The organism is Limnohabitans sp. 15K (assembly GCF_002778285.1).
Classification (GTDB): Bacteria; Pseudomonadota; Gammaproteobacteria; order Burkholderiales; family Burkholderiaceae_C; genus Limnohabitans_A.
In genome coordinates this window covers 1,654,519-1,712,189 of record NZ_NESM01000001.1, presented here as the reverse complement: position 1 = coordinate 1,712,189, position 57,671 = coordinate 1,654,519, and the positions used below count along the sequence as shown (strand labels likewise).

Here is a 57,671-nt window from a genome sequence, read left to right as displayed (position 1 = left end):
TCACGGGCTACGACCCTGACCCCAAAGCCATGAAACGCCTGAAAGCGGCCGGAGGCACAGCGCGAAAATCGGCAGCCGACTTGGCGAGCGATGCCCAAGTCATCATCTGCTCTCTGCCCGGGCCTGAGGCTTTGCACAACGCGGCGCAGCAGATCGCCGCTGTCGGCCAACGCGACTTGCTGGTGGTCGAAACCAGCACGCTCGACATCGCCGACAAAACCGCTGCCCGCGACACGCTCAAAGCCAAAGGCATCGTCATGCTCGACTGCCCCTTGTCGGGCACCGGGGCACAAGCCGTGCACAAAGACCTCACGGTTTATGCCAGCGGCCCCAAGGCGGCCATCAAAAAACTCGCGCCCGTCTTTGAAGGCTTCTCAAAAAATTCTTTTGACTTGGGCGCCTTTGGCAACGGCATGAAGATGAAGCTGATGGCCAATTTGCTGGTGGCCATCCACAACGTGTCGACGGCCGAAGCGCTGCTGCTGGGCCAGCGTTGGGGCATCCGACCCCAAGACGCCGTGAAGGTGCTGAGCGACGGCGCAGGCGGCTCGCGCATGCTGCAAGTGCGTGGGCCCTTGATGCAAGACGAAGGTTGGAACACCGCGACCATGAAAGTCGGCATCTGGCAAAAAGACATGCAGCTCATTGCTGCTGCACTGGCCGACGCCCAAGTGCCCGCGCCGCTGTTCGCCGCAACCGTGCCCGTCTACAACGCGGCCATGGCCTTGGGCCACGCTGAGCACGACACGGCCGCGGTGTTTGATGTGTTGTCGAGGATGTCGTCAGGCGTTTCGAAACGCTGAGCTTCAGATGCCTCTAGGCACAGGCCAAACGGCCAACGCTCACTTGCCGAACAAGTGGGCCACTTTCTGCCAAGCGAGCAGCAACCAGCCCGAACGCTCCACTTCGGCTTGCGCCACCAGCGGGGTTTCGCCCAAGGGCTTGCCGTTGGCTGTGGCGATCACTTTGCCGATCACTGTGCCTTTGGCCACGGGTGCTTCCAGGCCAGGCTTGAGCTCGACCGCGGTTTGCACGGTCTGGCCACGGGGCACCGTGAGCATCCACGGCGCGCCCAGTACAGCGGCCACCGTGTCGGCCTTACCGAAGCTGACCTTGGCACTGGCGACCACCGCGGTTGGCTGAATCGGCGTGGCTTTTTCGAACTGGCTGTACCCCCAACCGAGCAACTCTCGTGTTTGGTCGGCACGCGCCTGCGCGCTGTGGGTGTTCAAGATGACCGAGATCAGGCGCATGTCGTTGCGCTTGGCCGAGGTGACCAGACAAAAGCCCGCCTCTGCGGTGTGGCCGGTTTTGAGGCCATCCACCGTCGGGTCGGTGTAGAGCAAAGCATTGCGGTTGCCTTGCTTGATGCCGTTGTATTTGAACTCGCGTTCGGCGTAGATGGGGTAGTACTCCGCGCCGTCGCGGATGATGGCGCGCGCCAGGATGGCCAGATCTTTCGCGGACGATTTGTGCGCCGGATCGGGTAAGCCTGTGGGGTTGACGAAGGTCGTCTTGGTCATGCCCAAACGCTGGGCTTCGGCGTTCATCAGCTTGGCAAAGCCCGCTTCAGAACCGGCCATGTGCTCGGCAATCGCTTTGGACGCGTCGTTGCCCGACTGCACGATGATGCCGCGCAGGATGTCGATCACGGTGGCTTGGCTGTTGAGCGGCAAATACATGCACGACTCGGCGCTGGTGCCTCGGCACCAAGCGTTCTCGCTCACGGTGACCAGGTCGGTGGGCTTGAGCTTGCCTGTGCGCAGGGCTTGCTCGACGATGTAGCTGGTCATCATCTTGGTGAGCGAGGCGGGCGGCAGGGCTTCGTCTGCGTTGGCCGAGGCCAGCACCTGGCCCGAGTCGTAGTCCATCAGCAACCAGGCTTTGGCAGGCAGCGCGGGTGCGTTGTCGGCCATGGCCACATCGGCCGCCAAGGGAGGCAGCGCGTTGGCGGCGGCTGCCGCTTTTTTGCTGGGTGCAGCCTTCTTGCCGGAAACGGCTTTTTTGGACGCAGCGGCTTTGCTCGCGGTGTTTTTGTCTGCGGCCGGTTTGGCCGCGAAGGCTGCCGAGCTGGGCACCAGAGCGCCAGCGGCGACGGCCAAAAGAACGGAAAGAGGGACAGAAAGGAGGGAGGAGGTCTTGGTGTGCATGGCTTTGATCGGCTGAGCGCTGATTGTCGCTGATCAGAATGCTCGGGCTCGCTGCGCTAGAGCGAAGCGTCTGCTGAATTGTCTGCAACGTCAGACCCAATGATCACGACGTCCAAAATTCGCTGAGTCCATTTTGTAGAGCGAACGATAAGTTACAAATTAAGAGTACTTATTTACTTAACTCAATGACAATGTTGGTTTTTTAATCAACACAGTCAGTCGTGAGCCTCTACACCCAGCTGCAAGCCGCCAAGAGCGAAGAAGACGTCAAAGACGCATACATCAAGGCCTTGGGCCTCAAGGGTTACACCAAAGGCCTGATCGACATCCAGAGCCGCGAGATCTGGTTCGAGGCCAAAGACACCGACCGCCACTCCAGTTACGCCATGTTCACCCAGCTGCTGCATTACGTGCAGGTGGCGCTGAACAAAGGCGAGCATGTGCCCCCCTTTTTGGCGGTGATCGACACCGAAAAATCGGCCATCATGAAAAGCGACGATGTGCTGCCTTTTCTGGCCAAAAAAACCATCCAATGGGGCAAGTCGGCCAGCCAGTTCACCCAAGAAGCGCTGGACGACATCTCGGCCCACATCGGCACCTACTTTGTGTCGTTCAGGATCAAGACGCACGAAGACGAGTTCATCAGCACCGTCAAAGCGGCGATCAAGTCGGGCGACATCATCCGCACGCAAATCACGCCGGACAACCTGAAACAGGTGTTCGACAAATGGGTGGCCATGGTGGGCCGCGAGATCGTGGGCGTGAGCGAAGAAGACTACGCCCTGCTGTTTTTCGCGGACATCATGCACGACGGCACCGTGTCCACACACGCCAATTTGCCCGCCGAGTTGATGCACAAAAACGGCGCACCCATCTTCTCGCTCAAAGGCAAAAACTTTGACCTGGGCAACAAAGAAGGCTACCGGCAGTTTTGGGCCATTTACCACCGCCCGCCCAAATCGGAATACCGCGACTACCTGCTCGAGCGCCGCGACAGTTTGATTCCGTACGACGAACGCAGCTTCAAGGGCGCGTATTACACGCCGCTGCATGTGGTGGACAAAGCCTATGACAAGCTGACTGAAACGCTGGGCGCTAACTGGCAAAAGGATTACATCGTCTGGGACATGTGCTGCGGCGTGGGCAACTTGGAAGTCAAACACAGCAACCCGCGCAACCTCTACATGAGCACGCTGGACCAAGCCGACATCGACGTGATGAAAGCCACCAAGACCTGCGTGTCGGCGCAACGCTTTCAATACGACTACCTCAACGACGACATCACCGACGATGGGCAGATTGATTACAGCTTGAGCAACAAGGTGCCAGCCGCATTGCGCAAAGCGATTGCGGAGGGGAAGAAGATTTTGGTGTTGATCAATCCGCCTTATGGCGAATCGGCAAATACGCTGAACAAGAGCGCGAAGACCGATATCGCGACCACAAAAATTGCGAGCTTTTCAACCAACCAAGGCTACGCCAACAGGGAGTTATTCACGCAATTCGTTGTTCGGGTTCAAAGGGAGATCCCATCTGCAACAGTGGCAATGTTTAGCAAGTTGAAGTATGTGAACGCTCCTAATGTTGAAAGTTTTCGTGCAAATTGGTACGCCCAATATCTGGGCGGTTTCATTGTCCACAGCAAAGCGTTCGATGGCTTAAGTGGAAATTTCCCCATCGGATTCTTGGTCTGGAAAACTCAGCCACTGTTAAGTGAGTTTCCCTCCCAGATACGGGTGGATGTCATGAATCGAGATGCAAATGCCATAGGCGAAAAGTTATTCCACAACATCCCAAAAGAACGATTTCTGAATTCTTGGATTCAACGACCTCGTGCGAATACTGTAGATGCTTTACCTTTGAAAATGCGCTTTCTCCAACTACCAGTACAAAAGATGTGCGCGGCACAAAATGGGCTGACGGTGCGATTGGCAGCATGTTGTGCGACAGCAATGATTTACAAGGTGCGGGCCAGGGAACTGCGTTGTTGTCATCAGGTTTTTGCAGTGCTGGTGCCTTCTTTGTCACAACCAATAATTTTTGGCAGGCTGCAATTGTTTTTTCTGTCCGTCGATTAGTAAAACCCACTTGGCTGAACGACCGCGATCAATTCCTGCAACCGACAGAGCCGCTGACGGACGAGTTCAAAACCGATTGCCTGATTTGGATGCTGTTCAACGGCAGCAACCTAACCGCCAGCGCCAACGACCTCGAATGGAACGGCAAAAAGTGGTCCATCGTCAACCACTTCATCCCTTACACCGAAGCTGAGGTAGACGCGCCCGACCGCTTCGAGTCCGACTTCATGGTTCAGTACCTGGCGAACAAAACCCTCTCCGCAGAAGCCACCGCCGTGCTGGATGCGGGCCGCACCCTGTGGAAAGCCTACTTTGCCCACACCGACGTGCGCACCGTACGCGACCAATACAAACTCAACCGCCCCGATGTCGGCTGGTACCAAATCCGCAACGCCCTGGCCGAACGCAACAAAAGCGGCGACACCGCCCCCGTCAACTTCACACCGTTTGAGCAGGCCTACCAAGCCCTGACCAACAAGCTGCGCCGCAGGTGTTCAGTTTGGGGTTTTTACGGTGAAGCATTGATTTTCAGTAGCTACACAAATACAATGCAAATCGAGTTCGACCCAGCCAAAGACGCTTCCAACCAGATCAAACATGGTCTGCCACTGGGCATGGCCGTTGAACTCGACTGGGAATCCGCGTTGAACCCCTCTTCGCCGTGCCAATCGACGCGAGGTAAAACACTATGTCGACAATTTCTAAGCGCCCCACAGTGCGCATGCCCAGCGTGCAAGAGGACAAGGCCATCACCGCTGCAGCACGGAGCGATCCGGATGCGCAGCCACTCACGCCCACCCAATTGAAGGCAATGGTCCCACTCAAAAGTTTGCGCGGCCGCCCTAAATCCGAGAACAAAAAACAACTGGTTTCGGTGCGCTACAGCCCCGAGGTGCTGGCCTATTTCAAGTCCACGGGCGAAGGCTGGCAGTCGCTCATGGACAGCGTGCTGCGCCAATATGTGGCCAGCCATTCGAGACCTTAATCCGCCATCCCCGATAATCACGTCTTCAGATTTCCAACGGCCCGCAGGCACTGCGGGCCATTTTTTCGGAGCAACACCATGAGCACTTTCCAAACCACCGGCGCACGCGCCACGGGCCTGGCCACCCTCGCCGCTGACGGCACCGTGCTGGACACTTGGTTCCCAGCCCCCGAATTGGCCGATGGCATCGCCGCCAGCGGCAGCACCCGCCTGACCGAAGCTGAAGCTGTGGCGGCCTTGGGCGCTGACGTGGCCAAGGCGCTGAGCGCCTGCGCCGTGCGCGGCACCACCGTGGTGGCTGTGCGCACCGAGATCAAATCGCTGGCCGATGCACCCGCCGACACGCACGACGCTTACCTGCGCCTGCACCTGCTGAGCCACCGCTTGGTTCAGCCGCACGGCGCGAACGTGACCGGCATCTTTGGCCTGCTGGCCAATGTGGCCTGGACCAACTTTGGCCCTTGCGCCGTGAGCGAAGTGCCTGCTGCCCGCATGAAGGCCCGCGCCATTGGCCAAGTGCTGGAAATCAAAGGCGTGGACAAGTTCCCACAGATGACCGACTACGTGATCCCATCGGGCGTGCGCATTGCCAACGCCGACCGCGTGCGCCTGGGCGCGCACCTGGCCAGCGGCACCACCGTGATGCACGAAGGTTTCTGCAACTTCAACGCGGGCACCTTGGGTGCCAGCATGGTGGAAGGCCGCATCAGCGCGGGCGTGGTGGTCGATGACGCCAGCGACATCGGCGGCGGCGCGTCCATCATGGGCACGCTGTCGGGTGGCGGCAAAGAGGTCATCAAGGTCGGCAAGCGCTGCCTGCTGGGCGCGAACGCCGGCATCGGCATCTCGCTGGGCGACGACTGCGTGGTCGAAGCCGGCTGCTACATCACCGGCGGCAGCCGCGTGCAGCTGCCAGACGGCAGCCTGATGAAAGCCAAGGAGCTGTCAGGCAAAAACGGCATCTTGTTCCGCCGCGATTCACAGTCAGGCGCTTTGCACGCCATTCCACGCAACAAGAGCTGGGGCGAGTTGAACGCTGAGTTGCACAAGAACTGAAGCCGTTGAAGCCATGCTGGAACGGCTTTCCCCGAGCGTCAAGCTGGCCGCGTTGGCCAGTTTGTTGCTGCCCTCCGTCATGTGGCTGATGCACAAGCTGTGGTCAGACCTTGCGTGGGGCTTTGTCTTCCTGTTTGGCTTGCAAGTGCTGCTGTTGTTGGCAGCACTTCATTTGGTGGTGACCAGCATCTGGGGCCCAGGAAGCCGCTGGAATTTGCCCAAACCACAGGCCGATCCGCAGCGCCGCATTTTTGCCCAAAGAGGGGCTCTGGTCACCCGCTTGCTTGCCCTGTTTGGCCGTGTCAAAAGCGTTGCACTGGCACCGTTTTTGCGTTTGCTCAGACGCCAAACGCCTTGATGGCTGGCAGGTCGCTTTCACGCACCTGCGGCACGGCTTCAAAGCCCCTGAACCAGCGCCCCGTTAATGCGGGCCAGCTCACGGAATTCAGCACTGATGCGGCCGTCATCGGCAGCGCTTTGCCAAAATTGGATCGCCTGTCACGCCCTCAAGCCGCTAAACCGTTCAGAAATTCGTGCGCTACCGCGATCTTGATATCGCCCAGCGTGTAGTTGTGCCGGGCGTTGCGGACCACCTGTACAGCCTGTAGCGGCGCTTTTTCCCGGGCAAAGCGTTGCAAGGCGCGGTGCGGTTTTTCGTCAGATAACTTGCATTCGATGAGCTGAGTGAGCTGATTTTTGTCGCTCAACGCAAAGTCCACCTCGGCGCCGTCTTTGGTGCGAATGTAGTGCAAACCGGTTTCTTTTCCCTGAGCGTCATGCTGCCATTGCACATGCTTGAGCAGGGCTGTGGCCACCAGGTTTTCAAAGCGCAGGCCTTCGTCGCCTTCGACCAGGCCCGTGTCGTAAAAATAGACTTTGGGGGTTTGCAGCGTGGCGCGGGCGATGTTGTCGTGAAAGGGGCGCACCACGAAAACGATGTAAAGCGCCTCCAAAATGTCGAGGTACTTTTTCAAGGTCACGGGCGACACGGCCAAGTCTCTTGCCATGCTGGCCAGCGACAGGGGCGAACCCACACGCGAGCGGAGCATTTGGGCAAACAAACGGATGGCGTTGACCTCCTGGATGCGCGAAAACTCCAACACGTCGTTGCGCACCAGGCCATCAAAGTATTGCCTGCGCCAGCGTTCGGCCTGTTCGTTGTCAGGGGCCAAGCAGGGCTCAGGAAAACCACCGCGTTCGAGCAAATGGGTCAGTGCAGCATCGGGTGTGGCCCCGGTTTGCTCGCACCATTCGCGCACCGACAGGGGATGCAAACGCAAACCAAAAAAGCGCCCCGCCAGCGATTCACCACTTTGCCTGAAGGTGTCCAAGCGGGCACTGCCCGTGACCAACAGCTGCTGGGTGGCCGCTTTACCGTCGTACACGCCTTTGAGCCAGGCCTTCCAGTCGGGCATTTTGTGGATTTCATCGAGCACCAGCAGCGGCGCTTGGGGACTCCAACGCTGGTTCAGAATGAGCGCCCGGTCGGCTGGCACGTCGTAATTCAGGTATTGGCCGCCTTGCTGCGCCATGAGCTGGCGGCTGAGCGTGGTTTTGCCCACTTGGCGCGGGCCAGTGAGGAACACCATTTTGTGGGCCAAATCGGCCTGCACACGGTCATCGAGATAGCGTTTCATACCCGCTATTTTGCGACTTTTTTAAAGTACATTGCAAATTAGTCGCGACTTTTTTTCAAAACACTGAATAAAAGTTGCAACCAAGGTGCATGGCTTGCGCAAAGATCCCTGAGGGTTTCCAGCCCTCAGGTCAGTGGCAGGCGGTATCAGGCCTTGGCCAAATGCTGCTTGGCCAGTTCCACATACCAGTCCAGACAGCCCGGGTTGGCCATGGCGTCTCGGTTGACCACTTTTTCGAGCGGCTGGCCGAGCATGAGTTTCTTGGTCGGCAGCTCCTGCTTTTTGCCGGACAGGGTGCGCGGGATCTCGGCCACCTGGAAGATCTCGTTCGGGATAAACCGCGGGCTGAGCGCCACCTTGATGGCGTTGTTGAGTTTGGCCTTGAGTGCATCGTCTAGGGTCGTGCCGGGGCGCAACACCACAAACAGGGGCATGTAGCTTTCTTTGCCCAAGTATTCCAAGTCCACCACCATCGAATCCATGACTTCGGGCAAGGCCTCAACCGCGCTGTACAGCTCGCTGGTGCCCATGCGCAGGCCGTAGCGGTTGATGGTCGCGTCGCTGCGGCCAAAGATCACGCAGCCTTCGCCCACGCCTTGTGCGTCGCCGATGCGCAACCAGTCGCCATGACGCCAGACGCCACCCATGCTGGCCGGGCCATCGCCACCGCCGGGTTGGCGGCCGTGGCCTGCAGGGTACATCTCAAAATAGCTGGCCAAATACCGGGCGTTGTTCTGGTCGCCCCAAAAGAACAGCGGCATGGAGGGGATGGGTTGGGTGCAGACCAACTCGCCCACCTCGCCGATGACGGGCTCACCCGCTTCATTCCAAGCCTCCACAGCGCAGCCCAGTTCGCGGCACTGCATGACGCCGGGCTCTTGCGGCAGCTCGCGGTGGCCACCCACAAAGGCGCCCGCAAAGTCGGTGCCGCCCGAAATGTTGCACCACCAGATGTCGGTGCCGATGGCCTTGAATTGCTCGTTGCCCCAGCTTTGGGTTTCGGGTGACAGGGGTGAACCCGTGGTGCCCAAAGCCCGTACCCGCGACAAGTCGCCGCAACGAGAAATGTCCACATTCGCTTTTTGGCAGTTGGCAAAGTAAGCCGCGCCTGCGCCAAAGAAAGTGACCTTTTCTTCAGCGGCCATGCGCCACAAAATGCCCCAGTCGGCGTTGTCTTTGCTGCCCCCGGGGTTGCCGTCATAGATCACGCAGGTCACGCCGTTCAGCAGACCCGCGACTTGCGCGTTCCACATGACCCATCCGGTCGAGCTGTACCAGTGAAAGCGCTCACCAAAGCTGTTGGCTTGGTAGCTGCAGCCGATGTCGTTGTGCAAAATTTTATTGGCCAAAGCCACGATCACGGTGCCGCCGTGGCCATGCACGATGGGCTTAGGCAGGCCGGTGGTGCCACTGGAGTAAACAATCCACAGCGGATGGTCAAACGGCAACCACAAGGGCTCAAACGCTTGCACCTGGGCATCGTCACGCGCCGTGATGACGGACATCTGCACGCTGGCGCCCACATCACAGTTGGTCAAATCGAGTGTGCCCAAGTTCTCATGAATGATGACGTGTTGCACGCTGGGCAAGGCGTTTTGCAACTCTTGCACCACGTCCATGCGGTCAAAGTCGCGGCCGCCGTAGCTCACGCCGTCGACTGCGATCAATACCTTGGGTTCGATCTGCTTGAAGCGGTCGAGCACCGCGTTGGTACCCATGTCGGGCGCGCAAATGCTCCACACACCGCCCACGCTGGCGGTGGCCAAAAACGCCACCATCGCTTCGGGGATGTTAGGCAAATAGGCGGCCACCCGGTCACCCGGCTGCACGCCTTGCGCTTGCAGGTGCAGCGCCATGGCGGCGACTTGGCGGCGCAGCTCGGGCCAGGTCATCTCGCGGCGCAGACCTTTTTCATTGTGGCTGATGACCGCCAAAAGCCCCGCTGCGTGCGCGGGCTGCACATGCCGCAGCACTTGGTGGGCGTAATTGGTTTGGGCACCCGGAAACCACTTGGCACCGGGCATCACGTTGCCTGCCAGCACCGCGGTGTGGGGTGTGGGGGACTGGAAATCGAAGTAATCCCAGATGCTTTGCCAAAACGCGTCCAACTCGGTCACGGACCAGCGCCAAAGGTCGTTGTAAGTGGCAAAAGTCAGGCCGCGCTGGTCGCGCAACCAGTCTTGGTACAAGCGAATTTGGGGCAGGTACGGCGCTTGGCTTGGGGTGACAGCAGTGTTCATGAAGCCGAGGTTATCAGCGGGTGTGCCCCGTTGTCACTCGGTCAAACCCGCCAACGTACACCTAGGTGACAGGTCGGGTCTGGCGTCTTACTCGGCGGACTTCATGCGCTGGCTCTTCCAGTACACGTCGTCGCCACCGTTCAGACGGTTGAGCACGCGGGCCAACACGAACATCAAGTCCGACAAGCGGTTGAGGTATTGGCGCGGTGTGTCGTTGAGGGCCTCTTCGTTGCCCAGCGCCACACAAGCGCGCTCAGCACGGCGCGCCACGGTGCGGCAAACATGGGCTTGCGACGCACCGCGTGTGCCTGCGGGCAAGATGAACTCTTCAAGCTTGGGCAGCTGGGCGTTGTATTTCTCAAGGGCCTCGTCCAAGGCCGCCACGGCCTCTTCTTTGAGCAGCTCAAAGCCGGGAATCGACAGCTCGCCGCCCAAATTGAAGAGCTGGTGCTGCACCTCGACCAGCAACTCGCGCACGTCAGCTGGCATGTCTTCGCACAGCAGCAAGCCGATGTGGGAGTTGAGCTCGTCCACCTCGCCCATGGCGTGCACGCGCAAACTGTTTTTGGACACGCGCTGGTTGTTGCCAAGCCCGGTGGTGCCGTTGTCGCCGGTGCGGGTGGCGATTTGTGTGAGTCGGTTGCCCATGGTGTAAACCTCTTTGTTGGCCAAGATTGTCTGCCAAGTGCCTGCAACTTGTCTGACAGCGGACAGCAAGGCCTCTAATTGCGGCGTAAACTGCCGTTCAGCATGCATGGCGGGGTCCGCTCGCCACATCAGGAGACACCATGAACGCCCCCACCCCCGCCGCTCACCTGGCCCCCGAAGTTGCCCAACGTGCCGTGCCTGAAGCCTTTTTGACGGCCTTGAAAGCCCGCTTCGGCAACAACTGCTCCACCGCTTTGGTGATCCGCGAGCAACATGGCCGCGACGAATCGGCCTTCACGCATGTGCCGCCACCGGCTGCGGTGGTGTTTGCCGAAAACACCCAGGACGTGTCCGATGCGGTGAAACTGTGCGCCGAGCACAAGGTGCCGGTGATCCCGTTTGGCGTGGGCTCTTCGCTCGAAGGCCATTTGCTGGCGGTGCAAGGCGGCATCAGCATCGACCTGACGCGCATGAACAAGGTGCTGGCCATCAACGCCGAAGACCTGACGGTGACGGTGCAGCCGGGGGTGACGCGCAAGCAACTGAACGAAGAGATCAAGTCCACCGGGCTGTTCTTCCCGATCGACCCTGGTGCCGACGCCACGATTGGCGGCATGAGCGCCACACGCGCCAGTGGCACCAACGCCGTGCGCTACGGCACCATGCGCGAGAACGTGCTGGCCCTTGAAGTGGTGACTTCATCGGGTGAAGTGATCCGCACCGGCACCCGTGCCAAAAAATCCAGTGCGGGTTACGACCTGACGCGACTGATGGTGGGCAGCGAAGGCACGCTGGGCGTGATGACCGAAATCACCGTGCGCCTTTACCCTTTGCCCGAAGCCATCTCGGCCGCCATTTGCTCATTCCCGAGCATCGAGGCCGCGGTGCACACCGTGATCCAGACCATCCAGCTGGGCGTTCCGATTGCCCGCGTGGAGCTGATCGACCACAACACCGTGCGCATGGTCAATGCCTACGCCAAGCTGGGCCTGCGCGAAGAAGCGCTGCTGTTGATGGAATTCCATGGCTCGCCTGCGGGCGTCAAAGAGCAGGCCGAAACGGTGCAAGAAATTGCCAGCGACATGGGTGGCAACGCTTTTGAATGGGCCACCACACCCGAAGAACGCACCCGCCTTTGGACCGCACGCCACAACGCATACTTTGCGGCTGTACAAAGCCGCCCTGGCTGCCGTGCCATCAGCACCGACACCTGCGTGCCGATCAGCCGCTTGGCCGATTGCCTGCTCGACTCCATCACCGAAACCGATGCCAGCGGCTTGCCTTACTTCTTAGTGGGGCATGTGGGCGACGGCAATTTCCACTTCGGCTACTTGATCGACCCGAACAATGCCCAAGAGTGCGAAACGGCCGAGGCGCTGAACCAACAACTCGTCAGCCGCGCGCTGCGCTTGGGTGGCACCTGCACTGGCGAACACGGCATTGGCCTGCACAAGATGGACTTCTTGCGCACCGAAACCGGTGAAGGCGCAGTCGACATGATGCGCACCATCAAGCGGGCACTGGACCCGCACAACATCATGAACCCGGGGAAGATTTTCTCAATGTGAGGGCGCGCCAAGACCATCGATCCAGCAGATCAGGCGGTCAAGGCACCAACAACTGCTCAATGCGCTCGAACAGCTGTGCGGGCTCAAATGGCTTGAGCATCACACCGCTCAGGCCAGCCTGCATGAACCGCTCCAGATCCAGTGGGTTCACGTTGGCGGTCAGGCCCAACACCGGCACTTGGCTGATACGCGCCAACGGCTCTTGGCGGATGAGCCGCGTGGCGTCGATGCCGTCCATGACCGGCATGACCATGTCCATGAAAACCATGTCCACCGTTTGCGCGCGTAAAACGTCCAGGGTTTTTTGCCCGTCCACCGCCTCCAACACCACGCTGTGAGGCCATGCGTTTTGCAACACTTGCTTGAGCAAGAGCCGATTGACGGGGTGGTCGTCGGCCACCAAAAAGGTCCATGCGCGATCGGCACTTTGCAACAAGTGATGCTGCTTTTCGGTGGACTTGAGCGGCGCTGCGGCAGCCGTCAAGGGCAAACGCAGCCAAAAGCGTGAGCCCTGACCCGGCTCGCTTTCGAAGCCGATTTCGCCGCCCAACAATTGCGCTACTTTTTGCGAAATCGCCAGGCCCAGTCCGTTGCCGCCGTACAGCGTTTGTGTGTCGTTCTCGGCTTGGGTGAAGCGTTTAAAAATCTGGTCTTGCCGCTCTTTGGCAATGCCGATGCCAGTGTCCTGGACCGAAAAAGTCACGCCAGCATCGAGCTTATCCACCCGCAGCACCACCGAGCCTTGGTGGGTGAATTTGAGCGCGTTGCCCAGCAGGTTGACCAGCACTTGCATCAAGCGGTGGCGGTCGGTATGCACCCAGACAGGCAAGGTGGGGTCGAGCACCAGGCGGTAATCCAGCGCCAGGCTTTCCACGCGTGGCTTGAACAGCTCGAACGCATGTTCCGCCACAAGCCGCAGCTCAAAGGTTTCGGGCTGTATGACCAACTCACCGGTCTGCAGCTGGGAGTAATCCAAGATATCGTTGATCACCGTCATCAAGTGGTCGGCCGACTGGCGGGTGTGGTTGAGCACGTTCAGGGCTTCAGGTTTGTCCTGCACACGGCTGAGCAGCAAGGCGTTGAAGCCCAGAATGGCGTTCATGGGCGTGCGCAACTCATGGCTCACGGTCGCGATGAAATGCTCACGCATGAGGGCGGTATGTTCCAGCTCTTCACGCCTGAGCTCCAGTTCTCGCTGGTAGTTGCGGCTTTCTTCAAGTGCTTGGCGGTACAGGTGGTCGTACATCAAAGGCACCACAATCAGCACACACGTCACCAAAGAATAGGTGACGAGGGAAGACAGAACGTGCGCCATGCCGGTCTCAAAAGGCTGCACCCAACCGAGATGGTTGGCCACCAACATCGCCGTTTGCAGCGCCATCACCGCCAAGAGCCAGAAAGTTCCAGCGCGCCGACCAATCACGTAGAAAGGCGTCAGGGGCAAGATCAACAGCCAAGCCAATCGAGGAGAGTGAACACCGCCCGCGGCCCACACCGCATAAAACAAAATAAGTGCCCCCAAGCCTGTCCCCAAATGGACGGCCCAGTTCAAGGAAAACCCCTGGTTGACCAGCACCAAAAGCAAGGCCAAGCAAAAGGCCAAGCTGCTGAAGCTCACCACGGCATAGGGGTAGGGGCTGATCAGCGCATAGGTCAGCAAAACCGCGATCACCACGACCACAAAGAAAAACACATAGGGCATCTTGCCCTGCTGGTACCGAACAGGCAGGCGCCCCACCAAAGCTGGCAGATGCTGGCGAATCAAGGCGATCAGGTTCACAGCAAGCCCTCCCGGGCGAGTCTGACGTAACGACCCACCGTCGCCATCAACACCACCGCGTCCATGGGCTTGTGCAGCACATCGTTCATGCCTGCGGCCAAGCAACGTTCACGGTCCACAGGGTTGGTGTTGGCCGTGAGCGCCAAGATGGGCATGTTGGCTGCAATGGCCGGGAAATGCTGGCGAATTTGCTGCGTGACTTGCATGCCATCCATGTCCGGCATGATCATGTCGATCAGGGCGACATCGAACAGCTGCTGGTCCATCAGACTGAGGGCTTTGGCACCGCTGTCGACCGTGGTGATCGAAGCCTTGGGCCAGCATTTTTGCAATTGCAACTGGGCCACCATCAAGTTGACCTTGTTGTCGTCGACCACCAACATGTGCAGAGCCTCATCGGTCAAGCCGTCGTCTGTCATGGGCACCGACCAGTCCACCGCTTGAGCCGCTTGCAACGGGATTTCAAACCAAAAAAGTGCCCCGAGTCCTTCTTGGCTGTCCACACCGATTTGCCCGCCGTGCAGGGTCACCAGTTTTTCGCACAGCGTCAAGCCCAAGCCCGTGCCGCCATAGGCGCGGTTGGTTTGAACATCGGCATGCTCAAAGCGCCTGAAGATGTGCTGTTGACGCTCAAGGGGGATGCCCCGGCCTGAGTCTTTCACCTCAAAACGCAAACGGTCGCCTCGGGCCTTCACCGCGATCAAAACCACCCCTTGGGGCGTGAATTTGACGGCGTTGTCGACCAAGTTGTTCAGCGTCTGCAACAAACGGTTGCGGTCACCGTGCAGTCGTGCAGGCAAGTTGGCGTCCAAGGTCAATTGCAGCGTCACGTTCTTGGCTTGCGCTTTTTCAATGTGCCGTTGCCGCAGCTCATCCAGCAAAGCCTGAAGCGCAAAGTCCACGGGGTTCAAACGCAGTTTGCCCGCCTGCAGTTGCGAGAAATCCAGGATGTCGTTGACCACTTGCAACAAATGCTCGGTGGAGCGGCGAATGTGTCCCACCACGGCCAACTGCGCGGGATCATCGGCCAACTCCCGGTGCAGCACACCATTGAATCCCAAAATCACATTCATGGGGGTGCGCAATTCGTGCCCGACAGCCGCCACAAATTCGTCCTTGTGCGCCTGCGCCCGAATCAACGCTTCGTGTGTGGCTTTGAGCGCATCGTTGCGCTGGTTGAGTTTGCGCAACTGCACTTGGTGCAGGTGTTCATAAATGCGCACGCCCATCATCAGGTTCAACAGCGCCAAGACGTGGTTCAAATAGGCCCACGTCACCACCGACGAAGAGACGTTGACGTGGCTGCTCACCCCACCCAACCAAGTCACCAAGGTCAGACCCAAGATCGACAGCAGCATGACCCCGATCCACACCAGGGTGGCGGGCCGCCCCAACATCAAGAGCACCGGCACCGACAAAACATTGAGCCAAACCACGGCGGTCGAGTTGATGCCACCCGTTTGCAGGGCGGTGTAGAACGTGAGCAACACGGTCAAGGCCGTGACGGCATGGACCAAGCTGTTGAAAATGCTGCGCACGCGCACCACGGCCAACAAGCACAGCGACAACACAGACACCACCAGATTGGCCTGGGCCACCTGCTCAACGGGTGTGAAGCAATAGCCAAAAAAAGTGGTGAAACAAACCAACAACAAATAAATGGTCAGCATCTCTTGACGCAAAAAACCATCTGGGCGAAACAATGTTCGCCACAAGGCTTTTGACCATTTTTTTGCGGGCACTGGCACAGGGTTAACCGCGCAACTTCTCGATCAGGCCATTGAGCTCGTCGAGTGAGCCAAACTGGATGCTCAACTCGCCCATCTCTTCCATCTTGCCCAAGCGCTTGACGCGCTTTTTGACGCGCACCTCGACTTCGGCCATGAGCAGGTCCGACAGCTCTTCCTCCACCCGGCGAATGTCGCGTGACTTTTCTTTCTTGGGCTTTTGCGTCACCAGATTGAACTCGGCACCCAGCTTTTTGGCCAAACTTTCGGCCTCGCGCACCGACATTTTTTTGGCCGCGATTTGGTTGGCTGCGGTGATTTGTGCGGCTTTGTCCAAAGACAACAACGCACGGGCGTGGCCCATGTCCAGGTCGCCCGCCATGAGCATGGACTGCACGGGCTCAGCCAAGTTGAGCAAGCGCAGCAGGTTGCTGCCCGCGCTGCGCGAGCGACCTACGGCCTGAGCGGCCGCTTCGTGAGTAAGCCCAAACTCTTTGATCAGGCGTTGCAAGCCTTGGGCTTCTTCGAGTGGGTTGAGGTCTTCGCGCTGGATGTTCTCAATCAGGGCCATGGCCGCAGCAGCCTCGTTGGGCACGTCGCGCACCAAAACAGGCACAGAGGCCAGGCCCGCCAACTTGCTGGCCCTGAAACGCCGTTCGCCCGCGATGATCTCGTATTTGCCCGCGTTCTCGCCTTCGGAAAGCAAGCGCACAAGAATAGGCTGCATGATGCCCTGCGCCTTGATGGATTCGGCCAGCTCGTACAAAGCGCCCTCGTCCATGCGGGTGCGCGGCTGGTACATGCCCGCCACCATCTGCTCAAGCTTGAGCTGGGTGGGCACACCCGTTTCGGCCGTCATGTCGGCAGCGGGAGCATCTTGCACCTTGGGGCCCAACAAGGCTTCAAGTCCGCGGCCAAGGCCTTTGGGTTTTTTGGTGACCATGGTCAATCCTTCAAAAGTGTTTGCAAAAGCGCCTGGCCTCCTGGCCAGTCGCCCAAAGAAGAGTCGGCGTTGATGTGCCCGGCAGCGCCCAAGTCCACCCATCGGGCGCCCCAGGCATGGGCCAAAGCTTGGGCCCGCTGTGCTGTGCAATACGGGTCGTTTTGGCTGCCCACCACAATGCTGCGAAATGGCAGTGCCTGGCGCGCGATGGGCGACCAGCCGGGCAAACGGTCTTTCAACTCGGGCGCTTCGGTGTCACCGGGCGCCACCAACAAAGCACAGCGCACGCGGGCCGTGTGCCTTGAGACACCCGCCCACGCCGAGACCAAAATGCAGCCCAAACTGTGCGCCACCAACACCACCGGGCCCGGAGCGTCAATCACCGTCTCGTCCAAGCGAGCCAACCAATCGCCGCGCAAAGGGTGCAGCCAGTCGTTTTGTTCGACCACGGCGTAGCCTTGCGTGCGGGCCCAGTGCATTTGCCAATGACCGGGGCCACTGCCCTGCCAGCCGGGCAAGAGCAACACCGAAGGCGCGGCCAAAAAATCAGAGCGTGGGCGCACGTTGCACCAATTCACGGGCGAACTCGACATAGGCTTGGCTGCCCTTGGCTGAAGCGTCAAACATCACGCCCGGCAAACCGTAACTGGGCGCTTCTGCCAAGCGCACATTGCGTGGGATCACGGTGTTGAACACCTTGTCGCCAAAATGGGCCTTGAGCTGGTCGCTGACCTGCATTTGCAACGTGATGCGCGGGTCAAACATGACCCGCAGCAGGCCAATGATCTTCAGGTCTTGGTTCAGGTTGGCGTGCACCTGTTTGATGGTGTTGACCAAGTCGGTCAGGCCTTCCAGCGCAAAGTACTCGCACTGCATGGGCACGATCACGCCATGGGCCGAACACAGCCCATTGAGCGTGAGCATGGACAGCGAAGGTGGGCAATCGATCAGCACAAAATCGTAGTCGGCATCGACCACCTTCAAGGCGTTTTTCAGGCGCTGGTCGCGGTGTTCCAGCTGCACCAACTCCACTTCGGCTCCCGCCAGTTCGCGGTTCGCGCTGAGCACGTCGTAGCCACATTTTTCGGCCTTGACCACGGCTTCGGCAATGGTGGCCGACTCCAACAACACGTCGTAGACATTCAGCTCGATCGTGCGTTTGTCGATGCCCGACCCCATGGTGGCGTTGCCCTGAGGGTCCAAATCGACCAAGAGCACGCGCTGCCCCACCTTGGCCAAACCAGCGGCCAGGTTGACGGTGGTGGTGGTTTTACCCACCCCCCCTTTTTGGTTGGCAATGCAGAAAATGGTGGCCATAAATTGCGCTCAGGTTAATCAGTTCGTAGGACAGTGCGGGTCGGTGTCTGGGTTTTACTTAAAGCTATTTGGACAAAGCCAACTTGAGGCCAAAACCCACCAAGAAAAGACCTGCCACCTTCTCCAGCACGCGCCCCACCACGGGGTTGGCGCGCATGCGTTCGGCCAAATGGTGCGTCAGCAAAGCCATGCCCAAGCCATACAAAAAGGTCAAGGCCGCAATGGTCGCGGCCATCACGCCAAAGCTGATCATGCCCAAATGGGTTTGGGGGTCCACAAACAAAGGGAAGAACGCCATGTAAAAAACAATCGCTTTGGGGTTGAGCAAGGTGATGGCCAAAGCTTGCTGAAAGTACTGCCGAGGCCGAATGTTCAGCACGGGCGCATCACCGGGCTTGGCCGACAGCATTTTGAAGCCCAGCCAAGCGAGGTAGGCAGCGCCCAACCATTGAATAGCGGTGAAAGCCGAAGGGTAAGTGGACAACACCGCCGCCACCCCGGCCACCGCCAACCACATGAGCACCTGATCACCCGCAATCACCCCCAAAGTGGCCATCAAACCACCGGTCACACCACCTTTGCTGGTCGAGGTGATGAGCGCCAAATTGCCCGGCCCCGGAATAGCCAGAAACAACACGATGGCGGCAACAAACGCACTGTAGTCAGAGATACCAAAGAACATTCAAAGCTTTCGAAAAAACAAGCAGGTCAAGCGCCGCACATTACTTGGTCAACACCATCTTGAGGCCAAAACCGATCAGGCACAGGCCCGCCACTTTTTGCAACACACCGGACACCTTGGGGTTGGCGCGGATGCGCTCGGCCATGAAATGGGTCACCAGCACCACACCAAAGCAATAGACAAAACCCAGCACAGCGATCGTCAAAGCCATCACCGCAAAAGTGATCCAACCTTGGTGGTGAACCGGATCAATGAACTGTGGGAAAAAGGCCAAGTAAAACATGATGGCCTTGGGGTTGAGCAAGGTAATCAGCATGGTTTCGCGGAAGTAATGTCCAGGTGTGATCTGAATGCTGGGGCCTTCCCCCGCTTTGGCCGTGATCATTTTGTAACCCAGCCACATCAAATAGGCAGCACCCAACCACTGCAAAGCCATGAAAACCAGCGGCAAAGTCTGGAGCAAGGCAGCCACACCAGCCACCGTGAGCCACAACAACATCTGGTCGCCCACCAACAAACCCAAGACCGAGGCCAGCCCGCCCGACAAGCCACCCTTGCTGGCCGAGCTGATCAAGGCCAAGTTGCCAGGGCCCGGCAAGAACAGCAGAAGCACAAAAGCAGCGGCAAACGCACCGTAATCCGAGATGCCAAACATGGGTTTTCTTTAAAGGGGAATGGGCTGAGTGTAAGTGATGCCTTGGCGCACACGTCAAAACAAGTCGTCTTGTTTCACGTGAAACAGCCACTCACAGCCCCAAGGACATGGGTGTTTTGTGGGGGCCCACCCCTGCGGGCGAATTTCAATTGGGCGCAATGCTCGCACAAACCAAAGAAAGACGACCCGTCTGCGTTCAGCTCAGACTGCTGTCCTCAGGCATCATCCAAACCATGCAGCGCTCCACATCCAGACCCGGCACCGTCAATGGTTCCACGTGAAACACTTTGACGTCTGCTGGCAAAGCATCGATTTCGTCTTGCGGATGTTTGCCCTTCATGGCCATCCAAACCCCACCTTCGGCAAGCGCCGAGCGCGACCAGGTCACAAAGTCGGGCAAAGACGCAAAGGCGCGGGAGCAGATCACTGCGTACGGATCCGCCAAGGATTCGACCCGCGCATGGATGCCGCGCAAATTGGGCAGCTTCAGGCTGACGGCCACTTGCTGGACAAACGCGGCTTTTTTGGCCACCGTGTCCACACAGCTCACATTCAACTCGGGCATGCAAATGGCCAACACCACGCCCGGCAGGCCGCCGCCCGAACCCACATCCAGAACACGAATGGGTTGACCCTTTGTGTGCCGAGTCAAAGGTGCCACCGCCGTCAAGCTGTCCAGCAGATGGTGCGTCAACATGTCAGCAGGATCGCGAAGCGCCGTCAGGTTGTAGACCTTGTTCCACTTCTGAATGAGCGCCACATAGTCGAGCAGGCGCTGGATTTGTTCGTCCGTCAGGCTCAGGCCCAAAGCCTGCACGCCCGCACGCAGTCCGGCTTCCAAATTCAAACTCATGCCTGTACGCCCGCCTCAACCCGGTCATCGGCGGTTTGCATGAAGCCTTTGAACCCACCCTTTTTCAAGTGAATCAACAGCAACGACACACTGGCGGGCGTGATGCCCGAAATGCGCGAGGCTTGGCCCAAAGTTTCGGGCCGGTGTTTGGCCAACTTCTGGCGAGCCTCAATCGACAAAGCTGAGACCTGCAGGTAGTCCAAGTTTTCGGGCAAACGCAGGTGCTCGTAAAAAGCCGCCCTCTCCACCTCGCCTTTTTGACGGTCGATGTAACCAGAATACTTGGCAGCAATCTCAACCTGCTCAATGACCGACTCGCTCAAGTCGCCCAGCGTTTCACGTGAAACATCGGTGCTGGCCATGCGGCCACCATCGAGCGTCATCAGCGCCGGGTAACTCACATTCGGTCTTCGCAACAGATCAAACAGGTTGTGCTCGTGCTCAATGGCCTTACCCAAAACCCGCAGCGACTCTTCAGCAGGCAAGTTGCGTGGGTTCACCCAAACCGACTTCAAGCGCTCTGTTTCACGTGAAACAGCATCCCGTTTGCGGCTGAAGGTATCCCAGCGGGCATCGTCGACCAAGCCCATCTGGCGGCCGACTTCGGTCAGTCGCGCGTCGGCATTGTCTTCGCGCAGCTGCAAGCGGAATTCGGCGCGGCTGGTGAACATACGGTAAGGCTCGGTCACGCCTTGTGTGACCAAGTCGTCGACCAACACGCCCAAATAAGCTTGGTCACGCGCAGGCAACCAGGCGGCTTCGCCCCGGCATTGCAGCGCGGCATTGATGCCAGCAAACAAACCCTGGGCGGCGGCCTCTTCGTAACCGGTGGTGCCGTTGATCTGGCCCGCAAAGAACAAGCCGTTGATCTGGCGCGTCTCAAAGCTGTTCTTCAGTGAGCGGGGGTCAAAAAAGTCGTATTCGATGGCGTAGCCGGGGCGCAAGATGTGGCAGTTTTCCAAGCCTTTCATCGAGCGCACCAAGTCATACTGGATGTCAAACGGCAAGCTGGTCGAGATGCCGTTGGGGTAATACTCGTGTGTCGTCAGGCCTTCGGGCTCCAGAAAAATCTGGTGGCTGTCCTTGTCGGCAAAGCGGTTGATCTTGTCTTCCACACTCGGGCAATAACGCGGGCCCACGCCCTCGATCTTGCCGGTGAACATCGGGCTGCGGTCAAAGCCGGAGCGGATGATGTCGTGCGTGCGCTCGTTGGTATGCGTGATCCAGCACGGCATTTGCTCGGGGTGCATGGCCGCGTTGCCCATGAGACTGAACACCGGCACCCCACCGTCCGGGGTCATGCCGCCGGGCATACCGTCACCGGGTTGCTCGGTGCACTTGGAAAAGTCGATGGTCCGGCCATCCAGGCGCGGGGGCGTGCCGGTTTTCAAACGGCCTTGCGGCAGCTTGAGTTCTTTCAGGCGCGCCGACAAACTGACCGCAGGCGGATCACCCGCCCTGCCCGCCGAATAGTTCTGCAAACCCACATGGATCTTGCCATCGAGGAAAGTGCCCGCCGTCAGCACCACGGTCCGCGAACGGAAACGAATGCCCACCTGCGTGACCGCGCCCACTACACGATCGCCCTCGACCATGAGGTCGTCCACCGCCTGCTGAAACAGCCACAGGTTGGGCTGGTTCTCCAGCATGCGGCGGATCGCGGCTTTGTACAAAATGCGGTCGGCCTGGGCGCGGGTGGCACGCACGGCCGGGCCTTTGGAGCTGTTGAGGATGCGGAACTGGATGCCGCCTTCGTCGGTGGCCAGCGCCATGGCGCCACCCATCGCGTCCACCTCTTTGACCAAGTGGCCTTTGCCAATGCCGCCAATGGACGGGTTGCAACTCATCTGCCCCAGCGTCTCGATGTTGTGGCTGAGCAAAAGCGTTTTGCAGCCCATGCGGGCTGAGGCCAAAGCCGCTTCGGTTCCGGCATGGCCGCCGCCGACCACGATCACATCAAATTCTTGAGGGTAAAGCATGAAAATTCCGCCTCGGAAAAAGGCCAAAAAATGGCGCGGCCTGCGCTGTGGGCCGCCCTGCCACGGGGTCGGCTGAATCTGCTTATTTTACAGGCAGGGGCCGCCTGTTGCACTGCTGCGCTGAGGGCCCAAGGGCTTGCCGTGCGTGATTGACAAGGCGCGGCTCTTTATCGATCATGACCAAAGTTCACCGGCCCTTCGGCTCAAAACCCCTTTTATATACGAAGAAAGTCAACACCATGCGCAAGTTCATCCCAGCGGTTTTGCTGATGTGCCTTTCTTGGTGCACTGCGGTGCACGCCCAAGACAAATACCCCAGTAAACCCGTCACCATCATCGTGCCCCAAGCGGCCGGTGGTGCCAACGACGCCATCGCCCGGGTGGTGGCTCAAAAACTCACCGAGCAAACCGGGCAGTCCTTTGTCATTGAAAACCGCGTGGGTGCAGGCGGCAATGTGGGCACGGTGGCCGCCGCCAAGGCCAAGCCCGATGGCTACACCCTGATGATCACCGCCGACAGCGCACAAGTCATCAATCCGTTTTTGTACCAGCGTGCAGGCTTTGACCCGGTCAAAGATTTCGAACCTGTGGCCCCCCTGGCCCGTGCGGGTTATGTGTTGGTGGCCAACCCCAGTTTTCCGGCCAACAACATGGCCGAGCTGATCGCCTTGGCCAAAGCCAATCCGGGCAAGTTTGAAATTGCCTCAGCGGGCAACGGCACACTGAACCACCTGATTGGCGAAATGCTGCAAAAAGCCACCGACATCAAACTTCAGCACATTCCCTACAAAGGCGCAGCTGCCGCGGCCACCGATGTGGTCAGCGGTCAAGTGCCCTTGTCGGTCCAAAGCATGCCTTCCTCGATCGCTTTTGTCCGTGCGGGCAAGCTCAAAGTGCTGGGGGTCGTCAATGAAAAGCGCGTCTTGGCCTTGCCCGATGCACCCACGATCGGCGAAACCGTCAAAGGTTTTGGTGCCACACCTTGGTATGGCATGTTTGCCCCTGCCGGCACCCCCAAAGAGCTGGTTCAGTTTGTGCAAAACGAAGTGGCCAAGGCCTTGGACAGTGCCGAAGCCAAAGACCGTTTGGCCACCCTGGGTTGCGAGCCTTTCAAAGGCACCTCTGCCCAACTGGCAAGCGTCGTTCGGGACGATTTGGTGCGCTGGTCTCGCATCGTCAAAGAATCGGGTGCCCGGGTGGACTGAGGGGCACGTCACCACAAGCCTCACGCTTAAAAATTCTGTCTCCCAAAGCTAGCGCCTCTGGACAACACGCCCCTACACTGCGACTTATTCATCCAAAGCAGGACACGCAACATGAACGCCCCTTTGCCCGACGCGATTCGCCAAGCACTTGAGACGGTGACGCTGGACGACAAATACAGCCTCGATGTCGGACGCGCCTTCATGAGTGGCGTGCAAGCTTTAGTCAAGCTGCCCATGTTGCAGCGCCAACGCGATGCCTTGCAAGGCAAAAACACAGCGGGCTTCATCAGCGGTTACCGGGGTTCACCCTTGGGCAGTTACGACCAATCATTGTGGAAGGCCAAAGACCATCTCAAGGCCCAGCACATCGTGTTCCAACCCGGCGTCAACGAAGAGCTGGCCGCCACCGCTTTGTGGGGCACGCAGCAACTGGGTTTTGCGCCGCCCGGCACCAACAAGTTTGATGGCGTGTTCGGCATCTGGTACGGCAAAGGCCCCGGCGTGGACCGTTGCTCCGATGTTTTCAAACACGCCAACATGGCGGGCACCACCCCTTGGGGTGGCGTGCTGGCTGTGGCGGGCGATGACCATGTGGCCAAAAGCTCCACCGCTGCGCACCAGAGCGACCACATCTTCAAGGCTTGCGGCCTGCCGGTGTTTTTCCCGGCCAGCGTGCAAGACATCCTGGACCAAGGCTTGCACGCCTTGGCCCTGAGCCGCTTTGCAGGCATCTGGTCGGGCATGAAGACGATCCAGGAAATCGTCGAGTCGAGTGCCACCGCGCACATCGACCCCGAGCGCGTGCAAATCGTGCTGCCTGAATTCGTCATGCCGCCCGGTGGCGTGCACATCCGCTGGCCCGACACCGCGCTCGAACAAGAAGCGCGTTTGTTCGATTACAAGTGGTATGCGGCACTCGCCTACATCCGTGCCAACAAGCTCAACCACAACGTTATTCAGGGACCCAACGACCGATTCGGCCTGATCGCCAGCGGCAAGGCTTACAACGACACACGCCAAGCTTTGCTCGATTTGGGCCTGGACGACGCCACCTGCCAACGCTTGGGCATACGGGTGCACAAAGTGGCCGTGGTGTGGCCCCTCGAAGCGCACACCACCCGCGAGTTTGCCACCGGCCTGCGCGAGATTTTGGTGGTCGAAGAAAAACGCCAGGTCATCGAATACCAACTCAAAGAAGAGTTGTACAACTGGCGCGACGATGTCCGTCCCACCATCGTGGGCAAGTTCGACGAAGCCGATGGCGACACCTCGGGCGGCGAGTGGTCAACGACCAACCCGACCGAACGCACTTTGCTGCGGGCCAACGCCGATCTGACACCGGCCATCATTGCGCGGGCCATTGCCAAGCGTTTGAAAAAACTGGGTGTCGACGCGGATACCACCGCCCGCATCGATGCCCACTTGGCTGTTCTGGACGCCAAAGAAACCTCCCTGCAAACCTTGACCTTGGGTGCCGCCGCTGACCGCACCCCATGGTTCTGTTCAGGTTGCCCGCACAACACCTCCACCAAGGTGCCCGAAGGCTCGCGCGCCATGGCCGGCATTGGTTGCCACTTCATGAGCCTTTGGATGGACCGCAGCACGACGGGCTTCACCCAGATGGGTGGCGAGGGCGTGCCATGGACAGGCCAGCAACCCTTCTGCACCGACCAGCACATTTTTGCCAACATTGGCGACGGCACTTATTTCCACAGCGGCATTTTGGCGGTGCGCCAGAGCGTGGCTTCGGGTGTGAACATCACCTACAAAATTTTGTACAACGATGCCGTCGCCATGACGGGCGGCCAAGCCATCGGCGAACGGTCTGAGGGCCACAGCGTGGTGCAGATCGCCATGAGCATGAAGGCCGAAGGTGCGCAGCGCATCGTGGTGGTCACCGACGAACCTGAGAAATACGAGGGCGTGGCCTTGGCCGAAGGCGTACGCGTGTTCCACCGTGATGAGCTCGACCGCATTCAGCGCGAAATGCGAGAGATCAAAGGCACCACCGTCATCATTTACGACCAGACCTGTGCCACCGAAAAACGCCGCCGCCGCAAGCGCGGCACCATGGTCGACCCTGCCGTGCGTGTGATGATCAACGAAGAGGTGTGTGAAGGTTGTGGTGACTGTGGCGTGCAGTCCAATTGCCTGTCGGTCGAACCTCTTGAAACGCCTTTGGGACGCAAGCGCACCATCAACCAAAGCACTTGCAACAAAGACACCAGCTGCCTCAAAGGCTTTTGCCCCAGCTTTGTCACCGTGGAAGGCGGCACGTTCAAAAAGAAAGCCACGTCCAGCACGCCTGCCTTGAACCCACCCATGCTGGGTGCTTTGCCTGAGCCAAAACTGCCCATCATCGACCAACCCTGGGGCATGGTGGTGGCGGGTGTGGGTGGCACGGGTGTCATCACCATCGGCCAGTTGCTGGGCATGGCCGCGCACATGGAAGGCAAAGGCATCGTCACGCAAGACTCGGCAGGCTTGGCGCAAAAAGGCGGCGCAACTTGGAGCCACATCTTGGTGGCCAACACCCAAGACGAAATTCGCACCACCCGTGTGAGCATGGCGGCCGCTGATCTGATCATGGGCTGCGACCCCATCGTCAGCGCTTCCAAAGAAACCACCTTGCGCATGCGGCCAGGTCGCACGCATGTGGCTTTGAACAGCAACAGCACACCCACTGCCGCTTTTGTGAAAAACGGCAACTGGCAAAACCCAGCCGAGCAATGCGTGGCTGAAATTTCAGCCCAAGTGGGTGCAGAAGCGGTGGGCGCTTTTGATGCCGACATGCTGGCCAAACAACTGATGGGCGACACGATTTATGTGAACCCCATGATCTTGGGTTACGCCTGGCAAAAGGGTTGGGTGCCCTTGCACCGTGAATCTTTGGTGCGGGCCATCGAGCTCAACGACGTGCAGGTCAAGAACAACCTGGCCGCTTTTGAGTGGGGACGCCACGCCGCGCACCAAATGCCTGCATTGATGGCCCAAATGCAACCTGCACAAGTGATCCAGTTCAAAAAGCGTGACAACTTGGATGAGCTGATTGCAGACCGCACAGCCCGTTTGACCGACTACCAAGACGCGACGTACGCACAGCTTTACCAAAGCATTGTGGCCCGTGTTCAAGCCACCGAAGCCCCTCTGGGCAAAACCTTGCTCAGCGACACCGTGGCGCGTCAGTTGTACCGCTTGATGGCCTACAAAGACGAATACGAAGTGGCCCGCCTGCACACACAAACGGGCTTCATGGAACGCATTCAGAACAGCTTTGAAGGCGACTTCAAGGTGCACTACCACTTGGCCCCGCCCCTTTGGGCCAAGCACAACAGCCAAGGCGAATTGGTCAAACGCAAGTTTGGCCCCATCATGTTGACCGGTTTCAAAATCTTGGCCAAATTCAAAGGCTTGCGCGGCACCAAACTCGATTACTTTGGCAAAACCGAAGAACGTCAAACCGAGCGTGCCTTGATTCGGGAATACATGGCGCACATCGATGTCGTGCTGGACAACTTGACCGCCGATTCACACGCCCATGCGGTGAGCGTGGCGCGTGTGCCTGAAAACATCAAGGGTTTTGGCCACGTCAAAGAACGCAACGTCCGTGCAGCACGCGCTTTGTGGGCCTCACTGAGCGCCCAGTAACACAAGGGCACCATAAAAAAACCATCGCCTTTTTCAAGGCGATGGTTCATGTGGGATTTGGTAGAAAAAAGATCAGCGTGCGTCGGGCAACTCGATCTTAACTTCCAGCACTTCCAAATTGTCTTGACGCTCCAAATTGACTTTGATGTCGTTGGGGTTGATCTTGATGTACTTGCTGATCACCGCCACCAACTCACGTTGCAAATCGGGCAGGTAATCGGGCTCAGCGGCATTGCGGCCACTGCGCTCGTGCGCCAAGATGATTTGCAGGCGCTCTTTGGCCACACTGGCGGTTTTCTTCTTTTCGCCCAGGAGGAAGGAAAGAAACGACATGGTTCACTTGCCTCCAAACAAACGTTTGAAGAAACCGGGTTTTTCAGCTTCAATGAAGCGCATCGGCTTGTCTTCACCCAAGAAGCGATCGATCACGTCTTTGTAGGCTTCAGACACATCGCTGTTGGCCATGTGGATCGCAGGGGTGCCTTGGTTGGACGCCTGCAACACGTTTTCGCTTTCAGGAATCACACCCAGCAGCTTGATGCGCAAAATGTCCTGAATGTCTTGCAGCGACAGCATCTGACCTTCTTCAACCCGGTTGGGGTTGTAACGGGTGATCAAGAGGTGCTCTTTGATCGGGTCCAAGCCTTCGATGGCGCGTTTGGTTTTGCTGCCCAACATGCCCAAAATACGGTCTGAGTCACGCACCGAAGACACCTCAGGGTTGGTCACCACCAAGGCTTCGTCGGCAAAGTGCATGGCCATCAAAGCACCTGTCTCGATGCCTGCAGGCGAGTCACAAACGATGTACTCAAAACCCATGCCGCTCAGGTCGTTCAAAACCTTTTCGACACCTTCTTGAGACAAAGCATCTTTGTCACGGGTTTGCGAGGCGGCCAACACAAACAGGTTGTCGCATTGTTTGTCTTTGATGAGGGCTTGGTTCAAGTTGGCTTCGCCCTGGATCACATTGATCAGGTCATACACCACTCGGCGCTCACAGCCCATGATCAGGTCCAGGTTGCGCAGACCCACATCAAAGTCAATGACAGCGGTTTTAAAACCCCTGAGTGCCAGGCCAGTGGCGAAACTGGCGCTGGTCGTGGTTTTGCCCACGCCGCCTTTGCCAGAGGTCACAACAACGATTTTTGCCATGGAGAAACTTTCTTGGACTCGATTGAAAAAATTAAGACTTAAGGGGGGTGATCAGCAATTTGTCCCCATCGGGGCCAGATTGCAAACTCACCTGAGCCACTTGACCCAGTACTTCTTTGGGCAAGGCATTTTCGCTGGTGCGGTAAACACCTGCGATGGAAATCAATTCGGGCTCCATCACCTGGGCAAAAATTTGAGCCTGTGTGTTGCCGCGGGCACCCGCAATGGCTTTGCCACGCAAAGCACCATAAACATGGATGTGCCCATCGGCAATCACCTCAGCACCTGCGTTGACCATGGCCAGAACAATCAAATCCCGGCCTTTGGCATACACCTGCTGACCCGATCGCAAGGGTTTGTCAACGACCATGGCCCCCAAAGGCGCAGCCATGGGAGGCGGAGAAACAGCTGGCACAGGTTCGCGAGGCGCTGCTGCTGCTGGAGATGCCTCTTCAACCAGCACAGAACGCCGAATGCGGGCATCTGAAGCATCGACCAAGCCCAATCCCTTGGCTTTCACCAAGAGCGCCTCCTGGGCCCCTTTGATGGCCAAAGGCACAAATTGGTGTTCACGCAAAACAGACAACAGCGCTTCCAAATCGAGCATTTGGTCGGGCTCAAGACCCAAAGCAGTCACATCTACCACCACCGGATCTTGGTCAAAAAACCCAGGGGTTTCGGCCATTTGTTGCTTTAAAGCGAACGAAACAGCTTGAATGTCGGTGGTTTTGAGCACCAAAGCCAGCAAGGACAAATCAGCGCTTTTGATGTCGTAACAGGGTTGAGAAGGGTCTTCTGAAACGATCGCCATGGTGCAGTCTGGGATGGAAAGACGCAAATCTTAACAGCGCACTTCTTCTTTGCTATCTCTCTATAGTTTTATATCTTTAAATAGTCGTAGTAGTAAGGGGAGCGCTTTTCTGTGTACAAGTCGGTTTTATTGAGCACTGACATGGACTTACCTTGCTTTTAAGGATGTGTGTGACTCTGGTTTTTTGGTGTCACGACAAAATGAACAACTTTAAAAAGACAGACCAAGCTGTGGATAACTTGTCTTTTCCATGGAATCTGTCCACAGCTTTGTCCCAGAAATTTTTAGACACCGATCAGCCACTGAATGAGCCCTTTGGCCACAAAGCCCAACATCCCAAAAGCCAAACCCAGAAAAATGACAAAAGTTCCGAACTTGCCAGCTTTTGAAGCCCAAGCCAATTGCCCAACAATGAAAAGCATGTAAAGCATGAAAAGCCCAATGCCGACGGTCAGACCAAACCGGGCAAATTGTTCTTCGTTGAATCCAAACATGGTCACAACTTACCCCTCATTGGCTTGCAAACGGTTGACATGGGTCAAACCAGAAATATGGCAACAGATGGACCATTCACATCAGCGTCCGAGCATGTCGAGCGTCAACCCTTGTTGAAAGGGCATCACTCTGAGACCCGGTAACCTTCTTCAGTGATGGCTTGGGCCAAAACGTGACGGTCTTTTTCTGAATCGACTTGTACTTTGTTTTGGAGGCGATCGATCACCACCTTGGCCTGAAGATCCAAGGCCACCAATGCTTTGGTGACCGCTTTTTCGCAATGCCCGCAGGTCATGCCTTCAACAGTGAAAATATGGTTCATCTGACATCCTTTCAAAAGACCCTTATGGGTTCAGTCAAAGCATAGACCAACCAGGGCTTCATGCTATGACACAGATCAAAACCGAACCCCCCATCATTTACGACATTGGTATTGGTGGCATGACCTGCGCGTCATGTGTGGCGCGGGTTGAGAAAGCCCTGAAAAAAATGCCGGGCGTTTTGAGCGCCACGGTCAACTTGGCCACCGAATCTGCCCGCATCCAAGTGACTTCTGCAGAAGTGACCGATGCGCGTTTGCGACGCGCTGTGCGCGATGCGGGGTACGAGCCCCGAACACCCGAAGCGCAGTTTGAAACAGGACGTGACTCGGCCTGGAAAGGCTTCATGCCCGTGGGCATGGGCTTGCTGTTGACCACGCCCTTGGTGCTGCCCATGTTGGGTGAGATATGGGGACTGCACTGGATGCTGCCCGCCTGGTTGCAATTTGCCTTGGCCACGCCCGTGCAATTTGTTCTGGGTGCTCGCTTTTACAAGGCCGGTTGGCACGCCCTCAAGGCACTCACAGGCAACATGGATTTGCTGGTGTCTTTGGGCACCACGGCAGGTTGGGCTTTGTCGGTTTGGCTGTGGCTCACAGCGCACGCAGGCCACACCCCCCACCTGTACTTTGAAGGTTCGGCCGTGGTCATCACCCTGGTGATGTTGGGCAAATGGCTGGAGACGCGTGCCAAGCGCCAAACCACCGAGGCCATTCGCGCTTTGCACGCCTTGCGTCCAGACAAAGCACATTGGCTGGGCGAAGACGGCGAGGTCGATGTGCCCGTGGACGAAATTTTGGTGGGCGACCAAATTGTGGTGCGCCCCGGGGAGCGCTTTCCACTCGATGGTGAACTGTTGGAGGGGCAAACCCAAGTCGATGAGTCCATGCTGACAGGCGAGCCTTTGCCGGTGAGCAAAGCACCCGGCGCGGCCTTGACTGGAGGATCAATCAATGGCGAAGGGCGCGTCGTCATGCGCGTCACGGCCGTCGGACGCGAAACTGTGCTATCGCACATCATCCGTTTGGTGGAAGACGCTCAAGCTGGCAAAGCGCCCATTCAACGCTTGGTCGATAAAGTGGCCGAGGTCTTTGTGCCGGTGGTCCTGTTGGTTGCCCTGCTCACTTTAGGCACCTGGATGGCACTGGGGGCCAGCTTTGAAACCGCGCTCATTCACGGGGTGGCGGTGCTGGTGATTGCGTGCCCCTGTGCCTTGGGTTTGGCCACCCCAGTGGCCATCATGGCGGGCACAGGCGTAGCGGCCAAACATGGCATTTTGATCAAAGACGTGCAAGCACTGGAGCTGGCGCACCGCGTGCAAACCGTGGCCTTTGACAAAACCGGCACCCTCACCGTGGGCCAACCGCGCTTGCTGGCCCTTGTGCCCGCGTCCGGCCACGAGGCAACAACAATTTTGGCCTTGGCCGCACGCGTGCAAAGCGGCAGCGAACACCCCTTAGCGCGTGCGGTGGTGAGCGCCGCAGAAAAGCAGGGCCTGACAGGCCCCACCGCGCAAGACTTGCAAGCGGTACCCGGCAAAGGTGTGCTGGCCAAGGTAGACGACAGGCAACTGTTACTGGGCAGTTTGCGTTGGCTGCAAGAAGAAGGGTTGGACATTGGCGTTTGGCAAACAGACATCGATGCTTTGCATGCGCAAGGCGCGAGCCTATCGGCTTTGGCCGAGCGCACCGATGTGGGTTTGCAGCCCCTCCTGCTCATGGGTTTTGGCGACGAGCCCAAAGTGGGCGCGGCACAAGCTTTGACGGCACTGCGCGATCGTGGCCTCAAGCTGGTGATGATTTCGGGTGACAACCAAGCCGCTGCCGAGGCCATGGCACGCCGCCTGGGCCTGCGCCCCGAAGCCGGTGAGGTGCTGGCCGATGTGCTGCCCGGCGACAAGTCGGAACAGGTACAAAAACTGCGTGCGGGTGGCCAGGTCGTGGCCATGGTGGGCGACGGCGTGAACGACGCGCCCGCGCTGGCTGCCGCCGACGTGGGCATGGCCATGGGCAATGGCACCGACGTGGCCATGCACGCGGCGGGCATCACCCTGATGCGCGGTGATGTGGCACTGGTGGGAGCAGCGCTCGACATTTCGGCGCGCACCGTGGCCAAGATCCGGCAGAACCTGTTTTGGGCTTTTGCCTACAACGTAGCGGGTATTCCTTTGGCCGCCTTGGGCTACCTCAACCCCATGATGGCGGGCGCCGCCATGGCGCTCAGCTCGGTCAGCGTGATGGCCAATGCCTTGCTGCTCAAGCGTTGGAAACCCAAGGACTGAGGCAACAAGGAAAGGCGTTCACAAGACGAGACGCCCAATGTCTGTTGGCGATGGCAAAGGGTTTAGTCTGCTTCTTGAGGGACGGGCGTCTTGGCGAACCAAGAAGCGTAAAGCACGGGCAACACCACCAAGGTCAGCAACGTGGCGGTGATCAAGCCACCGATGACCACGATGGCCAGTGGCCGCTGCGTTTCTGAGCCAATGTCGTGGCTCAGGGCCATGGGCAGCAAGCCCAGGGCGGCCAGCATGGCCGTCATCAGCACGGTGCGCAGGCGTTGTTGTGCCCCCTCTTTGACGGCCTCGATCACGGAATAACCCCTGTTTTGCAGCTGCTGGAACACCGTCAGCATCACCACCCCGTTGAGCACAGCTTGCCCTGACAAGGCAATGAAGCCGATGGCGGCCGACACCGACAAGGGAATGTTGAAGATCCAGAGCGCGACAAAACCACCAATGAGCGCGAGCGGCACGTTGAGCAAAATCAGCGTTGCCGCTTTCAAGGAGCTGAAAGCATCAAACAGCAGCACAAAAATCAGCAGCAGCGAGATCGGCACCACCACCGACAAGCGTTGCATGGCGCGCTCTTGGTTTTCAAACTCACCGGACCATTTGACGTTGTAGTTTTCGGGAATCTTGACGTTGGAGTTGATGCGCTCTTTCATGTCGGCCACCACGGAACCCATGTCGCGGCCTTTGATGAAAATGCCAATCGCCATCGTGCGCTGGCCCAGCTCGCGGGCAATGTTCATTGCCCCACTGGTTTCCTCAATGGTGCTCACAGCGCCAAGGTTCACATAACCGCCGTCGGGCCGTGGAATGGGAATGGCCGCAAGCTCGGAGATGCTGCGGCGCTCTTTGGGCAAGCGAACAGTCACGTCAAAACGCCGCTCACCGTCCCACAACGTGGTCGCACCTTTGCCCGCCAGTGCGGCTTCGATCACGTCTTGGACATCGCTCACGTTCAGACCGTAACGTGCGGCTTGCTCGCGTTGGATGTTGATCAGCAGTTGAGGCAATTCGCCCTTGCGGTCGATTTCGGCCCGGCTCACGCCTTTGACCTGTTTGACCTCGCGCTCGATGGCTTCGGCGGTTTGCTTGAGTTGCTCTAGGTCATCCCCGGCGATTTTGATCACGATTTGACCGTCGATTTGAGAAATCGATTCGAGCACGTTGTCGCGGATAGGTTGCGAAAAAGTGGGCTCCATACCGGGCAGCGCCGTGACGGCCTGGTCCATTTCGTCGATCAGCTTTTCGCGGGTCAGACCTTCGCGCCACTGCTCTTGGGGTTTGATGCCCACAAACACTTCGGCCATGCTGATGGTCTTGGGGTCTGTGCCATCTTCGGGTTGTCCGGCTTTGGACACCGTGGTCTGCACCTCGGGGATGGTCATCAGGGCCTGGCGCACTTGCCGCAAGATGCGGGAGGCCTCGTCGTTGGAGACGCTGGAGGGCAAACGCAGGTTCACCCAAATCGTGCCTTCGTTGAGTTCGGGCAGAAACTCTGAACCTAAACGCGATGCCACGCCCATAGACAGAACAAAGCAGCCAATGGCGATGGCCACCACCTTGCGACGGTGGTCAAGTGCCCATTCCAGCGCAGGACGGTAAATGGCTTTGGCTTTGGCCACAACCCGGTTGTCACCATGGGGCAGATTTTTTCGCAGCATCCAATAAGCCAGCAAAGGCACAAGGGTGAGCGAGAAAATCAGCGCACCAATCAATGCCGCGGTCACCGACAGGGCCATGGGCTGGAAGATGCGGCCTTCATGGCGCTGCAGCGCAAAAATCGGGATGTGTGCGGCAATGATGATCAGCATGGAGAACAAGGTGGGACGGCCGACCTCGTTGGTGGCCTCGATGACGAGCGCTTTGCGCTCCTTGTCGGTCATGCCCTCACCCCGCTGCGCCAAGCGGTGCATGATGTTCTCGACCACGATCACCGCGCCATCCACAATGATGCCGAAATCAATCGCGCCCAAGGCCAGCAGGTTCGCCGGGACCCCCATGATTTTGAGCCCCATGAATGTGGACAGTAAAGCCAGCGGAATCAACACCACCACGGCCAAACTGGCACGCAGGTTGGATAAAAAAACATAAAGGACCAGGGAGACCAGCAGCGCGCCTTCGATCAAATTTTTAAAGACCGTGGTCAGCGTTTTGTTCATCAGCCAAGTGCGGTCATAAAACGGCACGACTTGCACGCCCTTGGGCAGCCTGCGCTCGTTCAGTTCCAGGAGTTTTTCCTTGACGCCCTTGAGCACCACGCTTGGGTTTTCACCTTTGCGCATGATGACGATGCCTGTGACCACATCGTTGTCCATGTCCTGACCCACAACGCCCAGGCGCGGCACAGCGCCTATTTGTACGCTGGCCACATCCCGCACCAAAATGGGTGTGGCGTTGCGCGTGGCAACCACCACTTGACCGATTTCTTCGGGCGAGCGCAAAAGACCAATCCCGCGAATGGCAAATTGCTGCAGACCTTGTGCAACGTAACTGCCGCCCGCGTTGGCATTGCCGCGCCCCAGCGCCTCCAGCAAGTTCTGAAGTGTCAATTTGTGAGCACGGAGTTTTTCCATGTCCGGTTGAACTTCGTATTGCTTGATAAAGCCGCCCATGGCGACCACATCCGCCACACCGGGGACTTGGCGCAAGGCGCGCTCAACCACCCAGTCTTGCAAGGTGCGCAGTTCCGTGGTGGACTGACCGTCGCCGCGCAATCGGTAACGCATGATTTCGCCCACAGGCGTGGCGTTGGGTGCAATGTTCGCTTCCACACCCGGGGGCAGGGAGACGCCTCGCAAGCGCTCGTTGACTTGCTGGCGGGCAATGTTCACATCGGCGTTGTCGTTGTAAGTGACGACCGTGAAAGACAAACCAAACTGGGTGTGCGAAAACACCCGAATCGAGTTGGGCAGGCCCGCCAGCGCCACCTCGATGGGCAACGACACTTGTTTCTCGACTTCTTCTGCCGCACGACCAGGGTAGAGCGAGATCACCGTCACTTGTGTGTCCGTGACATCGGGAAAGGCTTCGACCGAGAGATTTTTGAAAGCGATGACACCTGCCATCACAAACAACAGCGTGCCCAGCATGATGAACAGAGGCTGGTGCAGTGCGTAATGGATGAGCTTTTTCATGGTTTGGCCTGTGTCGCCACCTTGGCGGTTTCCTGCGCAATCAGCAATTCACGCGCCAAAAGCAAACCGTTTTGGCTGACGACCAGATCACCAGGCTTGAGACCTTCGCTGATCAAAACCTGTTTGGCGCCCCCGTATGACACGGTCACATCACGCGACTCGAACACACCTGGCTGGCTTTCTACAAAAACATAATGTTTGTTGCCACGCAGGAACACCGCCGTGGCAGGCACCTCGAGGCTTTCGCCAACTTTGCGGTCGTAACGCACTTTGGCCAGCATTTCGTTTTTCAACAGGCGTTGAGGGTTGTTCACGAGGGCGCGGACCTTGATGGTTCGAGTGGTGGGGTCGATTTGGTCGGTGATCGCTTGCACAACCGCCTCGAACTTTTGATCGGGCAAGTGGGCCAACAGCAAGCTGACTTTGGCGCCCAAACGCAAATCTTTCAGATCGGCTTCTTGTGCATCGATTTGTACCCACAAACTGCTGGGGTCAGACACCACAAAAATCGGTTGGCCGGCCCCGTCTGGGCGGACTTCTTGGCCTGGATTCAGGTTGCGCTCGACGACCACGCCACGCATGTCGCTGCGCAGGCCCAGCTGCTGGTTCACGCCTGAGGCACTGCCGTACAGGCTGGTGCGCGCTTGGGCTCTGGCCACCTCGGCTTGGGCGCGTGCGGCATCGGCTTCGGCTTGCTCAAGGTCTTTGCGGGCCACCACACCGGCTTCAAACAGTTCGCGCTGACGTTGCAGGGCCTGGCGAGCCAGTGTCGCGTCCGCTTGCGCGCGCGAGGTGTCGGCCTGTGCTGAACCGAATTCTGGTGAGGCCAGTTGTCCCAGCACCTGGCCTGCGCCAACCGCTTGCCCGACATCGGCGGTGATGTGGGTGACTCGGCCCGCAAACGCGGGGTAAATGCGCTGGGTTTTTTCTTCGTTCCAGACCAAACGGGCAGGCAATTCGACCGTGAGGGCTTTGGCTTCCACAGCGGGCGTGCTGACCAACAAAGGCAGTTGCGGGTGCCCTGCGGGGTAGCGCAGTTGGTTGTTCTGGATGATGGGCAGGGGCGTTGCCGCCACGGGCTCGGCTTTGTCCTGGCAGGCGGCAAGGGCCACCAAACTCATGATGGCGATCAGGGTGGGGATTTTTTTCAAAGACATGTTGTGCTCAAGGTGTGCGATGGGCTGCAGGCATCAGGGTTTTGTGGTGTCGCTGGCGCTGCGCAATTGCCAGGTGCCCAGGGCTTTGGCGTGTTCGCTGCGCACGGCCAAGGCTTCGAGTTGTGTGGACTTGAGGGTGCGGCGCGCATCGAGCAAGTCGGTCAAAGTCAGCCCCCCTTTGCTGTAAGCCAGCTCGGCCTGCGCAGCGACTTGTGTGGCTTGCGGGACGATCAGTTCCTCGTAAATTTTCACGCGCCCGGCGCTGGCCTGCCAACCCTGCATCAGGGCCATCAGTTCGCTGTGCGCTTGCAGGCGGGTTTTTTGCAGCAGGTCCTGGCTTTGTTGTTCTTGTGCCAATGCGCGGCCAATTTCGCCATCAAAACGCTGGCTGCCCGCGAGCGGCACCGAAATGCGCAGTGCGAGCAAACGGGTGGATGTGCCTGGGTAATGGTCGAAGGACGCGCCGATGCTGGGGTCTGTGCTGCGCAGGGCCTGCGCCGCTTGTAAGGCGGCCTGGGCTGCGGCCACACGTTCGCGCGCTGCCAGTACATCGGGGCGCTGTTCGACCAAGGCGTCGATGGTGGCCTCGGTTCCTGCGGCCAGGGCGTTGTTGGCCGGCCAGTCGCCTTCCGCCGTCCACCCGCCGACAGGTGGTTTCTGTCCGGTCCAGATCGACAAAGCTTGCGTGGCTTGTTGTTGTTCCAGCTGGGCGCTGTGCACGTCGGCGCGGGCGCGCTCAGCTTCGATGCGTGTGCGTGCTGCCTCTTGCGCCGACAGGTCGCCAGCTTTGAAGCGGCGGCCCGCGGTGTCGGCGAGTTGTTGGGCGCTTTGGGCGATGCCCTGCACGGTTTGCAGGCGGCGCTGCGCTGCCAGCAGGTCATAGAACGCGTTTTGTGCCCCGATCTGCTGAATGACGGTCATGTCTGTGCCGTCGGCCTGAGCCGCACGCGCGCTGCGCTCGGCCACCTCGGTGCGCAGGGCGCGTTTGTTGCCGCGCTCCCAGGTCCAGTCCAGACCCAGTGATTTGTCCAGGCGTTTTTTGGTCCAGAACGAGCCGCCACCCACACCGTTTTGTAGGTCGATGGACGAGACGCCCGCCGACAGCGTGGGCGCAGGCGCGCGGTCGGCCGCCAGCACGTCTGCCCGGGCGGCGTCTGCTGCACGCTGTGCCGCCGTGACGTCGGGGTTCTGGCGGGCCGCTTGCAGCACCTGCTCCAAGCGTACGGCAGACGGTGCCGCCAGCGTGTCTGCTGCGTGGGCGGCCGTGGCCATCCATGGGGTGGCCGTGCCCATGAGGGCGGCCGTCAAAAACAAGTGTCGTATGCTCATGACTTGTTTATCTGCGATGCGGCCTGACCAACACCTGACTCAGGGTGTCTCGGGGGTGACGAGCAGGGTCTGACAGGGGTTTCAGGGGCATGCGCATTCTTTTGGTGGAAGACGATCCGGTGTTGCAAGCGGTCATGCTGCGCAGTTTGGCCGATGCCGGCCATCGGGTGGACCCGGCGTCCGACCTGGCCACTGCCGTTCACCTGTGGCGCGTGCAGGCGTTTGACGCCGTGCTGCTGGACCTGAACCTGCCCTTGGCCGACCGCCAAAGCGCTGACATGGGCAGTGGCCTCACTTTGTTGCGCGAGATGCGTGCCAAGGGCGACAAAACCCCGGTGCTGGTGCTGACCGCGCGCAACCGCACCGACGAGCGCATCGCCGGGCTGGACGCTGGTGCTGACGATTACCTGGGCAAACCCTTTGACTTGGCCGAAGTCGAGGCCCGCTTGCGCGCGCTGGTGCGCCGCAGTCAGGGCACGGACGATCAGACCCAGGTGGGCCAGTTGGTGCTCGACCGCAAAGGCCGCCGCGTGCTGGTGGCCGCCGAAGAGCTGGTGCTGCCCGCCCGAGAGCTTGAAGTGCTTTGGGAGCTCATGACCCCCCCAGGCCGCACCTTGAGCAAAAAAGACCTGTCCAACAAACTCTCGGACTTTGACGGCGCGCTGGCCGACAACGCACTGGAAGCCTTCATTTCGCGGTTGCGCAAAAAACTGCTCCATTCAGGCGCGTCGATCAGGACTTTGCGCGGCATTGGCTATCTCATGGAAGAAGAGCGGCCATGAACAAGGCCCCTCCCCGTTCTTTGCGCGCGCGCTTGTTGCGACATGTGATCGTGCCCTTGGCCGTCACTTGGTTGCTGGGCACTTGTTTGGCTTTGGGTGTCTCCCGCTATTTCACGCAACAGGCGTTCGATCGCGCTTTGCTCGACGACGCTTATGCCGTGGCCCGCCATGTGCGTATGGACCAAGGCGCTTTGACTTTGGACCTCACAGCGACCGAGATGAGCACGCTGCTTTTTGACCAAAACGAATCGCTTTACTTTGCTGTTTATTTGCCCGATGGGCGTTTGTTGGCGGGTCATCCGGGTTTGTGGGTTGACCGTGAGGGTGCATCGTCTTTGCCGAAATTTTCTGAAATCACTTTTCTGAATCGATCATTGCGCTCCGTGGTGGTGGATCGCCAAAATCCTTTGCCATTCACGGTTGTCTTGGCCCAGACAACCAGCAGTCAAGATCGCTTGCTTGAGCAGCTTTTGTTCATTTCCGTGGCACCACAAGTGTTGCTTTTGATTTGGCTGGCATGGTGGTTGCGGCGTGTGATTCAGGAAGATGTGCAACCTCTGATGGACCTGGAACAGGCCGTGGCGCAGCGCGACGCCTACGACCTGACGCCCGTGGCTGTTTCCAACCGAACCCGGGATGTGCAACGTTTGGCCGAGGTGGTGAATGACTTGTTTTTGCGCATTGGCCAAAGCGTGCGCGCGCAAAGAGAGTTTGTTGGCAATGTGGCCCATGAGTTGCGCACGCCTTTGGCGGGGGTGCGTGCGCTGGCCGACTATGCCCTGTCTCAGTCCGACCCCAAGGTCTGGCAAGAGCAGTTGCGCAGCATTGCCCAAAGCCAGGAGCGGGCCAGCCACTTGGTTGACCAGCTGTTGGCCTTGGCTTTGGCCGAAGAAGCCGAACAAGCTTTGCAGCCGCAGCGCATCGCACTTGACGAGGTGGTGCGCGACACGCTGATGCGCCACCTGCACCGCGCCGACGCGCTGGATGTGGACCTCGGTGCGCGCGGGCTCGATGTCCCTGTGGTCGTGCTGGCGCAACGCGCTTTGATCGAAGGCGTGCTCGACAACCTGATCGACAACGCGCTGCGATACGGATTGCCAGAAGCCCCACTGGAGCGCCACGTCACGGTCGAAATCGGCCATGACCCGCAGACCGCGCAGGTGGTGCTGTCGGTGCTGGACAACGGCCCGGGCATCACCGAAGCGCAGCGCACCCGAGTGCTCAGCCGTTGGGGTCAAGGCAGCGCAGGGGAAGCCCTCAAGCAGGGCTCGGGCCTGGGCCTGGCCATCGTGTCGGAATACGCCCGCATCTTGGGGGCGACGCTGACCCTGGGCGCGGGCGACGAAGGCCTGGGCCTCAAGGTCAGTTTGGCTTTTGCCGATCAGCCCAATGTCGGGTAATCGAGGTAACCGGCTTCGCCGCCGCCATACAGCGTGGCGCGCTCGACGGTGTTGAAGGGGCCGCCTTGTTGGAGGCGCGCACCCAGGTCGGGGTTGGCGATGAAGGGGCGGCCAAACGCCACCAGATCGGCACCTTCGGCCAGGGCTTGGTTGGCCAGCGGCAGGTCGTAGCCGTTGTTGACCATCCAGGCGCCTTGTCCACCTGCAGCGCGGTAAGTTTGGTGCAGCGCGGCGTAGTCAAACGGTGCCGGACCTTGCTGGTGGTCGCGCGGGCCGCCTGTGGAGCCTTCGATGACGTGTACAAAGGCCAGACCCAGAGGGGCCAGTGCCTTGATGACATGCGTGAACAGGGGCTGCGGCGCATCGTCGCTGGCGTCGTTGGCGGGCGTTACGGGCGAGAGGCGGATGCCCGTGCGATCGCCACCAATTTCGGCCACCACGGCCTGCATCACTTCTTGCAAAAAGCGGGCGCGGTTGTCGATGCTGCCGCCGTAAGCGTCGCTGCGGTGGTTGCTGCCGCTGCGCAAGAACTGGTCAATCAGGTAGCCGTTGGCCGCGTGTACTTCCACGCCATCGAACCCGGCGGCCATCGCATTGCGGGCGGCGTGGCGGTAGTCCTGCACGATGCCGGGCAGCTCAGAGGCGTCCAGCGCGCGGGGCGCTGAGGTGTCCATGAACTTGGCTTGACCATCGACCAGCAACACGGTTTTGGTTTTGGCGGTGATGGCCGAAGGGGCCACGGGCGCAGCGCCGCCGGGTTGCAAGCTGGTGTGTGAGACGCGGCCCACATGCCACAGTTGCATCACGATTTTGCCGCCTTCGGCGTGCACGGCGTCGGTCACTTGTTTCCAGGAGGCGACCTGCGCCTCGCTCCAAATGCCGGGCACATCGGCATAGCCTTGGCCTTGGTGGCTGATGGCCGTGGCCTCGGTGATGATCAGGCCCGCACCCGTGGTTGGGTTGGCACGTTGGCGGTAATAGGTAGCCATGCGGGCATTTGCCAGCGAGCCCGGAGCGCGATTGCGTGTGAGGGGGGCCATCACGATGCGTGAGGCCAGGTGCATGGCGCCGACTTGGCGGGGTTCAAACAAAGAGGTCATGGGGTCCATTCAAAGGTGTGGGTGTGGTTCAGGACAAGAGGTCACAAAGCGTAGTCGGGGCTCTCGCGCGCCAGCTTGCGGAGCAATGACGGCCAGACAAACGCACCGCCCAAACCGCCCGTTTGCACCCGCATGGCATTGGCCACGCCCGTCACAATTTGGGGGTTGACGGCCGTGAGGTCTGCCGCGCCAGACTGACCCGCCAACGCGTCGACTTGGATTCGGCAAGTGTTCTCAAAGGTGTACATCGACAAGAAGGCATCGGCAATTGTCTTGCCCACCGTGAGCAGACCGTGGTTGCGCAGCATCAGAAAATTGGCTTCGCCCAGATCGGCTTGCAAACGCAGTTTTTCATCGTCGCGAATGGCCACACCTTCGTAGCCGTGGTACGCCAGCGAGGCCAGCACAAAGGTGCTTTGCTGGCTGATGGGCAGCACGCCATGCGACTGTGCGCTCACCGCCACCCCGGCACGCGTGTGGGTGTGCAGCACGCAACCAGCATCGTGCCTCGCTTCGTGTACCGCGCTGTGGATCACAAAGCCTGCGGGGTTCACGGGAAATGGCGTGTCGTGCAGCTTGTTGCACTGCATGTCGACTTTCACCAGGCTGGACGCGGTGATCTCATCGAACATCAGGCCGTAGGGGTTGATCAAAAACTGGTGGTCATCCCCCGCTACCGACTCGGGCAGTTTGGCGCTGATGTGCGTGAACACCAAGTCGCTCCAGCCGTACAAGGCGACCAGGCGGTAGCAGGCGGCCAAATCCAAGCGCAATTGCCATTCGTCGGGGTGAACGCTGTCTTTCAGGGATGGAGTGTTGAACGCCATGAGGAGTCTCCGAGGTCAAAATTCCAGCTTACCCATGAACTGGCGGACGCCATGACGTGTTGGTGACTGGCTCAGTGTGGGCCATCTGGCCGTGTGAGGTCTTCAAGTCGCGTCAGGTAAATCCGTGCAAACGCACCTTGATCGTCTGAAGGGCCACACATGTCGAGCGAGGCCTGCAATTGACGGCACACGGCGGGGCGTTCCGGTTGCCCAAAAATCTTGCAGCGCAGCTGGTCGTCGAGTTGCACACAAGGCACGCCAGCGGGTTTGCCTTGGGGCATGCCGGGAATGGGCGAGGAGATAGAGGGGGCGGTGCAGCAAGCGGCGCAGCCGGGGCGACAAGCCAAACGCATGTGGTTCATCGTGGCCACAGCGCCCACAGTTGCAAGGGCTGTTTCACGCGTCCGGCCAACTCACCCGCTTCGGCCCCAGAGCCTGCGTAATAGTCGGCCCGCACGGCACCCACGATGGCGGTGCCCGTGTCTTGGGCCAAGACCAAACGGTCCAAATTGGTTTGGGGGCCTTCAGATTTCAGCCAAACGGGCGTGCCGTAGGGAATGCTGCCCCGGTCCACCGCGATCGAGCGACCCGCGGTAAGGGGCACGCCTTGCGCGCCTTTGGGGCCGGGCGGCACCGTGCCCACAGTCAGTGCTTCTTCCTTGAAGAACACCACACGCGGGTTTTGCCACAGCAACTCGTTGACCCGCGAGGGGTTGCGGTCGATCCAGGCTTTGATGCCCGGCCAAGAGGCGTCGCGGATCAGTTGCTGGTCCAGCAGCCAGCGGCCGATGCTTTTGTAGGGTTGGTCGTTGGTGCCCGCAAACGCCAGACGCACCAGGCGCTGACGGCCGTCGGCCTCGGTCACGTTGATCAGGCCCGAGCCTTGGATGTGCAGCACCATCGCGTCGACCGGGTCGGCCAGGTAAACCAGTTCCTTGCCCCGCAAAGCCGCGCGGGCTGCGGGCAGGGTTTCCATCTCTTGTCGGGTGTACCAAGGCTTGCGGGCATTCAGCTGATTGGGCAGACCATAGAGCGGCACATTGAAGCCTGCGCGTGCTTGTCGCTGTGCGTTCAGAACGGGTTCGTAATAGGCGGTCAACAAACCATTGCCCGCGGGTGTGGGCGATTCGACCCGGTAAGCCTGCAACTTTTGCCGAATCCATTGGCGCTGAATGGACGCAGAGGCGCTGGCCAATTGCCTGATTTCGGGGCACAGGGCGGCCCATCCTGCGGCCGGACGCGTGCAGCTTTGCAGCCAAGCAGGCCAAGCCTCGTGCAGGGCATCGGTGTCCAAGCCCGGCAAGTCGGACCAAGGCACCGGGACCCAACGGCTTTTGGCTTGTGTGATGACGGGTGGCAAGGGGCCTTGGCTCAGATCGGGCGACGCGTTGGCGTTGGTGGCAGATGGCCGTGCGGGCTCGGGTTCATCCAGCACCGGGGAGACCGAACACGCCACGAGGCTGCCTACAATGGCGGCGATCAAACCGCTGAAGACCGTCTGGCGGTAACCCCAAAATGGAAACTTGTTCATGGCGCTTATTTTGCTAGAAGCCTTGTTGGCCTTGCTGCTGTTCGTCGTCATCGTGTGGTGGACCATGTTTTCAGGGCGCAAAAATGGCGAGCTTCCCCCAGCCGAACAAAAAGACCCTGACGACAAAGCACCCTGATCGTGACACCCACGATTCACTTCAGTCGAGCAACGTGCCCGCACCTTCGAAGCGTTGCGCGTAATAGCGGTTGTTCAGTTGGTCAACCCTGACGCCCGTGCGGGGGTTGCTGGCGTGCACAAAGCGGCCATCGCCCACATAAATGCCCACATGCGAATGGCGAGCGCCCAAGGTGTTGAAGAACAACAAGTCGCCAGGTTGGATGCGCGAGGGATCGACCGGTCGGGTTTTTTTACCCAGATCGGCCGAGCTGCCGCGCACAGGCAAACCAGCGGCTTCGCGGTACACATGCGACACCAAACCCGAGCAGTCAAAGCCTGTGGCCGGGCCACGCCCGCCCCAGCTGTAAGGCGTATCGAGCAAGGACAGGGCGAACAAGGCCAAGTCATTGCGCTTGGGGTGGTAAGCCGTGTCGATGGGTGAGGGTGAAGATGGAGATGTGGACGTTGGTGGCGGGGCGACATCGCGCAGTTTGGAGACGGATGAGCACCCAGACATGAGCAAGGCCCAGGCCAAGAGCACGCCAGCAAGCTTCGCTGAGGCGCTGAAGCGGCCAAGTGGTGAACGCGCCGTGCTCCACTTCATGTCAAGGCCCGCATCAAATTGGCCAATTCAACAGCCGATTTCACTTCCATTTTGTCAAACACGCGTGAGCGGTGAACCTCAACGGTGCGCACACTGATGTCGAGCTGGTCGGCGATCAGTTTGTTGGGCAAACCCTCGACCACCAGGCGCATCACATCGTGTTCGCGTTCGGTCAGCTCGCTCAAGCGCGATTGCAAAAACGCTTGTTGCGTGCGGGCCTTCAGGCGTTCTTGAGACAGCAGCAAGGCCTGTTCGATCCGGTCAACCAGGGCGTTGTCTGAAAAGGGTTTTTCACAAAAATCAAACGCCCCGCGTTTGACGCTGTCCACCGCAGTGGGAACGTCGGCATGCCCTGTCAAAAAAATCACGGGCCAGGCTTGCGAGATGCCGCTGGTTTGCAGGTGTTCAAACAAGGCCAGCCCACTCATGCCGGGCATGCGCACATCCAGCAAAATGCAGCCGGCTTGTTTGGGCAGTGCCATGCTGAGGGGGGGCGGTAAAGCCGTGCCGGCAGGCGACTCACCCGGCAAGGTGGTTTGCAGCATGTCCCAGAAGGCTTCTGCGCTGTCATAAGACTCGCTCAACAAGCGCCGCGTGCGCAGCAACCAAGCCATGCCTTCGCGCACGCCGATGTCGTCGTCCACGATGTAGACCGTGCTGTCAAAAGGGAGTTGCATGGCGCAATTTTAGGCGGTGGCCACAGGCAGGGTGAAACGAAACACTGTGCCTTTGGGGGTTTGGGCTTCAAACTCCAGTTGACCGCCGTGTTGTTCGATCACGGTGCGGCAAAGGCTCAGGCCCAGCCCCATGCCTTCTGCTTTGGTGGTGAAGAAGGGGTTGAACAACTGCGCAGCCACCTCGGGCCCAATGCCTTCGCCCAGGTCGGTCACCGTGAATTCAACGCCGGCATCTTCGGCATGTGGCCCTGCACGTTGGACTTGCAGCACCAACACCCGGTCGCGGCACTGCGGCACATCCATGGCTTGCATGCCGTTGCGCGCCAGATTGAGCAATACCTGCTCGACCATGGTGCGGTCACACCAGACGGGAGGCAAACCGGCCGCGACCCGCATGTGCACACGCACTTGCAACTTGCGTGCTTGCAGGTTCATCAGCGGCGCGACGGCGTCCAGCAGGGCTTGGGGTTGTACAGGTTCTCGGCTTTGGTCGCGCCTGCGCACAAAGTCGTGCACGCTGTTGATGACGCGTCCGGCCCTTTCAGCCTGTTCGGCAATGCGCCGCAAGGCCATGTGGACATCGTCCAGCGTTTGCGGCACGGCTTGAGGGTCTTGCAGCAGGTTGAGTGAGCCATTGGCGTAACTGGCAATGGCAGCCAAAGGTTGGTTCAGTTCATGGCTGAGCAATGAGGCCATCTCGCCCACCGTGGCCAAGCGGGCGGTGGCTTGAAGCCGTTCTTGGCTGGCGCGCGAGAGTTCTTCGATGCGGCGCTGTTCGCTGATGTCGATCACCGCACCCATCCAACCCGTTTGTTCGCCTTGAACGCTGATCAGCGGGGCTTCGATGATCAGCACCGGGAAGCGCTCGCCGTCTTGCCGCATGAACACCGACTCAAAACCTTCTCGAGGAGGCACGTTGCCGGCCATGCGAATCGCTTGGCGTTGCTGGTATTCGTCCACCATCTCGGGCGGCCAATAGGGCATGGGGGCGTTTTTGCCGATCAGCGCCTCCGCCTCCCACCCCACCATTTGGCAAAACGCCGGATTGACATAGGTGATGCAGCCTTGCAGGTCGCGGGCCCGAAGACCGGTGACCAACGAGTCCTCCATCGCTTTGCGAAAGGCGAGGGCCTCGGCCAGATCGCTTTCGGCCTTTTGCCGCCTGCGTGCATCTTTGGTGAGCAACACCATGACCGTGATCAGCGCCATTGACATGCCGGTGACCAAGGCCGTCAGCACGTTGGGAAACAAATCGGGCTTTCCGCGTCGACCGTCCATGCGCAGCAACAAGGTGTTGCCTGGCAAATCCACGAGTTGCTGGCTGGTGAAGACCCGTTGTTCGCCCCGTTGTGTACCCGCGATGGCCAGTCGCGTGCCGTCTGGCTCTACGAAAGACAACTCGTTGTTGCGCCCGAATGTGGGGCCCAGCCGCTCGGTCAGCAATTCTTGCAGGCTGTAAGTCACCACCATGTAAGCCATGAGTTCACCCGTTTGCGTCACAGGCAGGCACAACTCCATCACTTCAATGCCCAGACCATCGCTTCGAGGCAAAAAATACGTGCTGGAGAAAGCGGGACCGTTCAGCCGTTTGGCCCGCTGGCAAGCTTGATTCGCCTCGTTCAGCACCTCTGAGCGTGCCATCCGTTCAAACACGGGCCCCCGCAGTGGCGAGTCGGCAAAGGCTTGCAGTTGCCATGATGTGTCGCGCCACTCCACGCGCAACCAGTCTCGGTTGTCACGCAACAGCTCCAATATTTTGGGTTGCCATTCGGCGGGTGCAAACGGCTCGGACTGCAGCGCCTGCAAGGCCTGCACTTGCCGAGACAGGCTGCCGCGCAAATCGCTGACCGCGTTGGCGGTATCGTGTTCCAGTTCAGCCTGCACTTGGCTGGCTTCGTAACGTCCGGCCAGCCAAACCAGTGTCACCAAAACGGCCAACACCAGGCCAATCAACGCAGTCCACAATGAACGGCGACCCGAACCCCAAGGCAAAGATTCGTCGAGTTTGCTTCGAACCTGCTTGATCAACCGATGCCAGCCAGACATCAGGCGAATTGCGCCAATCAGTGTCATGCGTGTCAAGGCGTTGTGTTGACGGCAGGAGATGCTTTCGCATCGCTGTTGACTTTGGTCACCCGGGGCTCAGCCCAGCTGCCATCGATCAGGAATTCTTGGGTGTTGACTTTGATCAAAGGCTTTTGCAAAAACAACTGCGCCAAAAAGGCCGTCAGCCCCACCACGGGGTTGACTGCAATGCCTGCGACCAATGAGGCCGTGCCGGCATCCAGAGACGGCAAGATCACGGCCCTCAATTTTTGGGTTTCCTGAGCAATATCGGCCGATCCGTCGAGTTGCACGAGTGCATTGACGCCTTTGATTTGCAAGTTCCGCGTCTGTGCAATTCCCTGGACGATCGTGACATCTCCGCGCACCGAGTCGAATGCAAAACCGTCGTAGAAGACATCCCGAAAATCCAGCAACAAGCGACGTGGCAGCGCCTGCAGACTCAAGACACCCAGCAACTTGGCTACACCTGCATCGGCTTTGAGAAATTGGCCACGCCCCATGGAGATGCCGAACTGCCCTGACATGCTGGGGTAGTGCAACGCCAATGGCGAGCCTTGCCATGACACAAGGCCCTCCATTTGTCCCGAGCCTCCGCGCAAAGCGTTGGGTGTTCCTAAGCGGGTCAGCAGGGCGCCAGCATCTGAGACATCCAGCTTGAAGTTCATCTGTGTTTTGCGTTGTGTGCCACCTTCGTTGGCCTTTGTCCAACGACCGGTGCTGCGCAAATTGGCCTCGGGCAAGGTGATGTTGAGTTTGCTCAGTTGCCATTCGGCACCTGTTTTGGTGCGTATTTTGGGTTGCTCGGTGTTGATGGCTTCGATCTCGACACGACCGAGTTTTTTGCCCCTCAACTCCAGTTGTTCCACGACGATATCGAGCGCAGGCAAATTGACAGGGGGTGTGTCGAGCAGGCCTTCGACTTCGGACACGCTAGAGGGCGGCAAGTTCAGCCGTGACAAGCGTGCGTACAGGTGACCCAGCTGATCGCCCACAGCTTGGCTGTAGACCACATGCCCGTTGAGTTCACGCGCATCGATGTTCACGCGCCAAGTGTTCCCTTCGCGCAAGCCGCCTGCCACCACTTGGTGCAAGGTGCGGCCATCGGCTTGAATGGCGTTGGCTTGCAGGCCGATGCGTGTGGGGGCATAGGCTTGCCAGGCGTTGGCCGCTAAGGCAGATGGCCCGGCTGATGTGCCCGTGTTTTGAGGCAAGAGGTTTTGCCAATCGTCCAGCGATAAGTTGTCAAGCGCCACGGTGGCGCTCACACCCGCAGCCGGCATGGCTGGGGCTTGAGAAGCTGGCAAACCTAAGGTCAAACTGCCGCGCAAAACCACAGGTTCTCGCCCCGACACATCCCTGACGTACTGGGCCGAGGCGATGCTGCCCCATTCCAATTGAAGCTGCTCCCGCAGACCCGCGCCTGCGCCCAATATGCGTGTGCGAAAGGACAGTGGCGTGCTGGTTGCGGCAGATTTGCCCATAGGGGCAGGCAAGCTCAGGGCCAAGCCATCGAGCTGTGTTTGCAGCGTGAACTCTGGCTGTCCCTGTCGCCAGCCCAGTTGTGCGGTGTAAGAGGTGCCACCACTCGTTTGTTTGGCCCACCCATTGAGCGGTGCAATTTCTTTGGCCTGTCGCAGTCCTTCGGCCGTCACTTGGCCTTGGGCACGCAATTGCAGAGCGATGTCGTTGCTGCCTGGCGTTGGCCGCATACCGCCCTCGATGCGCACCGTTCCACCCAGCATGCGCGCTTGGGTGCCGTTCAGGCTGAAGCCCGCTTCGGTGAATTGCACATTGCCCTGGAGTTTTTCCAGCAAAGGCACATCGGGTGTCATGCGCACGTCGTTCCCGGTCAGTGCCACGGTGCCTTGGACTTTGGTGTTGTTGGGCGTGAGCAAGGGCACGGTCAACTTGAAACGGGTTTGCAGGGTGCCTGTGGCTTGTGTTTGGCGCAATGCGCCAGACAGCAAGGCATCCAAGGGTGACTTTTGCACCAGGCTCAGCACTTGGTTGGCGGGGCCTTTGTTTTCAGCGACAACGCTCAGTACCGCCCCATTGACCATGTCGGGTATGTCGACTTCACCGTCGTTCAACTGCAGGCCGGTTCGTGCGTCATCCAGCCGTGCCGAGGCCTTGCTCAGCTTCATGCCCAAACGGTCAAAGACCAGTTGGCCCGTCAGCTTGTGCAAAACAGGCCATGGCAGGCTTTGAGGCGGCAGCAAGGCCGCTGGCCAGTAATCCAGCTCCACATCTTGAATGCGCCCAGCAAAACGAAACTCGCCGTCTTTGGGGTTGGCGAAAGGCAGTTTGGCCAAATCACCTTTGACCTTGATTTGCACATCCGAGTAAACCCCTTTGCGCACCGCGTCGCGCACATATTGGCGCACGTCTTTGGGCAAACTCACAGGCAAGTAGCGGTGAGCGCGTACTGCGTCGACCTGCTTGATTTTGCCTTGCAGTTCCAATTTGCCAGGCCCTTCGCCCGTGGCGGAGGGATGCCATTGACCTTGCCATTCGCCTTGCAAGTCGGTGTTGCTCAATTGGAGTTTCCACTCAGGCACATGCCACTTCCCGGCCTCGTGTTTGACCAGGGCATGCGCGTGCAAGGTCTGCACACGGACCTCGGCTTCGTCCAACACGCCCGGCAAAAACACGGCACCATCCGCCCTCATGTCCACGTCGATCCGGCCGCGGTCCTGGTTCAGGTTGACTTTGACGTGTGCTTCTTTGACGCCTGGCCATCTGTGGGCCGGATGTGTGGACGCGCCTTCTGACGGTGGAAGGGTCAGTTTTTGCAGTGCAATTTGGGCCTCGTAAGTCAGGGGCTTTTCCCAGTCACCTTGCCAGCGCCATTGCAGCGCATCGACTTGCCCACTGACGGTTTGCTGTTCTAAGAGCTGCCGCCAAACTTCTGGCAAAGGCATGCGCAAGGCCATGTTGCGCATGGCCAAGAGGTCGAGCTGATCGGCTTGCAGTTGGCCTCGTGCGGGGGTTTTGCCTTGAGGGCGGGTGAAGGCCAGAGACACGTTGCCGCCAGGCCAAGCCAAGCCTTGATCGCTGACAAAGGCCAGCTGCTGGGTCGAGAATTCAAACCCCAATGGATTGACCTTGGCCCCCAAACGGCCAGACAAACGCTCAAAACTCAATGGGGGTTTGTCGGCGGCCCATGCCGCTTGCAGTCCGGTGAGGTTCACATCGGCCAGACCGCCCGCCCATTGCCCTTGGGTCACATCGCTCCACACACGCAGGCTGCCTTGGCCAGAGGCCATCTGAACGTTCGCAGGCAAGTGCGGGCTCAATTGCGCCAAGTCGATGTTCGGGAGATCGGCGTAAACCTGCCCTGTCCAGTCTGACCACCGACCCGGATGCAGTGACAACAGGTTGCGCTTGAAACGCCCCATGCTGACAAAACGCTGTCCCCATTCGGTGGGGGGTGTGGCGTCCACGCGCACATCGTGGTGCCTCGCCGAGTTGCGCAGCACCACATCCACATCGCTCAGCGACAAGGTTTGGGGCGGAGAAGACGTTGGGGCAGATGGTGTGCTTTCACGGGTCCAGTGCAGGGTGCCGCCACGCACAATCACTTCGCGTTGCGCGAACAACCAATCTGCAACAGCGTTGTCAGCGCCCGTGCTCTGTGTCCATTCGAGTCCTGCGACTCGCCAGTGGCCATTGGCCATGAGCCGAATGTCCAGCTCTGGTGCATCCAGCACGAGTTGTTCCAGTTTCAAACCCAAGACCGAGCGCACACTGATGGCGATCCCCACTTTGGGCAGATGCAAAGCGGTGCGCCCTTCGGGGTCGAGCAAAGCGATGTCGCGCAATTCAAACGAGGGCGCCCAACCGGTCGATTCGGCCGAGATTTGGCCAATGCGCACCGGAACCCCGAGGGTTTGTTGGGCCAAGCGTTCCAGCGCTGGGCGGTGGTCGCCGATTCGCGGCACAATCCAAAAATGCAGGGTTGCCCAGCCCATGCCCAGCACAAGACCTACGCACAACAAGGCCCATGCGACGAGCCGCACAGCGAGCGACAGCACATGGATCAGGCGATGGAAAAGTGGCAAAGAGGGTGCAAGCATTTGAATCAGAAAGTCAGCAGGAATTATGACCCGCAGCCAGCCGATGGACGTGACCGCCGCTACAAATGATGTCAGTCCTGACGATTTGCCGATGTATTCACGATTTTTGCAGCGTTTGCACCGCCGTTATGCGGATGTCTTGCCTTTGTTGCCCCCCGGCCCGCCTACCCGCGATGGCTTAGAAACGGCATTTGCCGCCTTGCGGGCGACGGGTATTGACATCAGCGCGGCTTTGCGTGTGCTGCGCCAACTGACCCTGGAGCGCTTGGCCCAGCTGGACTGCCGTGGGCAGGCGAGCCTGGAGGTGGTGACCCATGGCATGACCTGGTTGGCCGAAGTGACACTGGACATCGCTTGGCGGCAAGTCATGGCCGATTTGGATGGCTTGCACGGCGCACCCACCAAACCTGACGGCCAACGCGCCGAGATGTGGGTCATCGGCATGGGCAAGCTTGGGGCCCGAGAGCTGAACGTGTCGAGTGACATCGACTTGATTTACGTGTACGACGAAGATGGCCAAAGTTTGGGCAACAGCGAAGACCGCAACAAGGTGTCGTGCCAGGAGTACTTCACCCGCGCCGTCAAGCGCATGTACGCCCTGATTGGCGACACCACCGAACACGGCTTTGTGTTCCGTGTGGACCTGGCCCTGCGACCCAATGGCAATTCGGGCCCCAGCGTGGTGTCGCTCGGTGCGCTGGAAGAGTATTTGCTGGTGCAAGGCCGTGAGTGGGAGCGCTTTGCTTGGATGAAAAGCCGTGTGGTCGCGCCCCGCAGTGCGGTGGCCAATGGCTCGGCCCAGGCGCTGCGTGCCGTGGTGCTGCCTTTTGTGTTCCGCCGTTACCTTGACTACAACGTGTTCGAGTCTTTGCGCACGCTGCACCAGCAAATCCGTGAACATGCCGCCAAACGCAGCGCGGGCCACCCCGAACGCGCCAACGATGTGAAGCTGTCTCGCGGCGGTATCCGAGAGATCGAATTCACGGTGCAGCTTTTGCAGGTGGTGCGCGGCGGGCAGTTCCCTGAACTGCGCACCCGCCCTACGCTGGATGCTCTGCAACGTGTGGCCAAAGCTGGCCTCATGCCTCAGGCCACTGCCGATGCGCTTGCCGCCGCCTATGTGTTTTTGAGGCAAGTGGAGCACCGCATTCAGTACCTGGACGACCAGCAAACCCATGTGCTGCCGACCCGCGACGACGATTTGGCCTGGATCGCACAGACATTGGCTTACACCGACACGGGTGCATTTTTGGTGGACCTGGATGCGCACCGCGAAGTGGTGGCCCAAGAGTTCGACACCTTGCTGGGCGGCGACCGCGATTGCAAAACCTGCAACGGCAAGAACGGTAAAAACACCCGCGAGCATGCCGAATTGGATGCCGTTGTCCTCGATTTCAGTGGCGCGGTTCGCGCGCGTCTGACGCAGTGGGCCGACAACCCGCGTGTTCAAGGGATGCGCGACGACGCGCGCGGCCGACTCATGCGCTTGTTGCAGCGTACGGCCCAGTGGCTGGACGCTGGGCGCGTGAGCGAAGAGGCCGTGTTGCGCATGGTTGACTGGATCGAGCCACTCTTGCGCCGTGAAAGTTACTTGGCGCTGATGTTGGAGCGTCCTTCGGTGCATGAACGTTTGTTGCGCCTGCTGGGTGCGGCCAAATGGCCTGCACGGTATTTGCTGCAACACCCGGGTGTCATTGACGAGCTGGCTGGCGGCAATTTGTTTGACAGCCGTTTTGATGCCGCTGAGTTTGAAAGCGAGTTGCAGGCCCGCTTGGTGGCGCTGCAAAGAACCGGAGAAGACGACGAAGAAAGCTTGCTCAACTTGTTGCGCCGTGCCCACCATGCCGAGCAGTTCCGCACGCTTGCTCGTGACGTGGAAGGCGTGCTCAGCGTGGAGCAAGTGGCCGACGACCTCAGCGCCTTGGCCGATGCCGTGTTGCGCATCACGGCCCGCTGGTGCTGGAGCCGCTTGAAAAATCGCCACCGCGAAGAGCCGGCCATTGCCATCATTGCTTACGGCAAGCTGGGGGGCAAAGAGCTGGGCTACGGCAGTGACTTGGACATCGTGTTCGTGTACGAAGACGAAGATGAGCGCGCCCAAGAAATTTATGCCAACTATGTCCGCAAGATGATCAACTGGATGACGGTGAAAACCGCAGAGGGTGATTTGTACGAGATCGACACGGCACTCAGGCCCAACGGCAATTCAGGCCTGCTCGTTATCCGGTTTGAGGCTTATGCCGACTACCAGCAGCAACGCGGCAGCAACACCGCTTGGACTTGGGAACACCAAGCCATGACCCGTGCCCGCTTTGTCATGGGCCTGCCCAGTTTGGCAGCACGGTTTGATGCGGTGCGCAAGGCCGTCATCAGTGCCCCACGAGATGCCGAGAGCCTGAAGGCCGAAATTGTCGCCATGCGCGAGCGTGTGCGCCAAGGTCATCCGGTCAAGGCTGATCGGTTTGATGTGAAGCACAGCCCGGGTGCCATGGTGGATGCCGAATTTGCCGTGCAGTATTTGGTGTTGCTGCACACCGCCGCCCACCCCGAGCTGGCCGACAACGTGGGCAACATTGCTTTGCTTCAGCGGGCACAAGCTGCGGGCTTGCTGCCCGGCGGCATGGGCCAGGCCGCAGCCAACGCTTACCGAGAAATGCGCCGTGTGCAACACCATGCCCGTCTGAATGAGGAGCCCACCGATGTGCCCGTGGCGCAATTGGCGGTCGAGCGCGACGCTGTGTTGGCGGTCTGGCAAACCGTCATGCAATGAGGGTTGAGTAAGCCCCTTGACCGAAGGGTATAGACCTGTATTTGTCATGTTCAACCGCTAAACTGTTGCAACGCCAAAGTGGCGTTCAACAATGAGAAGCGTCATGAAAAAATTGGGTGGCCGTTGGTCGGTTTGGGCTTGTGTTGGTTTTTTGGGCATTGCGTCGACATGCCTTGCTGATGAGAGCCCCAAAGCCGCAGCTGCCAAGCCCAGTCTGACGGTCACCGTCGCCACACCCCAAACAGCCAGCCTGGCCCAAAAAATCAGTGCCAATGGCAGCCTCGCCGCTTGGCAAGAGGCCATCATTGGTGCGGAAGCCAATGGCTTGAAGATCAACGAAGTGCTGGTGAACGTGGGTGACCGCGTGCAGCGCGGCGACGTGCTGGCCAATTTGCAATCCGACACCTTGCGTGCGGAGTTGGCACAGGCCGAAGCGGCTCTTGCCGAAGCCACGGCCAGTGCGCAAGAAGCCAAAGCCCAATCTGATCGTGCACGCAGCTTGCAGCAGCAGGGCTTTTTCAGCAGCGCGCAATTGAGTCAGACCCTGTCCGCCGATGCGTCTGCCCAAGCGCGTGTGCAGTCTGCTCGCGCCTTGGTGCAGTTGCAAACCGTGCGCTTGTCGCAGACCCAAGTGCGCGCACCCGATGCGGGCGTGATCTCTGCGCGTCAGGCCACGGTGGGCAGTGTGGTGGGTGCAGGCACCGAGTTGTTCCGATTGATTCGCCAGGGCCGCATTGAGTGGCGCGCTGAAGTCACTGCCGCTGAGATTGGTCGCATTCAGGTGGGCGCACCGGCCCAAGTGAAAGCCGCCAGCGGCCAGGTGCTGCAAGGTAAGGTGCGCATGGTCGCGCCTTCGGTCGATGCGCAAACCCGCAACGCCATCGTTTACGTGGATTTGCCAAGTGCCACAGGCAGCGCTCGTGCGGGCATGTACGCACAAGGCGAGATCGCACTGGGCCAAAGCCAAGCGCTCACGGTGCCGCAAGCGGCGGTGGTGGTGCGCGATGGTTTCAGCTATGTCTATACCGTGGGGGCAGACCAAAAGGTCAGCCAGCTCAAGGTGCAAACCGGACGCCAAAGCGGCGACCGTGTGGAAGTGACCAGCGGCCTGAAAGCCGATGCCCGCGTGGTGGCCAGTGGCGGTGCGTTTTTGAACCAGGGCGACACGGTGCGTGTGGTGGATGCCCCAGCGCCGACACCTGCCAGCAAATAAAGGGACGCCATGCTCAACGTCTCTTCCTGGTCCATCCGCAACCCCATTCCCGCCGTCATGTTGTTTGTGCTGCTGACGGTGGCAGGTTTCATCGCTTTCGGCTCGATGAAGGTGCAAAACTTTCCCGATCTGGACGTGCCCACCATCACCGTCACGGCCAGTTTGCCGGGTGCTGCGCCCTCGCAGCTCGAAACCGATGTGGCCCGTAAGCTTGAAAACGCGATGGCCCCGCTGCAGGGCTTGAAACACATCACCACCAAAGTGCAAGACGGTGTGGTGTCGATCACCGCCGAGTTCCGCATGGAAAAGCCCACCCAAGAAGCGGTGGACGATGTGCGCTCGGCCATCCAGGGCGTGCGGGCCGATTTGCCGGGCGACCTGCGTGACCCGGTGGTGCAAAAGCTCAACCTAGCGGGCACCCCTGTGTTGGCCTACACAGTGCGTTCTCCACGCATGGACGATGAAGCCTTGTCTTGGCTGGTCGACAAAGACATCACCCGCAAGCTTTTGTCGCTGCGTGGCGTGGGGGCCGTGAACCGTGTGGGGGGTGTCACGCGCGAAGTGCGTGTCGCATTGGACGTGAACCGCCTGCAGTCGCTGGGCATCACAGCGGCCGAGGTGTCGCGACAGCTCAAGCAGGTTCAGCAAGAAGGCTCCGGTGGGCGAATGGATTTGGGTGCAGGCGAGCAGCCTGTGCGCACCTTGGCCACCGTCAAGACAGCGAAAGAGGTCGGTCAGATTGAGCTGTCCACATCGCGTGGTGGGCGTGTTCGCCTGGACCAAGTGGCCACGGTAAGCGACACACTGGCCGATGCGCGTTCTGCAGCCCGCCTGGATGGTCAGCCCGTGGTGGGCTTTGAGGTGGTGCGCAGTAAAGGCGAAAGCGAAGTGGCCGTGGGCCGTTTGGTGCGCCAGGCGCTGGCCGAGTACCGCTTGCAAAACCCCGACATTGAGATCACCGAAGCCTTTGACTTCGTGACCCCGGTGGAAGAGGAATACCAGGGTTCTTTGGTCCTGCTCTATGAGGGCGCGATTTTGGCCGTGCTGGTGGTGTGGCTGTTCTTGCGCGACTGGCGGGCGACGTTTGTCTCGGCAGTGGCGCTGCCACTGTCGGTCATTCCGGCCTTCATTGGCATGGCGTATTTGGGCTTTTCCATCAACGTGGTGACCCTGCTGGCGCTGTCTTTGGTGATCGGCGTGCTGGTGGACGACGCGATTGTGGAAGTGGAAAACATCGTGCGTCACTTGCGCATGGGCAAGTCCCCGTATCAGGCGGCGATGGAAGCGGCCGACGAGATCGGCTTGGCCGTGATCGCCACCACCTTCACCTTGATCGCGGTGTTTTTGCCCACGGCCTTCATGAGCGGCATTCCGGGCAAGTTTTTCAAGCAGTTTGGCTGGACCACTTCGCTGGCGGTTTTCGCATCGCTGGTGGTGGCACGGGTGCTCACCCCCATGATGGCGGCTTATATCTTGAAGCCCATTGTCACGGCCGTCCAAGAGCCCGCGTGGCTCAAACGTTACATGGTCTGGGCCACTTGGTGCATGAAGCACCGCCTGGTCACCATGGTGTTGGCCACGCTGTTTTTCATTGGCTCCATCATGCTGGTGCCCTTGTTGCCCAAGGGTTTCATTCCACCGGACGACAACTCGCAAACACAGGTCTATGTGGAACTGCCGCCGGGTTCGACTTTGGCGCAAACCCAGGCCAGTGCTGAACACGCCCGCAAGCTGCTCATGACGGTGAACGACGTGAAAAGCGTTTACACCACGATTGGTGGGGGCAGCGCAGGCTCTGATCCGTTTGCCGGTGGCGGCGCGGCCGAGGTGCGCAAGGCCACGCTCACCATCCAGTTGACCGAACGCGGTACACGCCCGCGCAAGCAAGCGATTGAAAACGACATCCGCACGGCACTGCAACCCTTGCCCGGTGTTCGGACCAAGGTCGGCTTGGGTGGTTCGGGCGAGAAATACGTGCTGGTGCTCACAGGCCAAGACCCGCAAGCCCTGCAAACTGCCGCCATGGCCGTGGAACGCGACCTGCGCACCATCCAGGGCCTGGGCTCCATCGCGTCCACCGCCAGCCTGGTGCGCCCCGAGATCGCGGTGCGCCCCGATTTTGCCAAAGCCGCTGACCTGGGCGTGACCAGCGCGGCCATCAGCGACACCTTGCGCGTGGCCACTTTGGGTGACTACGACGCGGCACTGCCCAAGCTCAATTTGTCGGAGCGCCAAGTGCCCATCGTCGTGAAACTGGGCGACGAGTCGAGGCATGACCTGAGCACGCTCGAGCGCCTGATGGTGCCCGGCAGCCGTGGCCCCGTCATGCTCGGCCAGGTCGCCAGCATCGAGGTGGCGGGTGGCCCGGCGGTCATCGACCGTTATGACCGCCAGCGCAACATCAACTTCGAGATCGAGCTATCGGGCATGCCCTTGGGCGACGTGACAGCTGCGGTGCAAAAGCTGCCCGCGCTGCAAAGCCTGCCGCCGGGCGTGAAGGTGGTGGAAGTGGGCGACGCCGAAGTCATGGGTGAACTTTTTGCCAGCTTTGGCCTGGCCATGATGATCGGCGTGCTGTGCATCTACATCGTGCTGGTGTTGCTGTTCAAAGGCTTCCTGCACCCGATCACCATCTTGGCGGCGCTGCCGCTGTCGCTGGGCGGCGCATTTG

The 57,671-nt window shown here is 59.5% G+C and carries 46 protein-coding genes (2 of these 46 only partly in view); 16 read left to right on the top strand and 30 right to left on the bottom strand.

From position 1 onward, the window contains the following. A protein-coding gene (locus B9Z40_RS08065; RefSeq protein ID WP_100172680.1) for an NAD(P)-dependent oxidoreductase crosses the window boundary here: on the top strand, positions 1 to 803 show its 3' portion. 145 nt of this gene lie to the left of the window's left edge; 803 of the gene's 948 nt are visible here — the last part of the coding sequence; its start codon lies beyond the left edge, outside the window; the stop codon is at positions 801 to 803. 39 nt (positions 804 to 842) lie between these two features. Here B9Z40_RS08065 and B9Z40_RS08060 read toward each other — a convergent pair whose 3' ends face one another. Then, positions 843 to 2,150 (bottom strand): D-alanyl-D-alanine carboxypeptidase family protein, encoded by a 1,308-nt coding sequence (locus B9Z40_RS08060; protein ID WP_100172679.1) that lies wholly within the window; start codon positions 2,148 to 2,150, stop codon positions 843 to 845. 221 nt (positions 2,151 to 2,371) lie between these two features. On the opposite strand from B9Z40_RS08060, the gene B9Z40_RS08055 reads away from it, so the two are divergent. The 5 genes from B9Z40_RS08055 (at position 2,372) to B9Z40_RS08040 (ending at position 6,627) form a co-directional block, all read left to right on the top strand. After that, complete coding sequence (locus B9Z40_RS08055) at positions 2,372 to 4,228, top strand: hypothetical protein (protein ID WP_233204832.1); 1,857 nt, start codon at positions 2,372 to 2,374, stop codon at positions 4,226 to 4,228. 89 nt (positions 4,229 to 4,317) lie between these two features. Next, the gene (locus B9Z40_RS17340; protein ID WP_233204831.1) at positions 4,318 to 5,034 is read left to right on the top strand and encodes a hypothetical protein; all 717 of its coding nucleotides are present in this window, start codon (positions 4,318 to 4,320) and stop codon (positions 5,032 to 5,034) included. Between the two features lie 5 nt (positions 5,035 to 5,039). Further along, positions 5,040 to 5,213, top strand: a complete 174-nt coding sequence (locus B9Z40_RS17335; protein ID WP_233204830.1) for a BrnA antitoxin family protein — start codon at positions 5,040 to 5,042, stop codon at positions 5,211 to 5,213. A 78-nt stretch (positions 5,214 to 5,291) separates the two neighbouring features. Further along, positions 5,292 to 6,269 carry a 2,3,4,5-tetrahydropyridine-2,6-dicarboxylate N-succinyltransferase gene (dapD, locus tag B9Z40_RS08045; RefSeq protein WP_100172677.1) on the top strand — a complete coding sequence of 326 codons (978 nt, stop codon included), beginning with the start codon at positions 5,292 to 5,294 and terminating at the stop codon, positions 6,267 to 6,269. Positions 6,270 to 6,282: 13 nt separating this feature from the next. Continuing rightward, entirely contained in the window at positions 6,283 to 6,627 is a 345-nt protein-coding gene (locus B9Z40_RS08040; protein WP_100172676.1) for a hypothetical protein, read from the top strand. Here B9Z40_RS08040 and B9Z40_RS17385 read toward each other — a convergent pair. From B9Z40_RS17385 to B9Z40_RS08025, 4 genes are all read right to left on the bottom strand, one after another. Further along, the gene (locus B9Z40_RS17385; RefSeq protein WP_255408262.1) at positions 6,608 to 6,736 is read right to left on the bottom strand and encodes a hypothetical protein; all 129 of its coding nucleotides are present in this window, start codon (positions 6,734 to 6,736) and stop codon (positions 6,608 to 6,610) included. The two genes, B9Z40_RS08040 and B9Z40_RS17385, sit on opposite strands and share 20 nt — an antisense overlap. Before the next feature lie 39 nt (positions 6,737 to 6,775). Continuing rightward, positions 6,776 to 7,906 (bottom strand): ATP-binding protein, encoded by a 1,131-nt coding sequence (locus tag B9Z40_RS08035; RefSeq protein WP_100172675.1) that lies wholly within the window; start codon positions 7,904 to 7,906, stop codon positions 6,776 to 6,778. A gap of 146 nt (positions 7,907 to 8,052) precedes the next feature. Then, a complete protein-coding gene (locus B9Z40_RS08030) occupies positions 8,053 to 10,146 on the bottom strand; it encodes an acetoacetate--CoA ligase (RefSeq protein ID WP_100172674.1) in 2,094 nt (697 codons plus the stop codon). A gap of 87 nt (positions 10,147 to 10,233) precedes the next feature. Further along, complete coding sequence (locus tag B9Z40_RS08025; RefSeq protein WP_100173000.1) at positions 10,234 to 10,794, bottom strand: cob(I)yrinic acid a,c-diamide adenosyltransferase; 561 nt, start codon at positions 10,792 to 10,794, stop codon at positions 10,234 to 10,236. 140 nt (positions 10,795 to 10,934) lie between these two features. Here B9Z40_RS08025 and B9Z40_RS08020 point away from each other — a divergent pair, with 140 nt between their 5' ends. Next, complete coding sequence (locus B9Z40_RS08020) at positions 10,935 to 12,362, top strand: FAD-binding oxidoreductase (RefSeq protein WP_100172673.1); 1,428 nt, start codon at positions 10,935 to 10,937, stop codon at positions 12,360 to 12,362. Positions 12,363 to 12,399: 37 nt separating this feature from the next. On the opposite strand, the gene B9Z40_RS08015 is transcribed toward B9Z40_RS08020, so the two are convergent. The 9 genes from B9Z40_RS08015 to mnmG all read right to left on the bottom strand — a co-directional run bounded on the left by B9Z40_RS08015 (position 12,400) and on the right by mnmG (position 22,298). After that, positions 12,400 to 14,142 carry an ATP-binding protein gene (locus B9Z40_RS08015; protein WP_100172672.1) on the bottom strand — a complete coding sequence of 581 codons (1,743 nt, stop codon included), beginning with the start codon at positions 14,140 to 14,142 and terminating at the stop codon, positions 12,400 to 12,402. Next, positions 14,139 to 15,812, bottom strand: coding sequence for an ATP-binding protein (locus B9Z40_RS08010; RefSeq protein ID WP_143473938.1), 1,674 nt, complete (start codon positions 15,810 to 15,812; stop codon positions 14,139 to 14,141). Before B9Z40_RS08010 ends, B9Z40_RS08015 begins: the two co-directional genes overlap by 4 nt. Positions 15,813 to 15,894: 82 nt before the next feature. Next, on the bottom strand, positions 15,895 to 16,812 hold the full coding sequence (locus B9Z40_RS08005) for a ParB/RepB/Spo0J family partition protein (protein ID WP_100172670.1): 918 nt from the start codon (positions 16,810 to 16,812) through the stop codon (positions 15,895 to 15,897). Between the two features lie 2 nt (positions 16,813 to 16,814). Further along, on the bottom strand, positions 16,815 to 17,375 hold the full coding sequence (locus tag B9Z40_RS08000; protein ID WP_369823420.1) for an RBBP9/YdeN family alpha/beta hydrolase: 561 nt from the start codon (positions 17,373 to 17,375) through the stop codon (positions 16,815 to 16,817). Further along, positions 17,359 to 18,129, bottom strand: a complete 771-nt coding sequence (locus B9Z40_RS07995; RefSeq protein WP_100172668.1) for a ParA family protein — start codon at positions 18,127 to 18,129, stop codon at positions 17,359 to 17,361. The genes B9Z40_RS08000 and B9Z40_RS07995 overlap by 17 nt, the downstream gene beginning before the upstream one ends. A gap of 64 nt (positions 18,130 to 18,193) precedes the next feature. Continuing rightward, on the bottom strand, positions 18,194 to 18,811 hold the full coding sequence (locus tag B9Z40_RS07990; protein WP_100172667.1) for a LysE family translocator: 618 nt from the start codon (positions 18,809 to 18,811) through the stop codon (positions 18,194 to 18,196). Between the two features lie 40 nt (positions 18,812 to 18,851). Then, on the bottom strand, positions 18,852 to 19,466 hold the full coding sequence (locus B9Z40_RS07985) for a LysE family transporter (protein ID WP_100172666.1): 615 nt from the start codon (positions 19,464 to 19,466) through the stop codon (positions 18,852 to 18,854). Between the two features lie 196 nt (positions 19,467 to 19,662). After that, positions 19,663 to 20,319, bottom strand: coding sequence for a 16S rRNA (guanine(527)-N(7))-methyltransferase RsmG (rsmG, locus tag B9Z40_RS07980; RefSeq protein ID WP_100172665.1), 657 nt, complete (start codon positions 20,317 to 20,319; stop codon positions 19,663 to 19,665). Continuing rightward, on the bottom strand, positions 20,316 to 22,298 hold the full coding sequence (mnmG, locus tag B9Z40_RS07975; RefSeq protein ID WP_100172664.1) for a tRNA uridine-5-carboxymethylaminomethyl(34) synthesis enzyme MnmG: 1,983 nt from the start codon (positions 22,296 to 22,298) through the stop codon (positions 20,316 to 20,318). Before mnmG ends, rsmG begins: the two co-directional genes overlap by 4 nt. Before the next feature lie 239 nt (positions 22,299 to 22,537). On the opposite strand from mnmG, the gene B9Z40_RS07970 reads away from it, so the two are divergent. Further along, positions 22,538 to 23,503 carry a tripartite tricarboxylate transporter substrate binding protein gene (locus B9Z40_RS07970; protein ID WP_100172663.1) on the top strand — a complete coding sequence of 322 codons (966 nt, stop codon included), beginning with the start codon at positions 22,538 to 22,540 and terminating at the stop codon, positions 23,501 to 23,503. A gap of 111 nt (positions 23,504 to 23,614) precedes the next feature. Then, positions 23,615 to 27,151 (top strand): indolepyruvate ferredoxin oxidoreductase family protein, encoded by a 3,537-nt coding sequence (locus tag B9Z40_RS07965; RefSeq protein ID WP_100172662.1) that lies wholly within the window; start codon positions 23,615 to 23,617, stop codon positions 27,149 to 27,151. Positions 27,152 to 27,223: 72 nt separating this feature from the next. Here the strand turns inward: B9Z40_RS07965 and minE are convergent, their stop codons facing one another. The 5 genes from minE to B9Z40_RS07940 form a co-directional block, all read right to left on the bottom strand. Then, a complete protein-coding gene (gene minE, locus B9Z40_RS07960; RefSeq protein WP_100172661.1) occupies positions 27,224 to 27,484 on the bottom strand; it encodes a cell division topological specificity factor MinE in 261 nt (86 codons plus the stop codon). Positions 27,485 to 27,487: 3 nt separating this feature from the next. Further along, entirely contained in the window at positions 27,488 to 28,303 is an 816-nt protein-coding gene (gene minD / locus B9Z40_RS07955) for a septum site-determining protein MinD (RefSeq protein WP_100172660.1), read from the bottom strand. A gap of 31 nt (positions 28,304 to 28,334) precedes the next feature. After that, entirely contained in the window at positions 28,335 to 29,114 is a 780-nt protein-coding gene (gene minC, locus B9Z40_RS07950) for a septum site-determining protein MinC (RefSeq protein ID WP_100172659.1), read from the bottom strand. Between the two features lie 284 nt (positions 29,115 to 29,398). After that, a complete protein-coding gene (locus tag B9Z40_RS07945) occupies positions 29,399 to 29,608 on the bottom strand; it encodes a DUF2788 domain-containing protein (protein WP_100172658.1) in 210 nt (69 codons plus the stop codon). 125 nt (positions 29,609 to 29,733) lie between these two features. After that, complete coding sequence (locus tag B9Z40_RS07940) at positions 29,734 to 29,931, bottom strand: heavy-metal-associated domain-containing protein (RefSeq protein ID WP_100172657.1); 198 nt, start codon at positions 29,929 to 29,931, stop codon at positions 29,734 to 29,736. Between the two features lie 65 nt (positions 29,932 to 29,996). Between B9Z40_RS07940 and B9Z40_RS07935 the strand changes: the two genes are divergently transcribed. Then, positions 29,997 to 32,210: a cation-translocating P-type ATPase gene (locus B9Z40_RS07935; protein WP_100172656.1), complete on the top strand. Its 2,214-nt coding sequence runs from the start codon at positions 29,997 to 29,999 to the stop codon at positions 32,208 to 32,210. 62 nt (positions 32,211 to 32,272) lie between these two features. On the opposite strand, the gene B9Z40_RS07930 is transcribed toward B9Z40_RS07935, so the two are convergent. From B9Z40_RS07930 to B9Z40_RS07920, 3 genes are read right to left on the bottom strand one after another with little or no spacing between them, the layout of a single operon-like run. Beyond that, positions 32,273 to 35,350 carry an efflux RND transporter permease subunit gene (locus tag B9Z40_RS07930; RefSeq protein WP_100172655.1) on the bottom strand — a complete coding sequence of 1,026 codons (3,078 nt, stop codon included), beginning with the start codon at positions 35,348 to 35,350 and terminating at the stop codon, positions 32,273 to 32,275. Then, complete coding sequence (locus tag B9Z40_RS07925) at positions 35,347 to 36,507, bottom strand: efflux RND transporter periplasmic adaptor subunit (protein ID WP_100172654.1); 1,161 nt, start codon at positions 36,505 to 36,507, stop codon at positions 35,347 to 35,349. The genes B9Z40_RS07930 and B9Z40_RS07925 overlap by 4 nt, the downstream gene beginning before the upstream one ends. Before the next feature lie 33 nt (positions 36,508 to 36,540). Further along, entirely contained in the window at positions 36,541 to 37,836 is a 1,296-nt protein-coding gene (locus B9Z40_RS07920) for a TolC family protein (protein ID WP_233204829.1), read from the bottom strand. A gap of 89 nt (positions 37,837 to 37,925) precedes the next feature. Between B9Z40_RS07920 and B9Z40_RS07915 the strand changes: the two genes are divergently transcribed. After that, positions 37,926 to 38,618, top strand: coding sequence for a response regulator transcription factor (locus B9Z40_RS07915; protein ID WP_100172653.1), 693 nt, complete (start codon positions 37,926 to 37,928; stop codon positions 38,616 to 38,618). After that, a complete protein-coding gene (locus tag B9Z40_RS07910; RefSeq protein WP_100172652.1) occupies positions 38,615 to 40,018 on the top strand; it encodes a sensor histidine kinase in 1,404 nt (467 codons plus the stop codon). The genes B9Z40_RS07915 and B9Z40_RS07910 overlap by 4 nt, the downstream gene beginning before the upstream one ends. Here B9Z40_RS07910 and B9Z40_RS07905 read toward each other — a convergent pair. From B9Z40_RS07905 to B9Z40_RS07890, 4 genes are all read right to left on the bottom strand, one after another. Further along, positions 40,000 to 41,118 carry an alkene reductase gene (locus tag B9Z40_RS07905; RefSeq protein ID WP_100172998.1) on the bottom strand — a complete coding sequence of 373 codons (1,119 nt, stop codon included), beginning with the start codon at positions 41,116 to 41,118 and terminating at the stop codon, positions 40,000 to 40,002. The two genes, B9Z40_RS07910 and B9Z40_RS07905, sit on opposite strands and share 19 nt — an antisense overlap. 41 nt (positions 41,119 to 41,159) lie before the next feature. Further along, positions 41,160 to 41,945, bottom strand: a complete 786-nt coding sequence (locus B9Z40_RS07900; protein ID WP_100172651.1) for a class II aldolase/adducin family protein — start codon at positions 41,943 to 41,945, stop codon at positions 41,160 to 41,162. Between the two features lie 71 nt (positions 41,946 to 42,016). Beyond that, a complete protein-coding gene (locus B9Z40_RS07895; protein ID WP_100172997.1) occupies positions 42,017 to 42,298 on the bottom strand; it encodes a YkgJ family cysteine cluster protein in 282 nt (93 codons plus the stop codon). 5 nt (positions 42,299 to 42,303) lie between these two features. Further along, positions 42,304 to 43,476, bottom strand: coding sequence for a murein transglycosylase A (locus tag B9Z40_RS07890; protein ID WP_233204828.1), 1,173 nt, complete (start codon positions 43,474 to 43,476; stop codon positions 42,304 to 42,306). Between B9Z40_RS07890 and B9Z40_RS17270 the strand changes: the two genes are divergently transcribed. Then, on the top strand, positions 43,475 to 43,612 hold the full coding sequence (locus B9Z40_RS17270; protein WP_199172535.1) for a hypothetical protein: 138 nt from the start codon (positions 43,475 to 43,477) through the stop codon (positions 43,610 to 43,612). The genes B9Z40_RS07890 and B9Z40_RS17270 overlap by 2 nt on opposite strands. Before the next feature lie 21 nt (positions 43,613 to 43,633). Here B9Z40_RS17270 and B9Z40_RS07885 read toward each other — a convergent pair whose 3' ends face one another. The 4 genes from B9Z40_RS07885 to B9Z40_RS07870 are packed head-to-tail and all read right to left on the bottom strand — an operon-like array spanning position 43,634 to position 51,017. Next, on the bottom strand, positions 43,634 to 44,197 hold the full coding sequence (locus B9Z40_RS07885; RefSeq protein WP_233204827.1) for a C40 family peptidase: 564 nt from the start codon (positions 44,195 to 44,197) through the stop codon (positions 43,634 to 43,636). Further along, the gene (locus B9Z40_RS07880; RefSeq protein ID WP_100172650.1) at positions 44,194 to 44,874 is read right to left on the bottom strand and encodes a response regulator transcription factor; all 681 of its coding nucleotides are present in this window, start codon (positions 44,872 to 44,874) and stop codon (positions 44,194 to 44,196) included. Before B9Z40_RS07880 ends, B9Z40_RS07885 begins: the two co-directional genes overlap by 4 nt. Before the next feature lie 9 nt (positions 44,875 to 44,883). Further along, the gene (locus tag B9Z40_RS07875) at positions 44,884 to 46,947 is read right to left on the bottom strand and encodes a sensor histidine kinase (RefSeq protein ID WP_100172649.1); all 2,064 of its coding nucleotides are present in this window, start codon (positions 46,945 to 46,947) and stop codon (positions 44,884 to 44,886) included. 5 nt (positions 46,948 to 46,952) lie between these two features. Next, positions 46,953 to 51,017 carry a YhdP family protein gene (locus B9Z40_RS07870; RefSeq protein ID WP_100172648.1) on the bottom strand — a complete coding sequence of 1,355 codons (4,065 nt, stop codon included), beginning with the start codon at positions 51,015 to 51,017 and terminating at the stop codon, positions 46,953 to 46,955. A gap of 25 nt (positions 51,018 to 51,042) precedes the next feature. Here B9Z40_RS07870 and glnE point away from each other — a divergent pair, with 25 nt between their 5' ends. The 3 genes from glnE to B9Z40_RS07855 form a co-directional block, all read left to right on the top strand. Further along, the gene (glnE, locus tag B9Z40_RS07865; protein WP_100172647.1) at positions 51,043 to 53,787 is read left to right on the top strand and encodes a bifunctional [glutamate--ammonia ligase]-adenylyl-L-tyrosine phosphorylase/[glutamate--ammonia-ligase] adenylyltransferase; all 2,745 of its coding nucleotides are present in this window, start codon (positions 51,043 to 51,045) and stop codon (positions 53,785 to 53,787) included. 103 nt (positions 53,788 to 53,890) lie between these two features. Then, a complete protein-coding gene (locus tag B9Z40_RS07860) occupies positions 53,891 to 55,000 on the top strand; it encodes an efflux RND transporter periplasmic adaptor subunit (protein WP_100172646.1) in 1,110 nt (369 codons plus the stop codon). Between the two features lie 9 nt (positions 55,001 to 55,009). After that, positions 55,010 to 57,671, top strand: the 5' portion of a protein-coding gene (locus B9Z40_RS07855; protein ID WP_100172645.1) for an efflux RND transporter permease subunit. It continues 437 nt past the right edge of the window; the window shows 2,662 of its 3,099 coding nt (coding positions 1–2,662); the start codon lies at positions 55,010 to 55,012; the stop codon falls past the right edge of the window.

Excerpts from the sequence above, each read along its gene's own strand:
- B9Z40_RS07870 (WP_100172648.1), bottom strand. The coding sequence starts at position 51,017 with ATGCTTGCACCCTCTTTGCCACTTTTCCATCGCCTGATCCATGTGCTG.
- B9Z40_RS07965 (WP_100172662.1), top strand. The coding sequence starts at position 23,615 with ATGAACGCCCCTTTGCCCGACGCGATTCGCCAAGCACTTGAGACGGTG.
- rsmG (WP_100172665.1), bottom strand. The coding sequence starts at position 20,319 with ATGAGTTTGAATTTGGAAGCCGGACTGCGTGCGGGCGTGCAGGCTTTG.
- B9Z40_RS08060 (WP_100172679.1), bottom strand. The coding sequence starts at position 2,150 with ATGCACACCAAGACCTCCTCCCTCCTTTCTGTCCCTCTTTCCGTTCTT.
- B9Z40_RS07945 (WP_100172658.1), bottom strand. The coding sequence starts at position 29,608 with ATGTTTGGATTCAACGAAGAACAATTTGCCCGGTTTGGTCTGACCGTC.
- B9Z40_RS07935 (WP_100172656.1), top strand. The coding sequence starts at position 29,997 with ATGACACAGATCAAAACCGAACCCCCCATCATTTACGACATTGGTATT.
- minC (WP_100172659.1), bottom strand. The coding sequence starts at position 29,114 with ATGGCGATCGTTTCAGAAGACCCTTCTCAACCCTGTTACGACATCAAA.
- B9Z40_RS07905 (WP_100172998.1), bottom strand. The coding sequence starts at position 41,118 with ATGACCTCTTTGTTTGAACCCCGCCAAGTCGGCGCCATGCACCTGGCC.
- B9Z40_RS07915 (WP_100172653.1), top strand. The coding sequence starts at position 37,926 with ATGCGCATTCTTTTGGTGGAAGACGATCCGGTGTTGCAAGCGGTCATG.
- B9Z40_RS08030 (WP_100172674.1), bottom strand. The coding sequence starts at position 10,146 with ATGAACACTGCTGTCACCCCAAGCCAAGCGCCGTACCTGCCCCAAATT.
- B9Z40_RS07920 (WP_233204829.1), bottom strand. The coding sequence starts at position 37,836 with ATGAGCATACGACACTTGTTTTTGACGGCCGCCCTCATGGGCACGGCC.
- B9Z40_RS07930 (WP_100172655.1), bottom strand. The coding sequence starts at position 35,350 with ATGAAAAAGCTCATCCATTACGCACTGCACCAGCCTCTGTTCATCATG.
- B9Z40_RS07890 (WP_233204828.1), bottom strand. The coding sequence starts at position 43,476 with ATGAACAAGTTTCCATTTTGGGGTTACCGCCAGACGGTCTTCAGCGGT.
- B9Z40_RS17335 (WP_233204830.1), top strand. The coding sequence starts at position 5,040 with ATGGTCCCACTCAAAAGTTTGCGCGGCCGCCCTAAATCCGAGAACAAA.
- B9Z40_RS07970 (WP_100172663.1), top strand. The coding sequence starts at position 22,538 with ATGCGCAAGTTCATCCCAGCGGTTTTGCTGATGTGCCTTTCTTGGTGC.
- B9Z40_RS17340 (WP_233204831.1), top strand. The coding sequence starts at position 4,318 with ATGCTGTTCAACGGCAGCAACCTAACCGCCAGCGCCAACGACCTCGAA.
- B9Z40_RS07990 (WP_100172667.1), bottom strand. The coding sequence starts at position 18,811 with ATGTTCTTTGGTATCTCTGACTACAGTGCGTTTGTTGCCGCCATCGTG.
- B9Z40_RS08035 (WP_100172675.1), bottom strand. The coding sequence starts at position 7,906 with ATGAAACGCTATCTCGATGACCGTGTGCAGGCCGATTTGGCCCACAAA.
- B9Z40_RS17385 (WP_255408262.1), bottom strand. The coding sequence starts at position 6,736 with ATGACGGCCGCATCAGTGCTGAATTCCGTGAGCTGGCCCGCATTAACG.
- B9Z40_RS07880 (WP_100172650.1), bottom strand. The coding sequence starts at position 44,874 with ATGCAACTCCCTTTTGACAGCACGGTCTACATCGTGGACGACGACATC.
- B9Z40_RS08010 (WP_143473938.1), bottom strand. The coding sequence starts at position 15,812 with ATGCTGACCATTTATTTGTTGTTGGTTTGTTTCACCACTTTTTTTGGC.
- B9Z40_RS08025 (WP_100173000.1), bottom strand. The coding sequence starts at position 10,794 with ATGGGCAACCGACTCACACAAATCGCCACCCGCACCGGCGACAACGGC.
- B9Z40_RS07995 (WP_100172668.1), bottom strand. The coding sequence starts at position 18,129 with ATGGCCACCATTTTCTGCATTGCCAACCAAAAAGGGGGGGTGGGTAAA.
- B9Z40_RS08040 (WP_100172676.1), top strand. The coding sequence starts at position 6,283 with ATGCTGGAACGGCTTTCCCCGAGCGTCAAGCTGGCCGCGTTGGCCAGT.
- B9Z40_RS07900 (WP_100172651.1), bottom strand. The coding sequence starts at position 41,945 with ATGGCGTTCAACACTCCATCCCTGAAAGACAGCGTTCACCCCGACGAA.
- B9Z40_RS07925 (WP_100172654.1), bottom strand. The coding sequence starts at position 36,507 with ATGTCTTTGAAAAAAATCCCCACCCTGATCGCCATCATGAGTTTGGTG.
- B9Z40_RS07860 (WP_100172646.1), top strand. The coding sequence starts at position 53,891 with ATGAAAAAATTGGGTGGCCGTTGGTCGGTTTGGGCTTGTGTTGGTTTT.
- B9Z40_RS07940 (WP_100172657.1), bottom strand. The coding sequence starts at position 29,931 with ATGAACCATATTTTCACTGTTGAAGGCATGACCTGCGGGCATTGCGAA.
- dapD (WP_100172677.1), top strand. The coding sequence starts at position 5,292 with ATGAGCACTTTCCAAACCACCGGCGCACGCGCCACGGGCCTGGCCACC.
- B9Z40_RS07910 (WP_100172652.1), top strand. The coding sequence starts at position 38,615 with ATGAACAAGGCCCCTCCCCGTTCTTTGCGCGCGCGCTTGTTGCGACAT.
- minD (WP_100172660.1), bottom strand. The coding sequence starts at position 28,303 with ATGGCAAAAATCGTTGTTGTGACCTCTGGCAAAGGCGGCGTGGGCAAA.
- minE (WP_100172661.1), bottom strand. The coding sequence starts at position 27,484 with ATGTCGTTTCTTTCCTTCCTCCTGGGCGAAAAGAAGAAAACCGCCAGT.
- B9Z40_RS08005 (WP_100172670.1), bottom strand. The coding sequence starts at position 16,812 with ATGGTCACCAAAAAACCCAAAGGCCTTGGCCGCGGACTTGAAGCCTTG.
- B9Z40_RS07885 (WP_233204827.1), bottom strand. The coding sequence starts at position 44,197 with ATGAAGTGGAGCACGGCGCGTTCACCACTTGGCCGCTTCAGCGCCTCA.
- B9Z40_RS17270 (WP_199172535.1), top strand. The coding sequence starts at position 43,475 with ATGGCGCTTATTTTGCTAGAAGCCTTGTTGGCCTTGCTGCTGTTCGTC.
- glnE (WP_100172647.1), top strand. The coding sequence starts at position 51,043 with ATGACCCGCAGCCAGCCGATGGACGTGACCGCCGCTACAAATGATGTC.
- mnmG (WP_100172664.1), bottom strand. The coding sequence starts at position 22,298 with ATGCTTTACCCTCAAGAATTTGATGTGATCGTGGTCGGCGGCGGCCAT.
- B9Z40_RS07895 (WP_100172997.1), bottom strand. The coding sequence starts at position 42,298 with ATGCGTTTGGCTTGTCGCCCCGGCTGCGCCGCTTGCTGCACCGCCCCC.
- B9Z40_RS07875 (WP_100172649.1), bottom strand. The coding sequence starts at position 46,947 with ATGACACTGATTGGCGCAATTCGCCTGATGTCTGGCTGGCATCGGTTG.
- B9Z40_RS07985 (WP_100172666.1), bottom strand. The coding sequence starts at position 19,466 with ATGTTTGGCATCTCGGATTACGGTGCGTTTGCCGCTGCTTTTGTGCTT.
- B9Z40_RS08020 (WP_100172673.1), top strand. The coding sequence starts at position 10,935 with ATGAACGCCCCCACCCCCGCCGCTCACCTGGCCCCCGAAGTTGCCCAA.